Origin of the sequence: Rhodanobacter fulvus Jip2, from assembly GCF_000264315.1 — a bacterium.
GTDB classification, from domain to species: Bacteria; Pseudomonadota; Gammaproteobacteria; order Xanthomonadales; family Rhodanobacteraceae; genus Rhodanobacter; species Rhodanobacter fulvus.
Map to the genome: position 1 here is coordinate 1 of NZ_AJXU01000017.1, position 48,194 is coordinate 48,194.

General features: G+C 66.4%; 38 protein-coding genes and 1 pseudogene. 14 read left to right on the forward strand and 25 right to left on the reverse strand.

Going from position 1 to position 48,194, the window contains the following annotated elements; genetic code table 11:
- On the reverse strand, positions 1 to 2,001 hold a 2,001-nt coding region (hrpA, locus tag UU9_RS03640; RefSeq protein ID WP_040670177.1), incomplete at its 3' end, for an ATP-dependent RNA helicase HrpA.
- A gap of 136 nt (positions 2,002 to 2,137) precedes the next feature.
- Here hrpA and UU9_RS03645 point away from each other — a divergent pair.
- Entirely contained in the window at positions 2,138 to 2,605 is a 468-nt protein-coding gene (locus UU9_RS03645) for a Dps family protein (protein WP_007080365.1), read from the forward strand.
- A 53-nt stretch (positions 2,606 to 2,658) separates the two neighbouring features.
- On the opposite strand, the gene UU9_RS03650 is transcribed toward UU9_RS03645, so the two are convergent.
- A complete protein-coding gene (locus tag UU9_RS03650) occupies positions 2,659 to 4,650 on the reverse strand; it encodes an LTA synthase family protein (RefSeq protein WP_007080366.1) in 1,992 nt (663 codons plus the stop codon).
- Between the two features lie 114 nt (positions 4,651 to 4,764).
- On the opposite strand from UU9_RS03650, the gene UU9_RS03655 reads away from it, so the two are divergent.
- Positions 4,765 to 5,364, forward strand: a complete 600-nt coding sequence (locus tag UU9_RS03655) for a YrbL family protein (protein ID WP_162098764.1) — start codon at positions 4,765 to 4,767, stop codon at positions 5,362 to 5,364.
- A gap of 32 nt (positions 5,365 to 5,396) precedes the next feature.
- Here the strand turns inward: UU9_RS03655 and UU9_RS03660 are convergent, their stop codons facing one another.
- A complete protein-coding gene (locus UU9_RS03660) occupies positions 5,397 to 7,085 on the reverse strand; it encodes an ArnT family glycosyltransferase (protein ID WP_007080368.1) in 1,689 nt (562 codons plus the stop codon).
- 171 nt (positions 7,086 to 7,256) lie between these two features.
- Between UU9_RS03660 and UU9_RS03665 the strand changes: the two genes are divergently transcribed.
- Positions 7,257 to 7,790 (forward strand): DUF6630 family protein, encoded by a 534-nt coding sequence (locus tag UU9_RS03665; RefSeq protein WP_007080369.1) that lies wholly within the window; start codon positions 7,257 to 7,259, stop codon positions 7,788 to 7,790.
- Here UU9_RS03665 and UU9_RS03670 read toward each other — a convergent pair.
- The gene (locus tag UU9_RS03670; protein WP_040670171.1) at positions 7,783 to 9,552 is read right to left on the reverse strand and encodes a sensor domain-containing diguanylate cyclase; all 1,770 of its coding nucleotides are present in this window, start codon (positions 9,550 to 9,552) and stop codon (positions 7,783 to 7,785) included. The genes UU9_RS03665 and UU9_RS03670 overlap by 8 nt on opposite strands.
- 209 nt (positions 9,553 to 9,761) lie before the next feature.
- On the opposite strand from UU9_RS03670, the gene tsaA reads away from it, so the two are divergent.
- Positions 9,762 to 10,307 (forward strand): tRNA (N6-threonylcarbamoyladenosine(37)-N6)-methyltransferase TrmO, encoded by a 546-nt coding sequence (gene tsaA / locus UU9_RS03675; protein WP_007080371.1) that lies wholly within the window; start codon positions 9,762 to 9,764, stop codon positions 10,305 to 10,307.
- Positions 10,308 to 10,332: 25 nt separating this feature from the next.
- On the opposite strand, the gene UU9_RS03680 is transcribed toward tsaA, so the two are convergent.
- The 6 genes from UU9_RS03680 to UU9_RS03705 form a co-directional block, all read right to left on the reverse strand.
- Positions 10,333 to 12,615 (reverse strand): GH92 family glycosyl hydrolase, encoded by a 2,283-nt coding sequence (locus UU9_RS03680; protein WP_083838913.1) that lies wholly within the window; start codon positions 12,613 to 12,615, stop codon positions 10,333 to 10,335.
- Positions 12,616 to 12,917: 302 nt separating this feature from the next.
- Positions 12,918 to 16,100, reverse strand: coding sequence for a TonB-dependent receptor (locus tag UU9_RS03685; RefSeq protein WP_007080373.1), 3,183 nt, complete (start codon positions 16,098 to 16,100; stop codon positions 12,918 to 12,920).
- A 162-nt stretch (positions 16,101 to 16,262) separates the two neighbouring features.
- Positions 16,263 to 19,718, reverse strand: coding sequence for a glycosyl hydrolase 2 galactose-binding domain-containing protein (locus tag UU9_RS03690; RefSeq protein WP_237710203.1), 3,456 nt, complete (start codon positions 19,716 to 19,718; stop codon positions 16,263 to 16,265).
- A gap of 557 nt (positions 19,719 to 20,275) precedes the next feature.
- Positions 20,276 to 21,898, reverse strand: a complete 1,623-nt coding sequence (locus UU9_RS03695; RefSeq protein ID WP_007080375.1) for a carboxylesterase/lipase family protein — start codon at positions 21,896 to 21,898, stop codon at positions 20,276 to 20,278.
- A 171-nt stretch (positions 21,899 to 22,069) separates the two neighbouring features.
- Positions 22,070 to 23,362, reverse strand: a complete 1,293-nt coding sequence (locus UU9_RS03700; RefSeq protein ID WP_007080376.1) for a phospholipase D-like domain-containing protein — start codon at positions 23,360 to 23,362, stop codon at positions 22,070 to 22,072.
- Positions 23,363 to 23,449: 87 nt separating this feature from the next.
- Positions 23,450 to 23,659 carry a hypothetical protein gene (locus tag UU9_RS03705; RefSeq protein ID WP_007080377.1) on the reverse strand — a complete coding sequence of 70 codons (210 nt, stop codon included), beginning with the start codon at positions 23,657 to 23,659 and terminating at the stop codon, positions 23,450 to 23,452.
- A gap of 178 nt (positions 23,660 to 23,837) precedes the next feature.
- Here UU9_RS03705 and UU9_RS18230 point away from each other — a divergent pair.
- Positions 23,838 to 23,993, forward strand: a pseudogene (locus UU9_RS18230) (HupB); the annotation flags it as partial.
- Positions 23,994 to 24,046: 53 nt separating this feature from the next.
- Here UU9_RS18230 and UU9_RS03715 read toward each other — a convergent pair.
- Complete coding sequence (locus UU9_RS03715; protein WP_007080379.1) at positions 24,047 to 24,973, reverse strand: M14 family metallopeptidase; 927 nt, start codon at positions 24,971 to 24,973, stop codon at positions 24,047 to 24,049.
- 152 nt (positions 24,974 to 25,125) lie between these two features.
- Between UU9_RS03715 and UU9_RS03720 the strand changes: the two genes are divergently transcribed.
- Positions 25,126 to 25,752: a trimeric intracellular cation channel family protein gene (locus tag UU9_RS03720; protein WP_007080380.1), complete on the forward strand. Its 627-nt coding sequence runs from the start codon at positions 25,126 to 25,128 to the stop codon at positions 25,750 to 25,752.
- 7 nt (positions 25,753 to 25,759) lie between these two features.
- Here the strand turns inward: UU9_RS03720 and UU9_RS03725 are convergent, their stop codons facing one another.
- Both UU9_RS03725 and UU9_RS03730 read right to left on the reverse strand, forming a co-directional pair.
- Entirely contained in the window at positions 25,760 to 26,284 is a 525-nt protein-coding gene (locus UU9_RS03725; RefSeq protein ID WP_007080381.1) for a DUF3016 domain-containing protein, read from the reverse strand.
- Positions 26,285 to 26,496: 212 nt separating this feature from the next.
- Positions 26,497 to 27,708, reverse strand: a complete 1,212-nt coding sequence (locus UU9_RS03730) for a M48 family metalloprotease (protein ID WP_007080382.1) — start codon at positions 27,706 to 27,708, stop codon at positions 26,497 to 26,499.
- A 196-nt stretch (positions 27,709 to 27,904) separates the two neighbouring features.
- On the opposite strand from UU9_RS03730, the gene UU9_RS03735 reads away from it, so the two are divergent.
- On the forward strand, positions 27,905 to 28,345 hold the full coding sequence (locus tag UU9_RS03735; protein WP_007080383.1) for a CHRD domain-containing protein: 441 nt from the start codon (positions 27,905 to 27,907) through the stop codon (positions 28,343 to 28,345).
- A 77-nt stretch (positions 28,346 to 28,422) separates the two neighbouring features.
- Here UU9_RS03735 and UU9_RS03740 read toward each other — a convergent pair whose 3' ends face one another.
- From UU9_RS03740 to UU9_RS03770, 7 genes are all read right to left on the reverse strand, one after another.
- Entirely contained in the window at positions 28,423 to 28,737 is a 315-nt protein-coding gene (locus tag UU9_RS03740) for a hypothetical protein (RefSeq protein ID WP_007080384.1), read from the reverse strand.
- Between the two features lie 75 nt (positions 28,738 to 28,812).
- Positions 28,813 to 29,925, reverse strand: a complete 1,113-nt coding sequence (locus UU9_RS17230; RefSeq protein ID WP_007080385.1) for a GGDEF domain-containing protein — start codon at positions 29,923 to 29,925, stop codon at positions 28,813 to 28,815.
- Between the two features lie 270 nt (positions 29,926 to 30,195).
- Complete coding sequence (locus tag UU9_RS03750) at positions 30,196 to 31,407, reverse strand: MFS transporter (RefSeq protein ID WP_007080386.1); 1,212 nt, start codon at positions 31,405 to 31,407, stop codon at positions 30,196 to 30,198.
- 231 nt (positions 31,408 to 31,638) lie between these two features.
- Positions 31,639 to 32,598, reverse strand: a complete 960-nt coding sequence (locus tag UU9_RS03755; RefSeq protein ID WP_007080387.1) for a transglutaminase-like domain-containing protein — start codon at positions 32,596 to 32,598, stop codon at positions 31,639 to 31,641.
- 334 nt (positions 32,599 to 32,932) lie between these two features.
- On the reverse strand, positions 32,933 to 33,535 hold the full coding sequence (locus UU9_RS03760; RefSeq protein ID WP_007080388.1) for an OmpA family protein: 603 nt from the start codon (positions 33,533 to 33,535) through the stop codon (positions 32,933 to 32,935).
- A 255-nt stretch (positions 33,536 to 33,790) separates the two neighbouring features.
- Entirely contained in the window at positions 33,791 to 34,210 is a 420-nt protein-coding gene (locus UU9_RS03765; RefSeq protein ID WP_040670187.1) for a DUF4084 domain-containing protein, read from the reverse strand.
- Between the two features lie 159 nt (positions 34,211 to 34,369).
- Entirely contained in the window at positions 34,370 to 36,154 is a 1,785-nt protein-coding gene (locus tag UU9_RS03770) for a tetratricopeptide repeat-containing diguanylate cyclase (protein WP_007080390.1), read from the reverse strand.
- 379 nt (positions 36,155 to 36,533) lie between these two features.
- Here UU9_RS03770 and UU9_RS03775 point away from each other — a divergent pair, with 379 nt between their 5' ends.
- Both UU9_RS03775 and UU9_RS03780 read left to right on the forward strand, forming a co-directional pair.
- Positions 36,534 to 38,105: an alpha-N-arabinofuranosidase gene (locus UU9_RS03775; RefSeq protein ID WP_040670173.1), complete on the forward strand. Its 1,572-nt coding sequence runs from the start codon at positions 36,534 to 36,536 to the stop codon at positions 38,103 to 38,105.
- 109 nt (positions 38,106 to 38,214) lie between these two features.
- Entirely contained in the window at positions 38,215 to 39,693 is a 1,479-nt protein-coding gene (locus UU9_RS03780; protein WP_007080392.1) for a GH1 family beta-glucosidase, read from the forward strand.
- Between the two features lie 185 nt (positions 39,694 to 39,878).
- Here UU9_RS03780 and UU9_RS03785 read toward each other — a convergent pair whose 3' ends face one another.
- Genes UU9_RS03785 through UU9_RS03795 form a run of 3 tightly spaced genes read right to left on the reverse strand, consistent with a single transcriptional unit; the run spans position 39,879 to position 42,088 of the window.
- The gene (locus UU9_RS03785) at positions 39,879 to 40,154 is read right to left on the reverse strand and encodes a hypothetical protein (RefSeq protein ID WP_007080393.1); all 276 of its coding nucleotides are present in this window, start codon (positions 40,152 to 40,154) and stop codon (positions 39,879 to 39,881) included.
- A 55-nt stretch (positions 40,155 to 40,209) separates the two neighbouring features.
- Positions 40,210 to 41,148, reverse strand: coding sequence for a VOC family protein (locus UU9_RS03790; RefSeq protein WP_007080394.1), 939 nt, complete (start codon positions 41,146 to 41,148; stop codon positions 40,210 to 40,212).
- Between the two features lie 25 nt (positions 41,149 to 41,173).
- Complete coding sequence (locus UU9_RS03795; RefSeq protein WP_007080395.1) at positions 41,174 to 42,088, reverse strand: sugar phosphate isomerase/epimerase family protein; 915 nt, start codon at positions 42,086 to 42,088, stop codon at positions 41,174 to 41,176.
- A 340-nt stretch (positions 42,089 to 42,428) separates the two neighbouring features.
- Between UU9_RS03795 and UU9_RS18495 the strand changes: the two genes are divergently transcribed.
- The 4 genes from UU9_RS18495 to UU9_RS17235 all read left to right on the forward strand — a co-directional run bounded on the left by UU9_RS18495 (position 42,429) and on the right by UU9_RS17235 (position 45,578).
- Positions 42,429 to 42,551 (forward strand): hypothetical protein, encoded by a 123-nt coding sequence (locus tag UU9_RS18495; RefSeq protein WP_272941971.1) that lies wholly within the window; start codon positions 42,429 to 42,431, stop codon positions 42,549 to 42,551.
- Positions 42,548 to 43,507, forward strand: a complete 960-nt coding sequence (locus UU9_RS03800) for an alpha/beta hydrolase (protein ID WP_007080396.1) — start codon at positions 42,548 to 42,550, stop codon at positions 43,505 to 43,507. Before UU9_RS18495 ends, UU9_RS03800 begins: the two co-directional genes overlap by 4 nt.
- Before the next feature lie 149 nt (positions 43,508 to 43,656).
- Positions 43,657 to 44,790 carry a DUF1615 domain-containing protein gene (locus UU9_RS03805; RefSeq protein ID WP_007080397.1) on the forward strand — a complete coding sequence of 378 codons (1,134 nt, stop codon included), beginning with the start codon at positions 43,657 to 43,659 and terminating at the stop codon, positions 44,788 to 44,790.
- Positions 44,791 to 44,963: 173 nt separating this feature from the next.
- The gene (locus UU9_RS17235) at positions 44,964 to 45,578 is read left to right on the forward strand and encodes a CPBP family intramembrane glutamic endopeptidase (RefSeq protein ID WP_007080398.1); all 615 of its coding nucleotides are present in this window, start codon (positions 44,964 to 44,966) and stop codon (positions 45,576 to 45,578) included.
- A 105-nt stretch (positions 45,579 to 45,683) separates the two neighbouring features.
- Here UU9_RS17235 and UU9_RS18340 read toward each other — a convergent pair whose 3' ends face one another.
- The gene (locus tag UU9_RS18340) at positions 45,684 to 45,839 is read right to left on the reverse strand and encodes a hypothetical protein (protein ID WP_237710204.1); all 156 of its coding nucleotides are present in this window, start codon (positions 45,837 to 45,839) and stop codon (positions 45,684 to 45,686) included.
- Between UU9_RS18340 and UU9_RS03815 the strand changes: the two genes are divergently transcribed.
- A complete protein-coding gene (locus UU9_RS03815; RefSeq protein WP_237710205.1) occupies positions 45,838 to 47,049 on the forward strand; it encodes a glycoside hydrolase family 2 in 1,212 nt (403 codons plus the stop codon). The two genes, UU9_RS18340 and UU9_RS03815, sit on opposite strands and share 2 nt — an antisense overlap.
- A gap of 84 nt (positions 47,050 to 47,133) precedes the next feature.
- Here UU9_RS03815 and UU9_RS03820 read toward each other — a convergent pair whose 3' ends face one another.
- Entirely contained in the window at positions 47,134 to 48,150 is a 1,017-nt protein-coding gene (locus tag UU9_RS03820) for a hypothetical protein (RefSeq protein WP_156804171.1), read from the reverse strand.
- Positions 48,151 to 48,194: the final 44 nt, after the last annotated feature.

Consider the following 48,194-nt stretch of genomic DNA (forward strand, 5'->3'; position numbering starts at 1 on the left):
GGGGGGCTTCTGCTGGGGCGAAGAGCGCCCCCTCACCCCAACCCTCTCCCCCATCGCGGGCGATGGGGGAGAGGGAGCATGGACGTCCAGCTTCCACCCCAGCTCCCCCACCACCAGCAACAACTGCCGATGCAGCTCGCGCCATTCGCGCATGCGCATGAAGCTGAGGAAATGCCGTGAGCACCAGTCGCGCAGTTTCGACTGGGTCAGTTCCTCGTGGGCGTCGTGATACGCCTTCCACAAATTCAGCACGCCCACGAAATCGGACTTGGGATCGGCGAACACGGCATGCGCGGTATCGGCCTGCTGGCGTGCGTCGGAAGGTCGCTCGCGCGGGTCCTGGATGCTGAGGAAGGAGACGATGGTCAGCAGTTCGCGCAGGCTGTGCAGCTTCTCGCCTTCCACCAGCATGCGCGCCAGTTGCACGTCGATCGGCAGCCGCGCCAGGGTGTGGCCGATCGCGGTGAGCTTGCGCGCGTCGTCGATCGCCGCGATCTCGGCCAGGCGGCGATAGCCGTCCGCCACCACGCGCGGATCGGGCGCGTCCAGGAACGGGAACTGCTCCACGTCGCCCAGCTTCAACGCCAGCATGCGCAGGATCACGTTGGCCAGCGACGAGCGCAGCAGTTCCGGGTCGGTGAATGCGGCGCGGCCGGCGAAATCCACCTCGTCGTAGAGGCGATAGCAGATGCCCGGCCCCACGCGGCCGCAGCGGCCCTTGCGCTGGTCGGCGGCGGCCTGCGACACCGGCTCCACATGCAGCCGTTCGAGCTGGCTGCGCTGGCTGTAGCGCTTCACCCGCGCCGTGCCGGTGTCGATCACGTAGCGGATGCGCGGCACGGTGAGCGAGGTCTCGGCCACGTTGGTGGCCAGCACCACGCGGCGCTTGATGCCGGGCTTGAACACCCGATCCTGGTCGCCCGCGGATAGCCGCGCGTACAGCGGCATGATCTCGGTCTCGCGGTATTGCCGGCGCGACAGCAGCTGGTGCGCGTCGCGGATCTCGCGCTCGCCGGGCAGGAAAATCAGCACGTCGCCGCGCGGGTCGTCGTGGCTGATTTCGTCGAGCACCGCGGCGATGTGCTCGGCGCTGCCTTGCTGCATGGAGGCTTTCTGTGGGAGCGGCTTCAGCCGCGATCCGGATTCCCTCGCGCCGTCCATCGCGACTGAAGTCGCTCCCACAGGTGGGCGGGCGCCATCCACCGGGCGCCAGCGCAGTTCCACCGGATACGCACGCCCTTCCACCGCCACCACCGGCGCGCCGCCAAAGTGTTCGGCAAAGCGCGCGGTATCGATGGTGGCCGAGGTGACGATGATCTTCAGCTGTGGCCGCTTCGCCGCCAACTGCTTCAGGTAGCCCAGCAGGAAATCGATGTTGAGGCTGCGCTCATGGGCTTCGTCGATGATCAGCGTGTCGTACGCGCTCAGCCACGGGTCGCCCTGGGTTTCGGCCAGCAGGATGCCGTCGGTCATGAACTTGATCAGGCTGCGCTCGGACACCTGGTCGTTGAAGCGCACCTGGAAACCCACGATGTCGCCCACCGGCGTGCCCAGTTCCTCGGCCACGCGGCGCGCCACCGAACGGGCGGCCAGCCGGCGTGGCTGGGTGCAGCCAATCATGCCCGCCTCGCCGCGGCCGGCGGCCAGGCACAGCTTGGGCAGCTGGGTGGTCTTGCCCGAACCGGTTTCGCCGGCGATCACCACCACCTGGTGCTCACGGATCAGCTTGACGATGTCGTCGGCGCGGGCGCTGATCGGCAGCGAGTCGTCCAGCCGGATCGCCGGCTTGGCGGCGACGCGCGTGCGGCGTTTTGCCGCCGACCGCTCGATATCCGCGCGCAATGCCGCCAGTTTGTTCTCATCGGGCCGGCGCGACAGCGTGCGCCAGCGACCCAGCAGGCGACCGAAGTCGCGGCTGGCCACCGTGTCCAACTGCCCGCGCAGCTTGCGCAGGCCGGGATCGGCGGCGGATTCGGGAGTGGGCGGGTCGGAGGCATTCATCGAACCGCGCATGATAACTGCTGGCGACGGCCTGATAGTCGAAAGCTATCGGCGGCATACAAAGGTTTCATTTCACCAACGGCGATCGCCCCGCTACTGTGGGTCCATCGCATCGATCACCAAGAAGGAGCGACACATGGCCATTTCCATCGGCATTGCCAAAAAGGATCGCGAAGCGGTCGCCAAGAACCTGTCCAAGCTGTTGGCCGACACGTATTCGCTCTACCTGAAGACCCACAGCTTCCACTGGAACGTCACCGGCCCGCAGTTCAACAGCCTGCACGCGATGTTCGAGACGCAGTACAACGAATTGTGGCTGGCCGCCGACGAGGTGGCCGAGCGCATCCGCACGCTGGACGTGTTCGCGCCGGGCTCCTACAGCCAGTTCGGCAAGCTCACCTCGATCAAGGAAGAGGCCGGCGTGCCGGAATGGAAGGACATGGTCGGCCAGTTGGTCGAGGGTCACGAGGTCGCCGCTGCCACCGCCCGCGAGACCATCAAGGTCGCCGACAAGGCGGGCGACGAGGGCACCGCCGACATGGTCACCGGCCGCCTGAAGGAGCACGAGAAAACCGCCTGGATGCTGCGCTCGCTGCTGCGTTGAGCGTTACGCGCTTCCACAACAAAAACCCGGCGTCATGCCGGGTTTTTGTTTTTCTAAAGCTGCCGCGTCACGCAGCAATCGGGCGTGTTCACCTTGATCGGCACCACCGCCGGCTTGGCCGCGCTGCCGGCGGTGGCCGGCGCCGCATGCTGCTCGCTGGCAGGCGGCAACACATAGCGCTGGTTGAAGTAGGCCCAGCTTGGCCACAACGCGTGCGCCAGCGCCAGTTTGTCCAGCGTCGGGTCGAGCGGCACCGGGGTGAGCGTTTCGGTGCCCACGTCGTAGTGGAATTGCTTCGCGCTCTGGTGCGGCTGCAGCACCACCAACTGGTCGTATTTCAGGTAACCGTAGTTGTCGCCGTACTGCATGATCGCCCGGTCCGGATAACGCCGGGTGAGGTCGGCGCCCAGCATCGGGTGCACGCTGCTGATGCCGATCAGCGACAGCAGCGTGGGCGCCAGGTCGATCTGGCTGACGATGTGCTCGTCGCGCTGCACCGGCACGCCCGCCCCCAGGATCAGCGCGGGGATATGGAAATGCCGTACCGGCACCAGGCTGGCGCCGAACACGCGGGCGTCGTGGTCGGCCACGATCAGAAACACGGTGTGGTTCCAGTACGGCGATTTCTTCGCCCGCTCGAAGAACTGCCCGATCGCCCAGTCCGCATAACGCACGGTGTTCTGCACGCTGGCCGCGGGTTCCGTGGCCTTGATGCGGCCGGCCGGATATTCCCACGGCGTGTGGTTGGACACGCTGAACGCCAGCGTGAAGTTGGGCTTGTCGCCGTCCTGCATCAACCGGTGATGCAGCTCGTTGAACATGTCCTCGTCGGACGCGCCCCACGACCCCGTGAAACCGGGCTTTACCTGGAACTTCGGCTGGTCGATCACCTCGTCGAAACCGTTGCCCAGGAAGAACGATTTCATGTTGTCGAAGTGCGCCTCGCCGCCGTAGATGAAGCGCGAGTGGTAGCCGAATTCACCCAGCAAGCCGGCGATGGTGAAGAAGCCATGCTGACTGCGCGGCAGCTTCAGCACCGCCTCGGCCGGCGTCGGCAGGAAGCCGGTATTGACCGCCTCCAGCCCGCGCACCGAGCGGGTGCCGGTGGCGTAGGTGCGCGCCAGCAGCCAGCCCTGTTTCGACAGCGCATCGAACTGCGGCGACAGCTGCTGCCCGCCCAGCGTGCCGATGAACTGCGCGCCCAGGCTCTCCTCCATGATGATCACCAGGTTCAGCGGCTTGGCCGGCTTCGCGCTGGCCTGCTGGCGGTGCATGCTGGGGTATTTCGGATCGAGCATCGGGCCGGTGAAACCCGCCGCCTCGCGCACGATGTGCTGCATCTCGGGCTCGGGCATCTTGCCGTAGACGGTCGCGGCGGAGCGCTCGTTGCTCATGCCGCGGATGGCGTTGGCCACGTTGTAGAGCGAATTCAGCGGCAGCGTGTTGACCATGCTGTCGTCGCTGAAGGCCACCATCGACGCGTTGAGCGGGCGATGCTCCAGCGTGCCGCGTCCCACCAGCAACAGCACGGCGAACGCCACCGCCGTCACCACCGGCCGCCATGCCAGTTTCATGCGCGCATCGACCAACGACGTGCGCAGCCAGCGGAAGCCCCACCAGCCCAGCAGGCCCAGCGCGATCACGCCGAAAAACAGCACGCCCTTGTAGCCGTGCCACAACATCGCCGACACCTCGCGCGGACTGGTGAGGTACTCGATGTAGAGCCGGTTCGGACGGGTGTCGTATTCCAGGATGAACTGCGGCGTGGACACTTCCAGCAGCACGAACAGCAGCCACCACACGCGGTACCACCACGCGGTGATGCGCGTGGGCCAGGCCAGATGACCCAGCCATGGCGACAGCAGGATGGGAAACGCGCAGATCATCGCCAGGAAACTCAGGTCGATGCGCCAGCCACCGAACAGGATCGGCCACAGCCCACCCGCCGGCTGCACCCGCGACCAAAGCCACACCGACAGACCCAGCCGACTGAGCGTCAGCAGAACCATGGTGGCCGCAAAAAAGCGCCAGGAAAGCCGTCGCATACGAAGTCTCCGGTGAAGCCGTGCAGTTTAGCGCAGCGCCATGAGTGCGCCGCGGGATGCGATCGTTGCGGCGCTGCCGCACAATGACCGTCCAGTCGAACAGGGATGCCGCGCATGCTTCAACTCAGCCAGGCCACGCCGATCGCCACCGGCAAGCACCGGCAGGTGTACCAGCACCCGGAACAGCCGGGGCAGCTGGTGAAGGTGATCCGCACCGACCTGATCGAAAACGCCGCGGCGACAGCACGATGGCCGCGCACCGGCCCGTATCGCGGCTACGTGCGCGAGTTCAAGGAATACCTGGCCTCGCGCCACGCCGACCCGGGCCCGACCCCGCTGGCGGCGGTCATCGGCCTGGCCGACACCGACCTGGGCGTGGGCCTGGTGGTGGAAAAGATCCTCGGTGCCGATGGCGCGCTGGCGCCCACGCTGGCGACCTGGCTGGGCCGCGACGGCTTCACCGCCGCAATGCGCCAGGCGCTGGACGACCTGCTCGCCGCGCTGCTGCGGCACAACGTGATCGCCACCGACCTGCACGCCTTCAACATGGTTTACGGCAGCAACGACGGCACCGCGCCGCGGCTGATGATGATCGACGGCTTCGGCGAGAAAAACATCATCCCGCACCGCTCCATGAGCCGTCGCCACAACGCCACCGTCAATCGCCGGAAATTCGAGCGGCTGGTGCGCCGTTGCCAGGCCGGCGTGACCTGAGCGCCACCGGCGTCGCGTGAGGCGCCACCGGCTCATTGCGACGCCATCGAACAACCCGGCTTCACCGCCGCCGCGTCGAACAGCCACCAGGCATTGCGGTTGGCCACGCCCAGTCGCACCACCCGCGCCGGGTCCACGCAGGGGCCCAAGGCGTCGCTGTTGACCAGGATCCAGCGCCGCTGCGGCGCTTGCGCCTGCCACGCCAGCGCATCGTGCATCTGCTGCGCCGCGGGCCGCGAGAAGCCGAACTCCACCGGTGGCCGCCGTGCCTGCAGCAGCAGCTCCTCGCGCCACTGCACCAGCGCCAGTTCACCGTCGGGGCCGATCCGCTCATCCGCACTGCGCATCAGCGCACGCACCGACTGGTTGTCATTGAGCAGCGGGTACGTGCTGACCGGCCAGCCCACCCACGCCGCACCCAGCCCCACCAGCAACGCCAGCACGCCACGGCGGGGACGGAACCACGCCGCCGCCAGTACAAACAGCACGCCCACGCCGATCGCGCACCACCACAACGCGGCGCCACCATCGGGCAGTTCGTACCCGGCGGCGATACGCTGCGCGGCGCGCGGATGAGCTGACAGCGCCCAGGTACCGGCGGCCAGGAAAACCACGCCCATCAACACGCCCAGCGCGAACGCCGCCCGCGAAAACCAGCGCCTGGCCAGCAGCCCGTCCACGAACGGAGCCATCGCCAGCACCACCATCGGCAACGCCGGCAACAGGTAGATCTCGCGTTTGCCGGAGGGAATGCTGAAAAACAGCAAGGCCAGCAACCACCACGCCAGCGGCAGCAATACGCGTGCCTCACGGCCGCGCAGCGCATCGCGCCATGCCGGCAACAGCAGCGGGATCAGCAGGCAAACCGGAAACCAGTCGCGCGCCATCACCAGCAGGAAGAACCAGGCCGGCTCCGCATGGGCCCATGAATTGGCGTAGCGCTGGGCGGTCTGGCGAAACAGCAGATCCTGCACGTAGGCGATGTATTCGGGCGTGTTGAAACCGTAGGCCGCCACCAGCATCGGCACCAGCCACAGCGCGATCGGCAGCAGGAACGCCAGCGCACCTGCGGCCCAGCGCCAGCCATCACCGCGGGTTTGCGTCACCCCCGGCCACTGCCGCAACCGCGCAAACAGATACGGCAGCAGCATCAGCAGTACCAGCACGCCGACGCCCTTGGTGATCACGCCCAGCCCGGCCGCGAAGCAGCCCAGCCAGTACGCCCGCCAATCCGGGCCGCGCAGGCAATGCACCAGCAGGCCGGCATTGCCGATGGTCACCCAGAACAGCAGCAGCGGGTCGATCTGCGCGTGCTTGATCACATCGACAAACTGGATCGCCGCCAGCAGCAGCACCGCCGCCAGCAAACCGATGCGCGCGTTCCACAGGCGCCGCCCGGTGCGGTAGACCACCAGCAGGCTGCCCAGCCCGGCCAGCAGCGAGGGCAGCAGGAAGGCGCCGCGCCAGCCGCCGGTAAGCCAGAAGGTGATCGCCTCGCACCACATCAACAGCGGCGGCTTGTCCGAATACAGCTCGATCCCGCGATGCGGGAACAGCCACTGCCCGGAACTGAGCATCTGGTGCGCGACCAGCGCGAAGCGTGGCTCATCCGGCGGCCACGGGTCGCGCAGGCCGATGCCCGCGGCCAGCACCACCAGCGCTGCCAGCATGAACCACCAGAACATGCGTCGGGCGCGCGTATCGTCGTCGATCGTTGTCATTCTTCAGTCCGTTGTCTGCGCCGGGACTCTAGCAAAAAGCCGGCGCGTACCTGAGGCGGGAAAGGAGCAGTGTGCAGCGTCGACGTTAGGATCGGCTTAGGCCGGCGCGGCAGGCTTTCCAATCCCGCCCGCACGCGCAACCATAGGCATCCTCCCCCCGAGACATGCCCCATGAGTGTTTCCGACGACGACTACGATGCGGACGACGCGTTCGACGACATCGAGGATGCCTCCGTGGAAGCACTGGTGTGGCAGCTGCTGCAGCTGATCAACCCGGGCGACGAGGACACCGCGCTGCAGCAGTTCGACGATTACCGCGAGACGGTGGCGCCGATGGCCGAGGACAGCTACGAACCGGTCCACATGATGGCCCACGTGATCGACTGGCGCTCCGGCTTTCACATCGACGCCGGCGATTCGCGGGCACTGGTGCAGGTGATCGACGAGTTGTGCGCCCGCTGGAACCTGTCCATCGACTGGAACGGCGACCCCGCCGATGACGATTTCTTCGAGGACATGGATGGCGCCTCGCTGCTGGGCACCGCCTACGACTGCCTGGCCGAATACGGCTACACGCTGTGGACGTGGGAAGCGGACAACGACAGCCACGCCGGCTGGATCACGCTGACCCGCGACGCGGAGCCGATGCGCGAACTGGCCACCGCGCTGGGCATCAACCTGCGCCTGGGCAGCGAAGTCAGCTGACCCGATCGGCGGCGCCGGAGGAAGGTGCACGATCGATCGCCCGTCGCTGGTAAAGACGCCGGTCCGCCTCGCCCAGCCCGTCGAACAGCGACACGCCGTGCCCGAAACTGGCGGCGCCCAAGGTGAATCCGATCGGTGCGGAGGCACGGTCCGCTTCGATCTCGCGCGCCACCCGCGCGGTCGCCTCGTCATCCGCGCCACGCAGCAGCAGCAGGAACTCGTCGCCACCGAGCCTCACCACCGGGTCGTCGCGCCGGGCGTGGCTGAACAGGAATCTGGCCATGGCCACCAGCACCTCATCGCCGCGCTGATGGCCATACTGGTCGTTGATCTGCTTGAAGTGATCCAGGTCGATGGCGATGCAACCCCACGCCTCGGACGCGAGCGCGCCGGACAGGTTGTCCAGGTAACGGCGGTTGAAGCATTTGGTGAGTGGATCGCGGATGGCCTCGTCCCACAGCCGCAACTCCTGCTGGTAGCGCTCGGTGATATCCAGCGCGTGCCCCAGCACATAGGGTTCCTCGCTCTGGTCGTCCAGCACGCTCTGGTATTGCCACACGCGCCGGCCGCCGTCCTTGGCAATCAGTTCCAGCATGCCGGCGTGGCGATCCTTGGTCATCAACTGCAACAGGTAGGTGTGGAACGCGGCATGGCGTTCGGGTGGGATGAAATCGGTCAGCGATCGCCCCAGCAGCTCGCCCACCGAATAGCCCAGCGATGCCGCCGCGGCGGGGTTCACCGACAGCACCACGCCTTCGTGGTCGTGCGTGCAGATCAGGCCAAGGCTGAACTCGAACAGCTTGCGAAACCGGCGATCGCTGGCCTCCAGCGCCGCCACGACACGCCGGCGGATGGAAATATCCTGGACCACGCCCACCAGCCGGGCGGGTGCCGACTGCATTTGCGCGAAACCGATGGTGCGCACCCATATCTGTCGTCCCTTGGCAGTAAGCATGGGCAACTCCATGTCCCAGCTTGCATGTGGATCGATCATGGCCGCCTTTACGGCCAATTCGATCTTCGGCCTGGCTTCGGGTGTGTAATAGTTGAACGCCTCCGTCAGGGGCGGACGATGACCGGGCGGCACGTCATGCACGGCACAGGTTTCATCGGACCAGTTGACCTGCTTCGTGTCCAGATCGAGCGACCAGCGCCCCGCGCCCATCAACCGGTCGGTGCGGGCGAGCAGCGCCGCCATCGCTTTCGCCGCCTCCAGGCCCGAAACGGCGTCATCGCGCTGGCGTTGTTGCACGGCCTGGCGCTGCAGCGACAGCATGCGCAATTCCAGCGCCTCGACCGCGGCCGCGGCCAGGGCCGCCAGGACCCGGCGCTGTTCGTCATTCAACTTGCGCGGCGTGCGATCGAGAATGCACAGCGCACCGACGCGGACACCGTCCTTCAGCGTCAATGGCATCCCCGCATAAAAGCGGATACCCGGATACCCGGTTACCAGCGGATTCTCGGCCCAGCGCGGATCGCTGCCGGCATCGGTGACTTCCATGAGCTCGGGGCCGAGGATGGTCTGCGCACAAAACGCCACGTCACGCGGCGTCTCGCGCAGGCCGGCGAAACCGATGTTGGCCTTGAACCACTGGCGCTCGTTGTCGATCAGGGTGATCAGCGCGATCGGCGCGCCCGTCGCAATGGCAGCGCTGCGGGCCAGCGCGTCGAACAGCGGATCGGCCTCGGTATCCAGTGCCGACAAGGCCGCAAGCCGCTCCGCGCGAGCGTCTTCAGCCGCAGGTTGGGGAGCGTCGGTCATGCACGGATCCTTGGAAACTGCCCACTTCACCATGCCACATCGTGGCCTCACGGAGCGTGACTGGTGCGTCAACCCGCGCCGGCACCTTTCGGCACGATGACGTGGCCGCCCGGACAGACGGATCCACCCGGCCCGCAACGGAGACAGCCGAAAACGGACCGAAACCTCGGCCAATGGAATAATGGCGCTCCCCCGCAGCCGCTTCGACCATGCACGACACGCCTTTCTCCCTGCCCTGCCATGCGATCGCCTACGCGCGATCACCGTACACGCAGCGCATCGACGCGCCCCACCAATCCACCGTGGTGGCAGGCACGGCCACGGCGGCGGCGGCCGAGGCGTTGATCGAATTCGTGGAGGGTTTCCCGGCCGCCGCGTTCCGCGACCTGGCCGGGTTCGAGCGCATCTGGCTGGTGTTCGCCTTCCATCGCAGCGAGGGCTGGAAGGCCGAGGTGAAGCCGCCCCGCGGCGGCGGCAAGCGCAGCGTGCTGGCCACGCGTTCGCCGCATCGCCCCAACGCGATCGGGCTGTCCGCGGTGGAACTGGTGGCGGTGGAGGAAACGCGGCTGCGCGTGCGCGGCATGGACCTGCTCGACGGCACGCCGATTCTCGACATCAAGCCCTACGTGCCCTACGCCGATGCCTTCCCCACGGCGCGCGCCGGCTGGATCGATGCCATCGACGCAGCGCAGGGTCGACAATCCGCCCCCGGGCCGCGGCGTCCCCGCAAGACGCCGCCGACCAACGCTTCGTAGCAAGCGTCGTCCGCGTTGCCGCGGGTTACGGCCGGTACGCGCTCATCGACGCGGGCCGCGCCGAGACGGCGGTGCCCCAGCGCTTGTCCGGCTGCGCCTGCATGGTGAAGTGCAGCTCACCACCCGCGACAATCTCCGCGTGACGCAGGAACGTGCGCGCCAGCGGTTTGCCGTTGAGCGTCACCGCACCCACGTAGGGATGGGCATCGTCCAGCGGCGTGGCGCTGACCGTGAACGTGCGGCCGTTGCCGACATGCAGGCTGGCGCGCGCCACGAAGGGACGGCCGATCGCGTACTCGTCGCTACCCGGCGTCACCGGATAGAAGCCCAGCGCGGTGAACACGTACCAGGCCGACATCTGGCCCAGGTCGTCATTCCCGCTGAGCCCATCGGGCCGCGCCGCGTACTGGCTGTCCATGATCTGCTTCAGCCGTGCCTGCGTTTTCCAGGGTGCGCCGGCGTAGTCGTAGAGGTAGGCGATGTGATGGCTGGGCTCGTTGCCGTGGGCGTACCAGCCGATCAGGCCGGTGATGTCTTCCACGTGCTTGAAGTGCGCGGGGTCGACCTTGGCGTCGAACAGGGCATCGAGCTTGGCCACGAATTTCTCGTCGCCACCCATCGCACCGATCAACCCCGCCACGTCCTGCGGCACGTACCACGAATACTGCCAGGCGTTGCCCTCGGTGAAATCGCTGCCGTAGCCTGCGGCCGTGGGATCGAACGGCTCGCGGAATGTGCCGTCGGCGAGGCGGGCGCGCATGAAGCCGGTCTGCGGGTCCCACGCGTTCTTCCAGTTGCCCGCGCGCTTTTCGAACGTGGCCGCGACATCGGCCTTGCCCATGGCCTTCGCCATCTGCGCCAGCGACCAGTCGTCGTAGGCGTATTCCAGCGTCTTTGAGGCACCTTCGGGCTCCCTGTCGATCGGCACGTAGCCCAGCTTCATGTAATCGGCCAGGTCGCCGTAGGGGCCGTAGCTAGCGCTGGCCACCATCGCCTGCAGCGCTTTTTCCGCATCGAAACCGCGCACGCCCTTGATGTACGCATCGGCGATCACCGGCACCGCGTGGTAGCCGATCATGCACCACGTCTCCAGCCCCTGGTACGCCCACACCGGCAGGATGCCGAACGGGCTGGCCTCGCGCGCGGCGATCAGCGAGCGGATGAAATCGGTGCTGCGCGCGGGATGCAGCAACACCATCAGCGGCTGCTGCGCGCGATACACGTCCCACAGCGACCAGGTGGAATAGAACTCGAAATCCTTCGCCCGATGCACCGCATGATCCGGCCCGCGGTAATCGCCGTTGACGTCCATGCTCAGCGTCGGCGACAGCATCGCGTGGTACAGCGCGGTGTAGAACTGCGTTCTTGCCGTCTTCGGCGCATCGATGTCGACCACCGCCAGCTCCCTGGCCCAGGCGGCCTTCGCCTCCGCACGGCGGGCGTCGAAATCCCAGCCGGCGCCATCCTGGTCCAGATTGGCGACCGCGTTGGCCTCGCTCACCGGCGAGATCGCCACCTTCACCTCCAGCGGCTGCTTCAACGCGCCGAAATCGAACACGCCGACCAGCGCGCGGCCGTTCTGCGCATCGTTGTCCACCGGCTGGTTGCCTGGCCCCTTGAACCCCTTGTAGACGACATCGGTTTCGCGATCGAGCAATCGGCGCGAAACCATCGGCTGCGAGAAGCGCATCGCGAAGCACAGCTCCCGTCCCGGTGCCCAGCCGCGCGTGGTGCGGCAACCGGTGACCGTGCCGTCGTCGTGCACGCGCGCTCTGGCCCACAACACCTTGCCCGTGTAGTCGTAGATGCTGGGACGCAGGTCCAGCAGCACGTGCGCCGGCGTGCCCGCCGGGAAGGTGTAGCGATGCCAGCCGACCCGGCGCCCCGCGGTGAGCTCGGCGCGCACGCCGTAGTCGCTCAGCGTCACCGCGTAATAACCGGCCTGCGCCACTTCGCTGTCATGCGAGAAGCGCGAGCGGTAGCCGCTGCCCGGCCTGGCCGGATCGCCCGGCTCCAGCCGCACGTCACCGGCAATCGGCATCAGCAACACGTCGCCCAGATCCGAATGGCCGGAGCCGGAAAAATGCGTATGCGAAAAACCCATGATGCTGCTGTCGCCGTACTGGTAACCGGCTGCCCATTTGTACGCATGCTTGAAGTCCGGCATCGCCGTGTCCGGGCTCAGCTGGATCATGCCGAACGGTACGGTGGCGCCGGGAAAGGTATGGCCATCGCCACCCGTGCCGATGCGCGGATCGACCGCCGACCAGGCGTCCGTACCCACGCTCGCGGCATGCGCGGTGTACATACCGGACAGGCCGGGCAGGGTCAGCAGGGCGATGGCGATCCGGCGCCCATGGCGGCGGATGAAAATTCTGGTTGACGACATGGCACTCTCACCGTGGGTTAGCGATCGTCGGCTTTCGACGCCCGGTTGCCGCCGGCTTTGTCGCTCGCCGTTCGGGAGCGTCGAACCTGCGGCCAGTGTCGGCCGAGTGTAATACGCCACGTCGAACGGTTCGGGACGACGGAAAAGCGTGCCTGAACCACAGCGTGGCGCGCCGGGAAGTCGCTCGCGGCAACTCCCCGGCGCACCCGCCTTCACTTCACTCAGAAGTGCGCACGCACACCCAGCATCACGCGGCGCTCGAACTGCGTGGTGTTGGCCACCTGGTCGGGCCACACCAGGTAGTAGCGCTCATGCTCGTTGGTGAGGTTGGAGCCTTGCGCGTACACCTCGACGTTCGGCGTCACCTTGTAGCTGACCGAGGCGTCGACGTAAAACGTGGGCTCCTGGTACATCTCCATGCCCTGGATGCCGCCGAAGTTCTGCGACACGGCGCGCTTGGAGCGGTAGTTGCCCGCCACGCGCGCCTCGAACCTGTCGTCCTGATACCAGACGACCAGGTTGGCCTGCTTCTTGGAGTTGTCCTGGAACGGGATCTCGTTGCCGGCCAGGTCGGTGCCCGTGTTGCTGGGCGAGAAGGTGAAGTTGGCACCGACACCGAAGTTCGACCAGATGCCGGGCAGGAACTTGAAGTCCTGCTTCAGACCGAACTCGAAGCCGTGCAACCAGTTGCCGCCGCCCTGCACCGGCCCGTTGATCGACACGCAGTGGTTGCGCACCGTGCCATCCTGGTCGGGCAAGGCGCAGTTCTGCACGCTGCCGTTGTTGATGAAGCTGTCCACGTCGATGTAGAACGCGGCCACGCTGACCATGGTCGACGGGCTCATGTAGTACTCGAGCGAGGCGTCGTAGTTCGACGAGCGCCACGGGTCGAGGTTCGGGTTGCCGGAGGAGTTGCCGCCCAGCACGCGGAACAGCGTGGAACCGGGCGTGGAGGTGTCGATGCCGTAGTTCAGGGTCAGGCCACCGCCCCACTGGTCGAGGTTCAACGGCATCATGTTTTTCGAGTACGCCAGGCGCAGCTTGAGTTCCGGCGTGAAGTCGAACGCCAGGTTCAATGCCGGCAGGTAGTCGGTATACGTGCGCGAGCTGCGGATGGTGCCGTTGTCCGCGGCCAGCAGGCCGTACGGCGCGGCGTCGCCCACCGCATGCTGGGTGACGTCCAGCGTGGTGCGCACCATCCGCAGGCCCAGGTTGCCGCTGATCGGCACTTCGCCGTCGCTGTCGAAATCGGCTTGCAGGTAGGCGGTCCGCTCCTTCAGGCGCACGGCCCAGGTACCGCCCGGATCGACGTTGCGCTGCTCACCCGGATACAGGGCTTCCTGGAACGCGAGCGGGTTATCCATCGCCTTCGGGTCGAGGTTGTAGATGCTCACGCCGCTGACGCCGGCCAGGCCGTTGTCGTGGCGCATGTTGTTGCCGATGATCCCGGGCAGCTGGCTGGGGTTCTGCGCGGAAATGACGCCGGCACGGTAGAAGCCCTGCGCGTTGCCCGCGGTGCAGGCGCCGTCGATGCCGCCGCCATTCAACACCACGTCGGCGGCCTTCCAGCGCACCAGGCAACCATTCGGGTCGCTGGCGCCGTTGCCGGCATAGACCGGTGCCACCATGTTGAAGTTGATGTTCGATGCCGAACGGATGCTGCTGCGTATGCCGAAGTCGAGCTTGAAGCCGGAATCGTCGAAGCGGTAATGACCGTCGGCGCGCAGGATGTTCATGTCGCTTTCGCGCTCATGGTTGCCTTCGCTGGACACCGTTTTCAACGCGTAGTTGTTCGGATCGGACAGGTAGGTCTGCAATGCCTGCGGCAGCGTGATGGCCAGGTGGTCGCCACGCATGTCGACGGTGACCGGCACCACGTTGGGCGCGAAGCCGTTCGGGTTGAATACCCGGTTGCTGCCCGGATAGATGAACGTGCCCGGCGGCGCCGCATCGACCGGATCGTTGGGCCACGCCGTGCCGTCGGCATCAGCGAACTGCACGTAGCTCTGCATCAGCGTTTCATGCGCGCTGGCGGTGATACCGCGAACGCTGCCGGTGAAATTGCCGCCGTTGTCGTAGTCCAGCTGCAGGTTGAAGTTGCGCGAGATGGTGTTGGTGACGTCGTTCTCGGCGTAGGTCTCCAAATCGCCCAGCCACTTCTGGTACACCTGTGTGGTGTACAACTCCTGGTTCCAGCCCTCGTCGCCGTTGTAGGCGCCCTGGATCGTCTTGCCGGTATCGCGCGCTACCACGGGCACGAACGTGCCGCCCATCCAGCTGGCGGAGTTCAGCTGGTAGCCGGTCTGTCGGTTGAACTGCTTCTGGCGAGTGAAGAACGCATCGCTGGTAAGGGTGAAACCCGCGCCCAGATCGGCTTGCGCCGACGCGTTGATGCCGAGGCGCTTGCGCTCGAGCTGGCGGTCGATGGCGGTGAAGTTCTGGCTGCCGTAGAACGCATCGCCGGCATTGCCGTTGCCGTTCACGTCGACATTGCCGCCACCGAGCTGGTTGATGGCCGAGGGAATCGGCGCGGTGTTGAAGCCACCGAGGAAACCGCTGCCGTCGGTGGCGCTGGCCGCGTTCTCGCCATAGAACTTGCCGCCGTACTGGTCCATGCCGTCGGTGGAGTTCTCCAGCGTGTTATCGGAGTAGGCGGCCGACACCAGCACGCCCCACTTGCCCTCGTCGTTGAAGCCGATCAGGCCGTTGGCCTCCGGGTTCCACTTGTCCACCTTGGAGCCATGCGAACCGTCGGCGGCACCGGCGACCGTCCAGCCCGATTCCAGATCCCACGGGCGGCGCGTGCGCAGATTGATCGTGCCGGTGATGCCACTGCTCAACAGGCTGGCGGTGGGCGACTTGATCACGTCCGCACCGGAAAACAGCTGCGAGGGAATGTCGGTGAAGTTGGGCTGCACCGACACGATCGAGCCGGCGGTGAGGAACGACTCGCCGTTCAAGGTGGTGCCCACCTGCGGCAAGCCGCGCACGTTGACCGAGCTGCCCTCGCCGCCGGAGCGGTTGATCTGCACGCCGGTGATGCGCTGCAGCGAATCGGCGATCGTCACGTCGGGCAGCTTGCCGATGTCCACGGCGGAGATGCTGTCCTGGATCGACGGCGCGAGGCGCTTCAGCTCGACCGACCGGGCTTCCGATGCGCGGATGCCGGTGACGGTGACCGCCTGCAGGCGTGTCGCGTCATCCTGCTTCGCATCGCCCTTCCCGTTCGTGGCGTCCTGGCCGCCCTGCTTCTGCCCGGTGGCGGGCGTGGACTGTTCCGCCGCCGCCGATGCGGACGACGCGGGCGCTGCCCATGCAGCGGCGGAGCATCCAATCGCCAGGCTGGTTGCCACCGCCACTACCAGGGGCTTCATCTGAAAATTACCGTAATTGAAACGACTCATTTCTCTCTCCTCCGTGGTTTGATCCGCACCTTCGTTGTTTGACCTTGTTCTTCTGGTAACGCTACCTATCCGAGCCGTCAGTCTCCCCCTACCGATGCTGCGTTGGAGATCGATTGCCCTTGCATCACGTTGCCGCCCGACCGGCGGCAACGATCTATCGTTTCAGCGATCGCTGGTTGGCGGTACGGGTGGCACCGGATCCGGCGTACCGAACGGCACTGACCGATGGCGCACATTCCATCCGCGCACCTCGACGTTCGCCGCGCCATCCAGCGCGCTGGCGGTATCGCCCGCGATGGTGATTTCGCGCGTTTCGCCGGGCGCGAGATTGAGGTAGTTGCCGCTGTAGTAAGCCGGCAGGACGCGCCGCCCCTGCGCATCGACCACGGTCAGCTTGGTGCTGAGCGCGGCATGCGTGGAGGGGTTGCGCAGGGAAACGCGGATGCCGCCGTTGGCGCCGCGCCGTGCACGCACGTCCAGGCTCACCTCGGGCAGATCACCAAGTTTTCGCAGGTCGGTCGGCTCGTGCGCCACCCAGTAGAAATTGCGCGACACCAGGTTGCCGGCCGCGTCGCGCAGTTGCAGCTGCACGAACACCAGGCCGTGCTCGCTCGACAAGCGACCTATGTCGGCCTTCCCCATTGTCACCGGCGTCACTGCGACGGCCGGCACATCCAGCGTGGCAGTGTCCGTGGCCAAATCGCGCCGGGCGTTGCCATCGGGCGCGAAGACGTGCGCGGACACGGTCAAACCATGCAGCGGCGCGGCGGTGTTGTTGACCACCACGATGCGGTGGTCGGGCAGGTTCATCTGCACGTGCACCGGCTCGGACGCTTCCTTGACGCCGTAGTAGGACGCCTGGGTGTCGTAGTCGCTGCTGTAGATCTGCCAGGTGGTGCTGGGCCAGGCCGGGTGGCTCATCCACAACAACCGGCCGCTGTTCTGCGTCCACAGGCCTGCGTTCAGGCCCTCGAAGATCGCCCGGTAGCTGACGTAGTTCATCATCTGCGCCTTGCGCTCGAAGTCCGCCAGGCTGGTGGCCTCGCCAAACTCGGTGCGCATGGCGGCCATGAAGCTGCCCACGTCGCCGTTACCGGATTGATGCCAGTCGTGATACGCCCAGCTGTCGCTGATCGGCCAGCGATCGGCCGCGGGCATCATCGCCTCGAACGACTCCAGCGTGGGGAACGACGGCGTGCCCACCTCGACCGCAAAGCCCTTGGCCAGCGTGGTGAAGTACGCCGCCGGCGGCTGGTAGCTGTACGGGCCGCTGTTCCACAGATTGATGCGATTGGAGCTGGGCATGTACAGCCGGGTGCCGTCGAGGTCCGCGATCAACTTGTCCAGCCGCTGATTCAGCAACGGCTGCGGCACACCCTCGTTGCGGCCAAACCACAGCGCGACGCTGGGGTGGTTGCGGTAGCGCTTGATGGTGTCGGCGGCGTTGCGCAGGAACAGCGCATCGTCCTGCGGCTCCAGGTTGTAATCCTGGGTGGATTGCCAGAAATCGTTGAACACCAGCAGGCCGTACTTGTCGGCCAGCTCGTAGAACACCGGCTCGGTGCTCTGCCCCACCCAGTTGCGCACCACGTTGATGTGGGCGTCGCGTTGCAGCTTGAAGTACGGCTCCAACCGTTCGCGCGAGATGCGCTTGAGGAAATCGTCGGTGCCCCAGCTGCCGCCTTTCACCGCGATGCGCACGCCGTTGACGCGGAGAATCAGGTACGGCGCCAGCCGCTTGTCGGTCAGCTCGGTCACCGCCGGCGAATGTTCCGCCGCCGGCAACAGGGAATAGGCCCACGCGTCCGGTGTCTCGCGGATGCCCTTGTGGGTGACGTCGACCAGGCGTTCGCCCGGAGCGCTCGTCATGTCCGGCGTCACCAGCACCCGACGCAAACTGCCTTGCCGGTCGAACAGCGAAAGCTCGTAGCTGATCTGGCGGATGCCGAACTGGAACTGCGATTGATCGGACGTCTTTCCGTCCGTCGCGAAACTGACCTTCATGTCGTACAGGTACGGCTCACCGTAGCCGTTCGGCCACCACAGATGCGGGTGCTGCACCCGCAGCGCCGGGAACTCGGCGGGGCGCAGTTTTACCGTCGTGCCGCCGGGCGCCACGGTCACCGCCTTGTCCACGCTGACGTCGCCGAAGGCGATCCGCAGTTGCCCCTGGATGGGCGTGACGCCGGCATTTTCCAGCGGCACGTCGACGTCGATTTCCGCCTGGTGATGGTCCGCATCCGGCAGGCGGGTTACGACGTGGGTATCGCCTATCCGCACCGGGCCGGCTGCGCTCAGCACCACTTTCTGCCACAGGCCGGTATCGCGATCGCGGATCGCCGGGATCCAGTCCCAACCTTCGTTGGCGATGAAGGTGGGGCCATCCAGCGCCTCCATGCCGCCGTTGGGGCCGGCGCCGGCGCTGATTGATTGTTCGTGCGCCACGCCGGGATTCGGCGGCGGCGACACACGCACCGCGATCGCATTGTCCTGACCGGGCTTCAGCAAGCCCGTGACATCGAACTGCCCGCGGATGAAGGCGCCCACGACCTGCCCCGCGCGCTGCCCGTTGACCCACACTTCGGCGGCGTAATTGATGCCGTCGAACGTCAGTCGCAACGGCTGGCCGGCAAGCCCGGCCGGCAAGGCGAACGTGGTGCGATACCACCAGTCGTGCTGATGCAGCGACTCGGGGATGGCCATGTTGTTGAGGCCGTACGCCGGGTCGGGATAGACGCCGCGGTCGATCAGGGTAGTCAGTACGGTGCCCGGCACCGTCGCCTTCATCCACGGCTTGCCGCCCGCGTAACCCGGCAGCGAAATGGCGGTGCCTTTTGCGCCGTCGAGTTCCGTGGCGGAAGCGAGCTGCCAGCGTCCCAGCTCCCACTGCCGCGCGCCGTCGGGCTTCAGGGCCATGCGATCGCCCGGCGCTTTTTCGGAAGGCGCGGAAAACGGCGCGCGACTTACCGGCAAGGTCGCCGGCGGCTGCGGCTCGACCTGCCCGGCCATCTGTTTGACCTGCACCGGCCAGTGCGGCGAGGCGTCGGCGAACCGGGTCAGCTGCGGATCGGGCGGCCGCTTGGCCATGGCCGCCAGCTGGCGGCTGTCGAGAGCGCCATCCTGCACGGTGAAACCGGCCACCTTGCCACCGAAGTGGTCCGCATCGGGCCATGGCGCGACGGGCGCGATGACCATCTTCGCGGCAACCGCGACCTGCGGTGCCGTCGCGGACGCCACCCGTTTGCCATCCAGGTACAACGAGAAACCGTCGGCGTTGGAGACGGCCGCGATGAAATGCCAGTGCCCCGCACTCAAGGCAGCCGGCGATGACACGGTCGACGCGTTTCCCCACCAGAATCCCAGCCGACCGTGATCGATCAGGAAGTAGCGCGCCGCCCCGGCGGGATCGCCGAAACCGGCCAGCAATACTTTTTCTTGCGACACCTGCGCCGGATACACCCAGGAATGGGCGCTCCAGTCGGCCTTCGCGTCGAGCACCGTGGCGTGATCGGGCATCGGCGCATCGAGCCCGACGCCACCTTGCAGGACCTGCGCATTCCAGGGGCCGTGGACGGCAGCGGAAACCACCGGCACGACCATCCACAAGACGGCGGCCATGACGATGGCGCGTGCAACGCGAAATGCGTTCCCGGTCTCTCTGTTCAGCATTCCAGATCCTCCCCGGATCCTCGGCGTGTTGACGAGCTGCGTGACGCATTCGGCTGACGCTTCCCCATCGACCTCACGCGTTCCGCGGAAGGGAACGCGATGGAAGCGGCTCCTACATTCGAGTCACGAATCGCGGGAGCTTGGTAACGTTACCCGCCCGATATAGTGAAGTCAACTCGCTGAAGCGCAGTGGTCGGGAAGTCGGAAATCAGGCGGTTCCGCCACGGCTGACGGCGAGGAAAATCAGCGGGGCACGCCGCCTTGACGATTCAGACGGCCAAATCCTTAACGGGCACTCCTGGAGAGCAGGACGCCAGTCCGTTTTGTCGGGATTCGGGCAAGAACGCCCTCTTCCGCCCCGCGGGCACCTTGCCCCCAAACGGGGAGGAAGCTGGCACGCGCGGAACCGTTGGGAATCCTGGCGAGCCGTCATCCCGCGGGCCGCTTCCAGCAACGAAGCGGGTCAGGCGGGAATCACGACCAGAGCCACATCGCGCGGCCTTGCCTCAGAGCGCGCCGGGCTGGCTGGCATAGAACTGCTGCAGGAATGCCTGTCGCGCCGCACCGTTGTCCGCGGCGCTGTGCGGGTGCGCATCGATGGTCTGGCGCAGCAGCCCGCCGGCGGAATCGGCGACGGCCGGCCACGTCGGCCGACCTTCGCCGTTCGGGTTGCCGTGCTTGATGAACTGCGCGAAGTAGCCTTGCAGCATGCGCGACGTCTCGCGGTCATCCGTCGTCCACGCATAGACGGGATTGCCGTCGAGGTTGCCCAGCGCGTACTCGATCTCGGCGCTGTGCACCGCACCGGCATCGGCGGTTTCGCCCGCCGCGGGATGCCGCTTGGCCGGTCGCGGCTGGTCGTAGTAATAGAAATACACCGGTGCATTGCCGGTGTGGCGGGCCAGTTCCATCCAGCGCCAGGTGCTGTGCGCGATGAACATGTCGCCCGCCAGCGCGGTGCCCGAGCGCTTCACTGCCTCCTCGTCATTGCCCGGATACAGCGCCAGCGCACGCGGTGCCTGCGCGCCGAACAGGCGCTCGAGCGCGGCGCGGTAGTTGGCGGGCGCGGGGGCCTTTCCATCGAGCAGGCCGACATACGAACCTTCCTGCGAATTGCTGCCCAGCAGCAGCGGCACGGCGGCCTGTGCGCCGCGCGCGAAGGTGGCCGCTGGCGACTCGGTGAGGAAATAGCCGTCCACATCGGGTGCGAACCGGGGCGTGGACTTGTCCGCCGTGGCCTGCAGCAAGGCATCGGCGGGCATGGCGCGCAACGCCGCCAGCGAATCGGCGCCCACCTGCGCCATGAACTTCTCGCCGCGCTGTTGCGCCACGGCCAGCGACAGCGGCGCCAGCGGTGCGACCAGCGCGCCACTCTCGCCGATGGCACCGGCGATCACCTCCCTGGACAAGGGCGAGGCCATCAACGCGCTCACCGACATGGAGCCGGCCGACTCGCCACCGATGGTGATCTTCGCGGGATCGCCGCCGAAGCGGGCGATGTTCTGCCGCACCCAGTGCAGCGCCGCGTTCTGATCCAGCAAGCCGTAGTTGCCGGCCGCGTGCTGCGGCGATTCGGCGGCGAGCGCAGGCAAGGCCAGGAAGCCGAACACGCCCAACCGGTAGTTCACCGTCACCGTGACGATGCCCTGCGCGGCCATGCTGGCACCGTCGTAGCGCGGCTCCGACGCATCGCCCGCCACGTAGCCGCCGCCGTAGAAATACACCAGCACCGGCAGCTTGTTCCCGGTCGCTTGCGCCGGCGCCCACACGTTGAGGTAAAGGCAATCCTCGCTGACGCCGTCGCTGCGAAACACCATGTCGCTGAAGATGGGACGCTGCATGCAGCGCGGCCCGAAGCGCTGCGCCTTGCGCACGCCCGACCACGGCGCCACCGGCTGCGGCGGCTTCCAGCGCAACGCGCCCACCGGCGGCGCGGCGTAGGGAATGCCGTGGAACTCGTGCAGGGCGACGTCGCCCTCGGTGCTGCTGTTGCCGGCAATAGTGCCCGCCGTCAACGACACGGTGGGTGCCGTCGCGCCGGCGGGGAGCGCCGTGCAGGCCAGCATCATCATCGCCACGGCAGCGGCGCCACGGTGCAGCGGGTGGCGCCATACGGGAGAGAGTTTCATCGGCGGGGATCCTGATGGAGAGTCCCGGCAGCGTAAAACATTCTGGTGTGGACGGTAGCGTTTTCCATGGAAATGCGCGGCGAACGCCACTACGGGAGGGACGTCAGCGCCGGTGTTTACGATCTTCATCGCGGCGTGAAAGGCATCGCGACTGAAGTCGCTCCCACAGGCCTACAGTTGCTCGGCGGCTTGCGACGACAGCCAGTCGAACACGCGCTGGCGCCAGGGCCGTTCACGCCATTGCGCCAGCGTCAGCTCGTGCGAACGCGCGATGTCCTGGTCGATCACCTCGGTCATGTGCGCGGCGAAGGCGTGGTCGTAGATGTTGATGTTGGATTCGTCGTTGAGCTGGAACGAGCGGTTGTCGAAATTGGCCGAGCCGCCGATGGTGAGGTAGCCGTCCACGATCATCAGCTTGTTGTGGAACAAGGCGGGCTGGTAACGGTAGATGCGCGCGCCGGCCTGCAGCATCGCGCCCCATTGCGCCTGCGAGGCGTTGCGCACGATCGTGCTGTCCACATGCGGGCCGGGCACCACCAGCCGCACGCGCACGCCACGCTTCAGCGCATCGCGCAGTGCGGTGAGGGTAAGTTCGTCGGGCACGAAATAGGCCGCCTCCAGATCGATGCGGCGGCGGGCACCGTTGATCGCCATCAGGTACATCAGCTGCATGTTCTCGCTGCCGCCCTCGGGCGAACTGGCGAACGCCTGCACCGCCAGGTCGCCCCGCGCCGGTGTCTCGGGGTAGTAGTCCGGACCCAGCAAGGCTTCACCGGTGGTGGCCAGCCAGTTGTCCCCGAAGATGGCCTGCATCTGCGCCGCGGCCGGCCCATCCACTCGGAACTGCATGTCGCGCCAGCGATCCGGTTGCAGGCCGTTGCCCTCCCACGCATCGGCGATGCCCACGCCGCCGTTGAACGCCACTTCGCCATCCACGATCAGCAGCTTGCGGTGGGTGCGGTTGTTGATGCGGTCGAGCGAGTACCAATGCAGCGGATGGAAATACTCGAAGCGCACGCCACCGTCGCGCAGTGCATCGATGGCGTCCTGTTTCATGCGGGTGGAGCCGAGCCAGTCGGCCAGCACATGCACTTTCACGCCGGCCCGCGCGCGTTCGGTCAAGGCCGCGATGAACTGTTTCGAGACCTCGCCCGACCAGTAGATATAGGTTTCCATGTTGATGCTGTGGCGGGCACTACGGATCGCCGCCAGCATCGCGGGAAAGATTTCCTCGCCGTTCTGGAAATCCGCCACCGCGTTGCCCTCGCTGACGCTTGGCCCCAGCAGCGTGCCGAGCTCGCGCCGGAACTGCGCGCTTTCCACCGCACTTACATGGCCCAGCCGCTGCTCCAGCTGGTTTTCCTGCGGCCAGACGTTGAGCAGGATGATGCCGGTCAGCGCCGCCCCCAGCGCGCCGATCAGTATCCAGAGAAGATGTCGTCGCCACCGAACCGCCACGGTCATCGTGCTCTTCCCCGGTGTCTTCATCGCTGTGGACGGCTCGCCATTTCCTGCCCCTCCGCGACGACTGCCGCCGCTGAAGGTGTGGATCTAGCAGGAACCAACCAACTCGTGCGCAAAGGATTGCGCCGCCTCCATGGCTTCGTCCTCGCTGGCAAAGTGCTCCGCCGGTACCGTGCGCAGCGAGCCGTCGGGGAGCCTCACTGTGGCGCTGAACAACCCGTCGTCCTGCCTGTTCAGAATCGCCGCGAAGGATTTGCCGCTGTCCTCGAAGGCACGTTCCTGATGGACCTGGCTCATGGGGTGGCCTCGCAATTCGATGGTGAAGGCACATCAATGCCACAGGCCCGTGGCAGGCAACGTGAAGAAGAGGCCTGCAAATACCGCGGTTTTTGTTCACGCCGTTGCAGCCGATCCACGACTACCCGTTAACTCGACGCCCGATACGGTAAACGCCCACCCCACAACGGAGCGTGCCATGTCGAAAGGTGACAAATCCTCCTACACCGACAAGCAGAAGCGGCAGGCTTCGCACATCGAGAAGAGCGAGAAGAAGGAAGGCAAGTCGGAGAAGACCGCCGAGCGCATCGCCTGGGCAACGGTGAACAAGCAGGACGGCGGCGGCAAGAAATCCTGATCCGCAAATCCTGATCCGCCGCGCCGCCCTCGCCCCGATGGATCGCCGGCTCAGCGCGCGTGCTGCAACGCGTAGTCGATCGCCGCGCATACCGCCGCCACCTGCGCGGCGTTGCATTGTTCGGGCGTCGCGCGCGGGCTGTCGGGGTAGACCTCGGTGGTGGTCTTGTAAGGCGCATCGGTGATGCCGGCGCACAGGCCCAGCGCCTTCAACGCATAGGCGATCACGCCCGGCCCCACCACGGGCGAGCCGATGATTTCGCCGCGGGCATCGGCCGGTGCGATGTGGGTCACCTTGGCCACGGCGTCGATGATGGCCTGCTGGAACGCCGGCTGCGGATGCTCGCTGTCGTCCACCAGATAGAAGCCATCGGGGATTTCGCCGGGCACGTACGCCACGCCATCGCGGGCGGCCAGCGCGGGGCGGAATTCCGATTCGTCCGTGTCCGTGGTTTCGTGCAGGTCGACGTGCACCAGCACGCGATCGCGGAACGGCGCCACCAGCCGCATCAGCGCCGCCGATTCCTGCGCCGGGCTGTTGTCGCGAAACGAGCGGTTGGGATCGAGCGCCCGCATGTTCCATCGATGAATCCGCTCGTAGCCCCAGGGGCTGACGCAGGGCACCACCATCAGGTTGGCCTTGCCCGCGTAATCCGCCGCGTGCCGGTCGGCGAACTGCAGCGCGCCGTGCACACCACTGGTCTCGTAGCCGTGCACGCCGCCGGTCACCAGCACGCAGGGCAGCGCCTCGCGCCAGTCGCGGCTGCGGATGGCCAGCAGCGGGTAGCTGTCCGGCGGGTAATCCAGCTGGCCGTAGGGGATCACGTCGAAACGCGAACGCAGCGCGTCGACGGCATCGAGCACATCGGCCCGGTAGCTGCGCTGGACGCGCTGGCGCGATTGCCAGGCCGCCACTTCCGCCTCGCCCCACGGACGGCCGGGCGTGCCGATGGGATAGGTTGACTGGCTTGTCGTCATGCGCATGCTCCCGGCGTGGAAAGCCACGCACTGTAGCACCGGGTGCGGAACCGCCGGGTCAACGTGGCGGCGCGGCACCATGCTCTTCGCGTCGCCGGATGGGCTAGATTGTTCGACGGGAATCGCCGCGCGGCGCGGGTGATGGAACCGGCATGAACGAACAACTGCTTTTCAACGTGGTGGATCTGGCCGGCACGTTCGCCTTCGCGATCAGCGGCGCCACCGCGGCGCGACGCTGCCAGCTCGACCTGTTCGGCATCCTCGCCATCGCCTACATCACCGCCTGCGGTGGCGGTATTGCGCGCGACGTGATGATCGGCGCGATCCCGCCGGCCGGCCTGTCCGACTGGCGCTACCTGCTCACCGCGGTGATCGCCGCGCTGTTCACCATCGCCGCGTATCCCTGGGTGGAACGGCTGACCTACCCCGTGCGCCTGTTCGACGCGATGGGCCTGGGCCTGTTCGCGGTGTACGGCGCGCACAAGGCGCTGTTGTTCGGCCACAACGCGGAGGTGGCGGTACTGCTGGGCATGGTCACCGCGATCGGTGGGGGCATGGCGCGCGACGTGCTGCTGACCCGCGTGTCGATCGTGTTGCAGAAGGAGATCTACGCACTGGCGGCGCTGGCCGGCGCCGCCATGACGGTCATCGGCGAGCGCCTGGGCTGGCCGCCGGTGTGGGCGACGTGGCTGCCGATCCTGTTCTGTTTTTCGCTGCGTTTCCTGTCCCTGCACCGCCACTGGAACCTGCCGCGGTTCGGGCGCGATCCGGACGCCTGACGATACCTCAGAGCTTGTCGGGGCCCTGGCGCAGCCATCGGTCGATCATCGGCCTTTCGTAGCGCAGCGAGTCGTTGTCGCTGATGCCGGCGTGGTCCATGAAGGACATGTCGCGCAGAATGCGGTTGCCCTGGCGCAGCACCTTGCCGTCGGCGCCATACAGCGTGAAATCCAGATCGATCCGCGGCGGATAGCGGCTCTTGATGATGCGGATGGTGCTCAGGTGCGGCCCGTGCCAGGGCTCGTATTCGCCGGCCAGGTCCACGTCCGTCACCGTGATGTCCAGCCGCTGGCCCGGCGCCAGGATGCGCGACGCGCGCTGGGCGATGTAATCCTTGAGCGGGTTCAGATAACCATTGGCATCGATCGGATGCGCGAACGCGCTGCGCTTCGTCTCGGTGAACAGCTTCGGGTCGGTGTAGTGGACGGTGACGTTGGTCGGTGGCGGCGGTGGCGGCGCCGCGCGCACGCTGGCGCAGGCAAGCGTCAGCACGGCAAGGGCACTGAGCAGTGGCGCGGGGAAAAATTTCATGGCGGTCTCCCGAATCGGGTCAACACAGCGTCCGGCGGGGAAAGCGCTGAGGCGCGGCCGGGCCCGGTCAGTATACGTCCGTTCCCCGCATGCCCGATGAATCCGCACCGTCGCCAAATGCCTTGGACGCAGGCGCATCCTCCGCGGCCTGCCTGCTCGCCAGGGGACCGGCCCACCCACCAAGGGCAGGACCGGCCACTTGCCGCGGATGGCTACCGCTGCGTCTGGTCGCGGCATTCCAGCGGCAGCAGTTTGGCGGGGACGTCACCCGCGCAGGACCAATGCAAGGCGCCCTCGGTCACGTAGGGCGTGAGTTGCAATACGTGACCCTGCAGCGGTGGTTTGGCGAACCCGACCGCCAATACGCCGTTCTCACCCAGAGTAATCGTCGCGGTGCTCTGGTTCCCCACGAACGGGGGCATGTTCATCTCTTCCATCGACGCGGGCCACTGCTGGTGGCTCGCGCCGTACCGTGCCACGGCATCGCGGTACGGCGCACTGTCCGTCATCGCCGTGCGTGATGCCACACGGCCCGTATAGTCCCGGTAGGCGGGTAGCGCGATGGCGGCCAGGATGCCGATGTAGGCGACCACGAACACGCCGCCACCGATACCCAGCCCCGGCACACGCGGCATGAACAGGCAGATCAGCCAGGCGAATGGATTGCGCCGGCCCAGCACGGGTTGGCGTCGGTCGGGCAGCGCGTGCAACCACGCATGGCGCTTGTTCAACCACGGATAGTCGCCAGCCAGTTCATGCAACGACATCCAGAAACCCGGTGAAGGCGCCGCGCTTGCGCTGTATTCGGCCAGATTCACCGAACGCCAGCGCCGCTTGCCCGCCGCCAGCGCAACCAGACCATATTGCGCATCCTCCGGATGGTCACAGACGGCGAGGCCATGGCGATCGCAGGTGTACTCGCGCGCCCGCGAGTAGGCCGCGCCGATCAGTGGCAGGAACAGCGCGGGGGCCAGCACCGTCGACCAGGTCTGGTGGTTCTGGCGCAAGTGGCCCAGCTCGTGCCCGATGTAGAAATTCAGCGCGTCGGGCCGATCCTCCATGCTGTCGACCACGTCCGACAGCAACACCACGAAACTGCGGCCGAGGAATTTCGTCGCGAACGCATTCAACACGCCGTTGCCGTTGACCAGATAGGCCTCGGGCACCGACATCCCCAGTTTCGCCGCGCACTGCTGCAGGCGCGCATGCAGGTCCGGGAACTGGCGCGCGTTGATGGGAATGGCATTGCCCCGCAGATGCGCTATCAGGGCGGAATGGGCGACCAGCGCAAACAGCGCGAACGCCAGCAGGTACAGCAGCGCGATACCAAAGGTGCCGAGTATCAGCACCAGCCAGATGACAACGGACAACACGAGCGCAATGACGCGCAACGTCGCCTCGTTCCTGTAGACGAGTTCGTTCACCGGATTTTCCCCTGTTTTGGCGCATCCCCGACGCGCCATCGCAGTCTACCTAACCCGCAGCAATAACGGGGCATTGCCCGAAACCTTGCCACGGCCTGCACGCGAGGCGGACCACACTCGCCGTTGGTCCGGCTGCCCGGCGTTTCGATCCAGCTGCCGCCCGGACATCCGCGCCACCCACCCGGAGGATTCCACCATGCAAAAGTCCCTGTTCAAACTCGCACCGCTGGCCATCGCCGCCATGCTCGTCTTCTCCACCGCCGCCACGGCCAAGGACGTTTCCCTCAGCGGCGATTTCGCCGGTGAGCACGGCGCCGCCGGCCAGCCCTCGGGGCATGTGGCGGCCACCCTCGACACCACCACGCACCAGCTCAAATACACCATCGACTACAACGGCCTCAGCGGCCCCGTCACCATCGCGCACTTCCATGGGCCGGCCAAACCCGGCGTGGAAGCCGGCGTGATGAAACTCATCCCCGGCCCGTACAAGACCGGCATGAGCCATACGGTGACCATCGACGCCGCAACCCAGTCGGCCATGCTCGACGGCGCGACGTATGTGAACCTGCACACCAAGGCGCACCCGAAGGGCGAGGCGCGCGCGCAGATGAAGGTCGACGAATCAGCGGGGATGTAGCGCGCCACGGCGGATCGACACGCCGCGAGCATCCCGTATGTGGCAACGGGGCGAGTCGCCTGCCGATTCGCCCCGCTTCACCGATCGCCGCGCAACTGATGGACCAGGATGCGGAAGTAAATCAGGTACAGCGCCGTCGCGCCCAGCGGCAACGCATACCAGGCGTACGACTTCGCCGCCGCGCCGTGCCAGTGCAGAAACAGCACGATCACCGCGCTCAACGCACACGTGCCGGGCAGCACAAACAACGACAGGTCCAGCACCCTTGTCTGCGCCCGTCGAAAGTTGCCGCCATTGACCAGGCCGCCAGCGGAAAAGGCGACCAGCATGAACAGGTAGAAGGCCAGCATCAGCTGCCCGAACGTACCCAGCAAAGTCCATCCGATCGACATCGCCACTCCCCTGACCCGATACCCACGTCCGACTGGCGAGCCGGACCGTTCTTCATGCTTGCGCCGCTCGCCCAATCAGGCCGGCGCGGCACTTTCCGCCCGGTTGCGGCCGTGCTGCTTGGCGGTATACAGCGCCGCATCGGCACGATGGAACAGGCTTTCGGCCGTATCGGCCGGCGTGACGCTGGCCACGCCGCAACTGATGGTGATGGGCAGGTCATCGATCAACGGCGCGCGTGCCACGTGCGCGCACAGCGCGTGGGCCTTGCGCAGAGCGTCGTCGAGCCCCGCCTCGGGCAGCACGATCACGAACTCCTCGCCACCCCAGCGACCCAGCGTGTCGCCATCACGCAAGGCCTGCCGTGCGCGCAACGCCAGCGCCTTCAGTGCCCGATCGCCCACCGGATGGCCGAAGCGGTCATTCACGTCCTTGAAGTGGTCGATGTCGATCATGATCAGCGCGAAGCCGCTGCCGTAGCGCTCGAAGCGGGCGAGTTCGTAGCCAACCACCTGCGAGATCCGTCGCCGGTTGGGCAATCGGGTCAGTTCGTCGGTGTGCGACAGCGTCGCCAGTTCGTCCATCGTCAACTGCGCCACCTGCAGGCGTTGCTGATAGCTGGAGAAGAAATACAGCGCCGCCACCAGCACCGCCGAAACCATGTGCAACTGGATGGTGAAGTTGGCGAACCGCGGCGACGGCGACTGCAGCAGGTAAGGCAGGCTGATCACCAGGAACAGCGCCATGATCCCCAGCGAAATGCGCAGGCTGGACTTGTGCCCGGCCACGATGAAGGCGAACACATAGATCACCGGAATCCACAGATACAGCGGCTCCAGGTCAATGCGGCCGCCGTAGGAGGGGAAGTACAGCCGCAGCACCATGCAGGCCGCGCAGATGCCGGTGGCAAACAGCAGGCACATCATCTCGACCACCCGCTCGGGCAGCATCCGCCCGCTGACCGCCGCAAACATCAACGGGTGAAAGACGAGGTTCGCCACAAACACGTCGCGCAGCGCCGGTGAGGAGATGCCGCCCAACGCCATCAGCGTCCAGGCCAGCACCGTGCTGATCCAGGCCAGGCTGAAAATCGCCAGCATCACGACGCGCTTGTGCTCCCGGCCGGCGTAAGGCTCGGGCCGGCGCTCGCCGTTCGGGGGCGGCGCGGCAGCGTCGATATTCAGTGGCATCGGGATACGTTCGCACGGCACGCGGAAGGGCCATGCGTCGTCGATTGCCGACAGTCGCGGGGGACTGACAAGTGCGGCGCGACTTCGGTCATCCTGGTGTCCCCCGTTGCCAAGTCGATGGCGACGCCGCCCGATGGCGACGACAGCCACGGGCGAAGCATGCCTTCCGGCTGCGAAAAAAAACAGCTTGCGCGCCGCGCCTCCCTGTCTTGCGCGCGGCGGAACGGTGCAGCGTGGGCCTGCGCCACATCGACCGTGCGAGGCGGAAAATCAGGGCGCGCGCGGGTCCAGCGCGGTCGGCGTGGTGTTCACCAGCGGCACGAAATTGTCGTCCGGGGTCACCTCGCGCTTGCGGCGGGTGAAGCGGTACAGCGCGTAGGCGGCCAGTGCGCCGTCGAGTACCGCGAACCACACGAACAGCAGCTCCGGCCGCAGCAGATACATCAGCGCGCCGGCCAGCAGCGGCCCCACCGCCGAGCCGACGCCGTTGACCAGCAGCACGGTGCTGGAGGCCGACAGCAATTCGTCGCGGTGCAGGTAATCGACCAGGTGCGCCACGGCGATCGGATACAGGGTGAAACTCATGCCGCCAAAGACGAAGATCACCACCATCGCCACCGCCCCGCCGGCCGCCGGCAGCAACAGGTTGACCACCGCCGCCAGCGCCGCGACGACGCTGATCAGCGACAGCGCCAGGCGGCGGTCGATGCGGTCGGAAAAGCGCCCCAGCGGCCATTGCAGCACCACGCCGCCGGCAATCGCCGCGCTCATGTAAGTGCCGATGTCACCCGCCCCCAGCCCGCGTGCAGCGGCATACAACGGCAGCAACCCCCAGAACGCGCCGAGCACCAGTCCGGAAATGAATGCACTGACCAGCGCCGTGGGCGCCAGCCGGAACAGGCGCCTGACCTGCACCTTGGGCATCGAACGCAGCTGGGGTTGCGGCTGGGTGGTCAGCACCACCGGCAGGCTGGCGGCACAGAACAGGATGGCGACGACACAGAACAGCACGAAGCCCTCGCCCGGGATGCGCAAAAGCTGCTGCGCGGTGGCGCTGGCCGCCAGGTTCACCATCATGTAAACCGCGAACACCGAGCCGCGATGTGCCGGCTCGGCCACCGCGTTGAGCCAGCTTTCGATGATCGCGTACAAGCCGACCAGCAGCAGGCCCTGCAGCACGCGCAGCACCAGCCACACGCCGTAGACCGGATCGAGCGCCTGCACCAGCACCACCACCGCCACCAGCGATGTGCAGAACGCAAACGTGCGGATGTGGCCGATGCGATGCGTCAGCCGCGGGATGGTGTAGGTGCCAAGCAGGAACCCGGCGTAATAGGCCGACGTCAGCACGCCGATCATGGCCACGGAAAACCCCAGCGCGCGCCCCTCCAGCGCAATATGCGTGTGCAGCAGGCCGACTCCCATCAGCAGGAAGACGGTACTCAGCAGCAGCGGTGTCGCGGTGCGGATGGTGGACAGCATGAGGTAGGCAGGCGATGGGCAGTGCGCGCCGTACCGCCCATGGCAGGCTTTCGACGGCGACGCGGAAAAGGGGAGCAGAGGCAGCCGGATGATCCGGCCCGCCCCTACCTTACAGGACAGGCCGCAACGGCCTGGGCGGCGTCGGGCATACGGGTTTCGTCCGCACAGCTTAGGCCGCCGCGCGGCAACCGGGACTGAACTTTTGGCGGACGCCCCGGGCGCCGCCGGCGCCTAGTTGCCCGCCGTGCTGCGGCCGAGCGTGGCGGCGCGATTCAAGGCCGATTCGGCCGCGCGCTCCTTGCCCAGCTGCTGATAGGCATGGGCCAACCCGGTGAAGAAGCGGGGCTCCTTGTCGTACAGGCGGATGGCCTGGCGATAGTGCTGCGCGGCCGCCTCGTAATCCCCCTCCCTTGCCGCGCCCTCGGCCTGCACGAACGCGAAGTAGGGGTCCTTCGCCTGGATCTTCTCCAGCCGCCGTGCGTAGGTGGCGCGTTTTGCCTCCTCGCCGCCATCCCGGTAAAGCGTCATCAGGTTGACCAGTGCGCTCGAGTTTTCCGGATCCAGTGCCAGCGCCTTCAGGTAGTCGCGTTCGGCGGTTGCGCGGTCGCCCTTGCGCAGGCTCAACACGCCCGCGTTGGCCCAGGCGCTGGGATAATGCGGGGCCAGCTGCAACGCCATCGCCATGTACGGATCGGCCACGGCGGGCGAGGCGCCCACCAGCAGCTCGGCGGCACGGTTGTTGTAGTACAGCGCCAGCAGGTGCTCGTCGGTAATCCGCTGGGGCGGGCTGCGCGCCACAAGCAGGTCCCGCGCCACATCGATCGTGTAGTGCGACTGACCGATCAGGATTCCCGCGTTTACGTGGTTGAAGCCGTAGACGATGTCCCGCTCCGCGCGCCACGACACGACATCGACAAGCTCCTGCCCATAGGCATCGAGGCCCGCTTCGCGCGCCAGCGCCACAGTCAGCAGGGTGAAGGTGAGGCAGTTGGCCTTGCGCGCGCGATACGCCTGTTCGACGGTATACGTGGCGTCGACCGCGTACTCCATGCCCAGGCCGGTCTTCTTGAACAGGAAACCCGCCAGCCGCTCCAGTCGCGATCGCCGCGAGCCGCCCCCGTCAATCACCTGCGCCTGCAACTGCGTGCGCAACTCGGGCGGCAGCGCCATGACCTGTTCGGGGCGCGGCATGGGGGGCAACACCGGCGTCACCGGTGCAGACGGGGCAACAGTCGAGGCAACAGCAAGCAACGCTGCGTACGCCAGAATGACCATGTCGAAACCTCCACGCCTGGGGAGGGGCGGGAATGGTTACTGGGGTCAGTCTAACCTTTTCGAGGGCCTTGGCTAGTGCTGCCACGAACGGGCCGGCAGCCGCCGAAAACCGGGCCATCCAGCCCGCCGGACCAGCAGATCGACACGCCAGCGCAACATGACCTGGGCGGCAAAAAAACAGGGGCGGCGCGCGACTTCCGGAAAAGCGCGCCCCGCCCCTGTCGGGATGTCACAGATGACCTGCCTGCAATCAGCCAGCGCTGGCCTGCGCGTTATTGGCGCTGCCGGCAAAATCCACCACCAGGGTGACACGGCGATTGGACGCGCCCGCATCGCGCGACTGGCCGCGATCCACCTGGCGGTTGCTGTCCTCGCCATAGCTCACCGCGCGCAACTGATCGGCTGACAGGCCGGTGCCTACCAGATAATCACGCACCGCCTTCGCGCGTTGCTCACCCAGGCGATGGTTGTAGCTTTTGGAGCCAGCGGGGTCGGCAAAGCCTTCGACGGTGACGGTCGCGCCGGGATAGTGGCTGCTGATGACCTTGGCGAAATCATCCAGCAAGGGTTTGTCCTGATCGCGCACGGTGGCGTCGTTGAACGCAAAGTGCGCCGCGGTATCGACCCGTACCCGGCCGCCCATCTGGGCGATCTGGGCGTCGTATTTCGCAAACCGCTGCTGCATTTCCTGGGTCAGCGAATCGAGCTGTTGCTGCTGCTTCTGATCGTTGGCTCGCAACTCGGCGATTGCCGAATCGAAGTCCGCCTGTTTCACGTAGTGGGTGCAGCCACCCAGCGCCACGGCCGCAATAAACAGCGGAACGGACACCTTTCGCATCGTCGAGTTGATCATGGCTTCTCCTCGGGTAAGGAGCCGGTGGCTTCAGACACAGACGCAGCCATCGGCTCGGGCGTCGTCCAACCTAGCATCGCCACGCCGCGGAAATATTTACATTGCCTGACTCGGGGAGCCGCGCCCGGCAAATCCTGAACCGGGCCCGAAAATGTGCATCGGCCGTGCCGGACCGGCAAAAACACCGCTCCACCCCCGCCTTGTCCGAGGTGCAGGCCGGGCTGATGGCCCATCCAGCGCAACCGCTGGAGACGTCTAAGCGGCCGGGGGAAGAAGCCCCGGCACCGTCACCTCGGCGGCGGCCGCGTATTTGATCACCATCAAGATCATCAACAGCATCGCCAGCAGAACCCCGATGGCACCGATACCGAGGAACGGCTCAAGCGCCGCCTCGGGCGCCGCATTGCCATAGAGCAGCAGCAGACCGGCAAGCAGGACCACCGTGGCGGCCTGGTGCAGCACGAACTGCACCTGGGCAATGGCCCTGCGCGGCTGGTGCAGCCAAAGCCGGTGGATCAGCCCGTACACCAGCGACACCACGAAACCCACCAACAGGATGTGCGCGTGCGCCACGTACTCCGCATGATTCTTCGACGCGGCCATGTAGATGCCCACGCCCATGCCGACCACGGCATAACCCAGTGCCCACACCAGATACTTTCTGTCGAAACCCATGACGCTCCCCCAACCCGGATGCACGCCGGCCAACACGGGCCGACCGCGGTCGTCCATCAGACTCGTCGCTTGCAAACGGCAGCGGGCAGGACGCCCGGCAAGTGTACGCACTTCAAAATGCGGCAGCGTTCATGGCGTTGGCGGCTTTCCACTGCCGCTTCATGCCGGGACGAAGCCGGCATGCTCGGTGTGCATCTCGATGCGGTTTCGGCCGCGGTGCTTGGCCTGGTACAGGGCCGCATCGGCCTTGGCCATCAGGGCCGGCAACACGTAGCCGTTGCCGTCGCTGGAGGCCAGCCCGAAGCTGGCTGATATCGCGCCTTCGACAATCTGTTCGTCGAACAGGGTGGTGGCGATGGCCGCGCGAATCCGCTCGACGATCGCCATCGCATCGCCCAGCGAGCACTCCGGCAGCACCAGCCCAAACTCCTCGCCGCCCAGCCGTCCAAACACGTCGATGGAGCGCAGATGGGTCTGGCACAGGGCCACGATCCGGATCAGCACGGCATCGCCCGCCGCGTGCCCGTAGGTGTCGTTGATGCGCTTGAAGTGATCCAGGTCGATGACCACCACGCAGACGTGGCGCGAGGATTTTTCCGCGTAACGCAATGCCTGTTCGGCCTCCCACACGAAATGCTGGTGGTTGAGGATGCCGGTGAGGCTGTCGCGGCGCGCCAGCTTCTTGAAGCGCAGCTGCGAGCGCTTGAGCCGGATCAGCCATAAGCCGATCGAGGCGAGCACGACCAGCAGCAAGGCCAGGTAGAGCCGGCTGGCCTCCATCGCCTTGCGGTCCAGCGCCTGCTGCAACTCCAGCAGGCTGTTCTGCTTGCCCAGTTCGGCCACCTGCAACTTGTGGATCGCCAGTTGCTGGTGAACGGCATGGTAGGCCAGCGCGATGGCCTGGGTGTTGTTGACCGAGCGGAACTCCACGTCCTTGTAGTGCCGGTAATAGTCCAGCGCGGCGCGGTAATCGCCGGCCTTGTTCTCCACTTCGTAGAGCACCCGATAGACGTTTTCCGACAGCCCGTCGAAATCGCCCTTGGCATCCATCGCCAGCGCCGCCAACGCCCACCGTTTCGCCGACACCACATCGCCGCTGACCCAGTACGCGTAACCGAGCGTGCTGCGAAGCACATAGACATGCGCGCGGTAATTCTGCGCAATGACACCCGGCGTTATGCGCTTGAGCAAAGCCAGCGCCGCGCCGGCATCGCCCACGTCCGCCTGCCGCCGGGCAAGATCCAGCTGCACCGTATTGGCGTAGATCGGCTCGCCGGCCGCGACACAGGTGTCGATCGTCTTGCGGTAGACCGGGTCGGTGGGCGGCAGGTCGCCCTTGGCGTTCAAGGCGCCGAACAGGTAGACATAGGGCCGGCAGAGCGATTCGCCCGGCGGCGTGAATTGCTCCATCTGCCGGGCATACTCGGCCGCCGGCTCCGGCTGTTCGGCCGAGGCCATCAGCTGGGACAGTTGCGACAGCACCACGTAAGTCGCGTGGCGGTCGTGCAACCGCGGCAACACGGCCGACAACTGCTCGGCCAGCGCAAAAGCCTCGTCATAGCGGTGCTGGATCGCCAGCATGTTGAGCAACATGCCGTTGGCCAGACTTTGCTGATCCAGGCCACCGTGGGCAACGACCTCGCGAAGCAGCGGCTCGGCCTTCGCATACTGCCCCTCGAACAGCGCCTCCCACGCATCCAGCAGGCGCAGTTGCCCTTGCTGGTCGGACGACAGCATCGATTGGCGGCGGTGGAGCTGGTCCAGCATCTGCAGAAAGCGCGGGTGATCCTTCGCGCGTATCGCCTTGGCCTGCGCCAGCAAGGTTGCCGGATCCACCGCCGGCGCATCGGCCAGGCTCGCGGTGCCGCAAAGAAGCAGGGCGACGGCCAGGCCGAACACGCCCAGGCGTCGCCGCCACGCGATGGCTGGTGGATTACGCGCCATGGGGCGTCTGCTGTGTGGCGGAATCCCCGCGCCCTGCCCGCGGACCGCCCACCGGCAACGTCGCACCGGCCACGACCATCCGACGTCTCCTTGCGCTGGTCCGATTCGATGACCTCATGCGGCCCCTGCCCCGATGCATCCCCGCACCCCGGGTTGTGTCGCCCATCTTACCCAGCCGTCGCCATAAAGCGCAGCACGCCGCATCGCCGCGGGGCCGGCGGCGGCGGGAACTGGCCCTGACACCGTGTTTTGTTTCATGCTCAGCCGTTCGGGCGGCCGCCGGTGCGGAGCGGGAAATCGTCGCTACACCCTGACCCGCGATCAGCGCCCCCGGTCCTTGCTCACCCGACCATCCACCGACTACCCAAGGGGACATCCCATGCGTCATCTCATGACCGTCGGCCTGTGCGCGCTGGCCACCGCCTTCGCCGCCGCGGCGCCAGCGAACGCCGCCGACCGGGCGATCCGGCTCACCGTCGATGCCGGCAAGCCCGGCGCCACCATCGATCGCCACCTTTTCGGCCAGTTCGCCGAACAGCTCGGCCATGGCATCTACGGCGGCATCTGGGTGGGCAAGGACTCCGCCATCCCCAACACGCGCGGCATCCGCAATGACGTCGTGGCCGCGCTGAAGGCGATCAAGGTGCCGAACGTGCGCTGGCCCGGCGGCTGCTATGCGGACAGCTACCACTGGCGTGACGGCATCGGCCCCGAGCGCACCACGCGCGTCAATACGGCCTGGGGCAACGTGGTCGACTCCAACGCGTTCGGCACAGACGAGTTCATGGACTTCGCCCAGCAGGTCGGCGCCGAGGCTTATATCTCGCTCAACGTCGGCTCCGGCAGCGTGGCCGAGGCGCAGGACTGGATGGAGTACATGACCGCCGACCAGCCCACCACGCTGGCCAAGCTGCGCGCTGCCAACGGCCACCCCGCGCCCTACCGCGTCGCCATGATGGGCATCGGCAATGAGAGCTGGGACTGCGGCGGCCTGATGACGCCGGACGAGTACACCGCCGAGCTGCGCCGCTACGCCCGCTTCGTGGGCAGCTACAACGCGAAGGAGCCGTCGCTGAAAATCGCCGTCGGCCCCGGCACCGACGACACTGCCTGGACCGAGGCGGTGATGAAAACCTGGAAGGAACGCCACGGCTGGTCGTTCGACATCCAGGGCCTGTCGCTGCACTCCTACACGATCTACGACGGCTGGCCACCGCACATGCCGTCCACGAACTTCGACGAATCGGCCTATGCGCACGTGATCAAGGAAACCCTGAAAATGGGCCCGCTGATCGACAAGCAATCCGCCGTGATGGACAAGTACGATCCGCAGAAAAAGATCGCGCTGGTGGTCGACGAATGGGGCGCCTGGCTGGCACCGACGCCGGGCACCAACCCCGCCTTCCTGATGCAGCAGAACAGCCAGCGCGATGCCATCCTGGCGGCGCTCAACATCAACATCTTCGCCCGCCACGCCGACCGCGTGCGCATGGCCAATATCGCCCAGATGATCAACGTGCTGCAGGCGATGATCCTCACCGACGGGCCGAAGATGGTGCTGACGCCCACCTACGACGTGTTCAAGATGTACGTGCCATTCCAGGACGCCACCTTCATCCCCGTCAGCTACGACGCCGGCTCCTACGTGCACGGCGACACCACGTTGCCGCGCCTCGACGCCATCGCCGCCAGGGGCAAGGACGGCAGGATCTGGCTGTCGCTGACCAACCTCGATCCGAACCGGCCGCTGGACGTCGACACTGCCGCGCTTGGCTTCAAGGCGACATCGGCGGACGGCCAGACCCTCAGCGCGCCGAAGGTCGACAGCGTCAACACCTTCGACCATCCGCGTACCGTGTCGCCCAAACCGATCAGCGGCACGCTGAAGAACGGCGCCATCGTGCTGACCCTGCCACCCGCGTCGGTGACCGTGGTGTCGCTGCAGCCGTAACCGCCCGGGGCTGCTCCATCGCGGGGCGGCCCCGTTCGGATGCATCATGCGATCTTTACGGCCGGTGTCGGCAATTACCTATCGTGCAAACTCACAGGAAGGGACAGCAATGAAAAGACGGGATTTCTTGCGGACGGGCCTGGTACTCGGCACCGGCGCCGCCACCTCCACGCTGGCATTCGGAAAGGGCCTGGCCGCCGCATCAGCCGCCGAGGCCATGGCGGCCTCATCGGCACGGCCACGAATCGAGCCGGTCCATTACAGCTTCCCCAAGGACTTTCGCTGGGGCTGTGCCACGGCGGCCTACCAGATCGAGGGCGCCGTCAACGAGGACGGGCGCGGCAAGACCAACTGGGACATCTTTTCCCACACGCCCGGTCAGGTGGCCAACAACGACAACGGCGACGTCGCCTGCGACAGCTACCACCGCTACCCCGAAGACATCGCGCTGCTGAAAAACCTGGGCGTGCGCAGCTACCGCCTGTCGATCGCCTGGTCGCGCATCTTCCCCGACGGGCGCGGCAAGCCCAACCAGAAGGGCGTGGATTACTACAACAAGGTGATCGACGCCCTGCTGGCGGCGGGCATCGAGCCCCACGTCACGATGTTCCACTGGGATCTTCCCGCCGCGCTGCCCGGCGGCTGGCAGAACCGCGACACCGCCTATGCGCTGGCCGACTATTCGGGCTACGTCGCCAGCCAGTTGTCCGACCGCGTCCATCACTTCATGACGGTGAACGAGCTGCGCTGCTTCACCGACCAGGGCTACGGCTCGGGCATCAAGGCGCCGGGGTTGAAACTGCCCCAGGCCGAGGTCAACCAGGTGCGCCATCACGGCATCCTGGGCCACGGTCTGGCCGTCCAGGCGATCCGCGCGCACAGCAAGCCCGGCACGCAGGTGGGGCTGGCGGACAACACCGTCTTCTTCCTGCCCGCATTCGACACGCCCGAGCACGTCGCCGCCGCGAAAAAGGCCACGCGCGAGAACAACGCGATGTTCATGACGGCAATCATGGAAGGCCGCTACATCGACGAATACCTGAAACAGGAAGGCGACGCCGCACCGAAGGTAGAACCCGGCGACATGGCCATCATCAGCAGTCCCCTCGATTTCGTGGGGCTCAATATCTACGCGCCCGAATGGGTGCGCGCCGATGACGGCCCCACCGGCTACAAATACATTCCGCACCTTCCCTCGTCGCCGCGCATGGCCTCGCCGTGGCTCGTCGTGGGTCCCGAAGTCGCCTACTGGGGCGTGCGGCTGACCAGCGAACTGTGGAACCCCAAGGCGATCTACATCACCGAGAACGGTGCCTCCGCCGACGACCCGGTCACCGACGGCCACATCGACGACGCCGACCGCATCATGTACCTGCGCAACTACGTCGGCCAGTTCCAGCACGCCGTCGCCGAAGGCTATCCACTGAAGGGCTATTTCCTGTGGAGCCTGCTGGACAACTTCGAATGGGCGGACGGCTACGGCAAGCGCTTCGGCCTGCACTACGTCGATTTCGCCACGCAAAAGCGCACCCCGAAACTCAGCGCCGCCTGGTACAAGGAAGTGATCCGGCAGAACCGGGTGGTGTGACAAAGTCCGGGCGATAACGCATCGCCTCGAAGGCAACGGCGCTTGCTGTTGCCTGTTCCTGACACGCGGAGTCGACATGGACGTCGATTTCGTCAACGTGGGCGACGGCACGGCATGGGTGCGCAGTCGTCTTTGTAAAACACGTGATGCCAGGGGCGCCAACGTGCCGGTGATGGGCCTCGAGGCTAGACCCCGTGGCCCTCGTCCGGCCATTTCCCAACCGCCTCGGTCCCCGCCTGCCGCGCAAGTTCCTTGATTCTGAGCGCGCGCAACTGTTCAGACTTTTTGAGTCCTTCGCGTGCTTCCTTGATCACTTCGTGGGCCAGGTTCTGGCTGGTGTGATGCCGTTTCGCGTCGATGGCGGCGTCCAGCCGTTGCTGGGCTGACCGGATCCCTTTATCGACCCGGTAAAGAGGAGCATGCGGGTTGGTGGCCAGCGGTGGGTCGTAGCTTTTCGTCATGGTTTTTCGATATGTGAGACGCGAGCCCGACACATCGACGCGAAGCAAAACGCCCTCATCGTTTGGGGCTCTCGGCGGTGAACGGAGAACAGCACGGCTTGGTGACGGGCTGGAATTCCATCAGTTCCACGCGGGTGCCGTCCGGGTCGTAGAGGTTCGCCTGCCACTTGCCGTCCTTGCCCATTTGCGGGCCGTCGTGGCGCGGGCTCAGGCGGTTTTGATCGATCAGCGTCGTCACCGCCGCCTCCATGTTTGGCACGCCCAGCGAGAGGTGGTTGAGCACGCCCAGTTGATGGGCATCGACATGGTCAAGCGGGGTCGTCGATCCCGGCCCCACCATCATGTACTCGAGCCAGTCCGTGCCGTCGGGCACCTGCTGGGAGATCCAGTCGACGGCGCCGTCCTTCATCGCGCCGTGCCAGTAGGGACGAAAGCCCAGCATATCGCGGTAGAAGGCATCTTCCTTTGCGCGGTCGTGGACCAGGTAACCGACATGGATGATGCGCCCGCTGATCGCACCGGCCACGGCCGTGGTGTCGCTGGTGGCGGGCTGCACGAACTGCACTTCGTTGCCTTCCGGGTCGTGCACCGAGAACCACGCGCCCTCTTCGCCACGGTGCAGCGCACTCGCCCCGGTCACGCCATGCGCCAGCAGATAGGCGCGCAGGCCTGACGCGTCGACGGTGTTGTACGCCACGTGCGCCAGCATGCTCTTGCCGTGATGCGCCGGTGCGGGCAGTACCTCGACGAATTGCCGCGGGCTGAAGTAATAGCGCACGCCCGCGGCTGTCTCCGGGTCCGCGCCCTTTTTGGCGCCCAGGATCACGGTGTAGAAATGCTCGCTGGCCGCGCGGTCGGTCGAATAGACGGCCAGATGCGACACGCCCGTAATCGCCGGACGCACGTCCTTCGCCAGGGCTGGGCTTGCCGCTGCGCCCAGCAGCATTACCCCGGCCATCACCACCGCGCCGAACGCGAATTTTCTGCCCGTCATGTTGCTTCCCCGATGATGGTCTTGATCACAGCGATTGCAGATAGTCGCGGCATGCCGCCAGCGATTTCATGATCGGCTGGATGTGCGGCGGCTCCTGCTCGACGAACGCATGCACCACGCCGGCCTGGCGTGCGGCGGTGAAGATCGGCGGCCAGTCGATCACGTCGCCGGCGCCGATCACCCCGCTGGCGAAATCGCTGCCATAGGTGCCGGGCGCGGGTCGCGCCTTGAGGCCCTTGATGTGCAGCAGGCGGATCCGGTCCGCATGCTTTTTCAACAGCGCGATCGGATCGACGCCACCGGCGACCGCCCAGGCGACATCCAGCTCCAGCTTCACCAGCGCCGGATCGGTGTGCTTCAGGATCACGTCGTAGCCGCGCTGGCCGTCGTAGTCGGCGAATTCGATCGGATGGTTGTGATAGCCGAGCTTCAGCCCCGCCGCCTTCGCCAGCGTGCCGACCCGGTTGAGCTCGGCCGCGTTCTTCTTCCAGGCGTCGAGCGTCATGGCATCGCGGATCGCCGGAATCCAGTCGCCCTGCCCAAGTGGTTTGTCCGGCCGTGGTGAGGACGCCACGATCCACTGGACGCCCATCGCCTGCGCCTCGGCGATGCGGCCGGCGGCATCGGCGAACAAGTCGCCCATCGAGAAATGCGCGCTTACCGGCTTCAGCCCGGCCTGCACGATCGCCTGGCGAAACGCCTGCGGCGTGCGTCCGTGCAGGCCGGCCGTTTCGATTTCGCGATAGCCCAGCTTCGCAAGCTGCGCCAAGGTGCCCTCGAAATCCTGATCCAGCTCGGCCTTTACCGACCACAGCTGCAGGCCCAGCGGCCACGGATAGCCGCGCCCGGCCGCCCACGCAAAGCGCGGCAACACACTTGCCACCGCACCGGCGCCCACTACACCCAATACGCCCAGCATCTCGCGCCTCGTCATCGTCATGCCGTTCTCTCCCTTGCTGCCGGCCGTCGTTGCGACGGCCGTGCGCGAAAACCATCGCCTCCGGCAGCGCAAGCCCTGCCGACGGCGTCAGATGTGGCGCCAACATGCGCCGTGTCGCTCGTGCCCCTCCGCGTAGGTATAACGCATCGCGGCCGGCCTTCCCATCCCGACTCCATGCCTCCGGCGACAAGCGCGGAAAATGCCTCGCCTGGTTGTATCCCACCGTGTGGAGAAGCCCCGATCAAGAAGTACCGGCGGCGGGCCGAATGCGCGACAGATGGCCGCGATCTCCGGAAGGCAGCGCCTGTGATAACAAAACCGGCGAAATATGGATGGCTAAATGAATATGGCAGTTCGGAAAGAATGCACAAAACCGCTGTCGATTGATGGATCGCAACCGCACACGCGCGATTTTTTACGTAAGATCAAAGCGACCATCGACCATGAAGGAGAGACCGCGTGAAGCAAGTGGAAAGCATGACGAAAGTGCGCCGTTCCAGCCGTAACGCCTGCCTGACCCTGGGCCTGGCGCTTGCCTTCGCCCTCGCCGCCCCGGTGCAGGCGCAGAACGACAAGATGACCCCGATCCCCACCCCTGCGCAGGCCAACGCCATCGAGCTGGGAACGGGTGCGCTGCCGAACGCCACGGCGAGCGAGTCGTGGCACAGCCAGTACGGCAGCACCTTCGCGCGCAACGTCACCGTCGCCACGCTCACGCCTTACCTGCCCGATGCGGGCAAGGCCACTGGTGCAGCGGTCATCGTCGCGCCGGGTGGCGGCTTCAGGACGCTGTCGATGGAAAACGAGGGCTCGGACGTGGCCAAGGCGCTTGCCGCCCAGGGCGTCGCCGCCTTCGTGCTGAAGTACCGGCTCAAGCAGACGCCCAAGGACATGGCCGGGTTCGAGGAGTCGATGAAGAAGATGTTCTCGTCGACCGCGAAGCGACCGGAGCCGAAGGCAAGCGATGTCATCTCCGATCTCGCCCCGCAACTCGCCGACTCGCGCGCCGCCTTCGAGCTGGTTCGCAAGAACGCCGCCAAATGGCACGTCAATCCCAACCAGGTCGGCATGGTCGGCTTCTCCGCCGGCGCCATGCTGACGCTGGCCACCGAACTGAACGTCGAGAGCGCCAAGCCCGCCTTCATCGGCCTCATCTACGGCCCGCTCGCCGCGGTGAAAGTACCGGCCGATGCGCCGCCCATGTTCGTGGCACTGGCCGCCGACGATCCGTTCTTCGGCAACGCCGGTTTCGGCCTCATCCAGAGCTGGCGCGATGCGAAGCGCCCGGTGGAATTCCACCTGTATGAGCAAGGCGGCCACGGCTTCGGCATGTACCAGAAAACAACCACCAGCACCGGCTGGTTCGGCGACTTCTCACGCTGGCTGACGATGCACGGCTGGATCAAGCCGGCGCACTGAATTTCGTACCGGCGTGCAATCGCGCAATAACGCGCCACACCACGGCGGCGGGCACCACCCGCCGCCGAACTTTTGTCCGGTGAAGCGTGCGAGTCACGTCGACTTGCTGCTCCACCAAGGCTCTTGGCCTGGCAGATGACCGGCCTGACATGAACATGCCAGCTGCAGATCCCGGCCATCCGTTCCGGTGCACCTTGCGCGGCCGCGTGGCTGCATGGCTGGCGGTGGCATTGCTGGCTGGCTGCGCCTCCCAGCAAACGCAACCGCCGCGCAGCCCGGCACAGGTGCGCGCGCAGATCGTGCGGCTGATGCCGGCAGGCGTGACCGATCGCGAGGGCTGGGCCACCGACATCCAGGTGGCCTTCGCCGCACAAGGCATCGAACCGGAGACGGCCAACCTGTGTGCGGTGCTGGCGGTGACCGAACAGGAATCGGGTTTCAAGGTCGACCCCGTCGTACCGGAGCTGGCGAAGATCGCCCGGCAGGAGATCGATCGCCGTGCCGCGGCGAAACACGTGCCCGGTTTCCTGGTGGACGCGGCGCTGTGGTTGAAGTCGCCCGATGGCCGGCGCTACAGCGAACGGCTGGCGGCGGCGCGCACCGAGAAGCAATTGAGCGGGATCTTTCAGGATTTCATCGGCATGGTTCCGCTGGGCAAGCGCCTGTTCGGCGACTTCAATCCGGTGCACACGGGCGGGCCAATGCAGGTGAGCATCGCGTTCGCCGAGGCGCATGCGCACGATTATCCGTATCCGCTGCAGCGCTCGATCCGTGACGAGGTGTTCAGCCGGCGCGGTGGCATGTACTTCGGCATCGCGCACTTGCTCGGCTATCCGGTGGATTACCCGCGGCCGCTCTATCGCTTCGCCGATTTCAACGCCGGCTGGTACGCCAGCCGCAACGCCGCGTTCCAGCATGCGGTCAGCATCGCCTCCGGCATACCGCTGGCGCTGGACGGCGACCTGCTGCCGCCGGACGCCGGCTTTGGCGATCACCCCGGCGCCACCGAGCTGGCCGTGCGCAGCGTGTCCGCGCAATTGGACATGAGCGACTGGGCCATCCATCGTACCCTGGAGCAGGGTGAACGACAGGACTTTGCTGACAGCAAACTCTACGCCCGCATATATGCGCTGGCCGAGGGCATCGACCACAAGCCGTTACCGCGCGCGCAGCTACCCGGCATCACACTGAAGAGCCCGAAGATCACCCGCAAGCTCACCACCGCCTGGTTTGCCGGGCGCGTGGACCAGCGTTGGCAGCGGTGCATGGCGCGGGCGAAATAGCGGGCGCGGCGCGTCACGCGTCCGCACCGTGGACTGCCGGCTTGTATGACGCATGGCAGTTGTGGCGCCCGTGATGACCGTAACAGCATCGGCGCAACTGCCGGATGGTGGAGCGCAGCTCGAAAATCGGCCACCTCCGGATCCCCGTTTCTTTCGCAAAACAGGGAAAAACCATGTGGCTTGTATCACCTGTCGTGAATGCGCTGATGGCGGTCCTGTTGCTGGCGGGCGTGCCCTTCCTGGGTTATCTCGTCTGGCAGAAATGGCGACATCGGCGGCCCCTCGCCGACATCGCAGGCCGCGCAGGCCTGCAGGGATCGAGCGTCCACTATCTGCTGATCAGTGCGGCAATAGCGCTGGTGGTGACATGCGTGCTGCTGCTGTGGTCACCGCCGGTGGCGCCGTTCCTGCGGGAAGGATCGCCGCAACGGGTCTTTGCCGGGCTGGGGCTGGGCGTGCAGGCGATCGTGATGGCGCTGCTTTACGGTGTGGTGCAGACCGGTTTCGTCGAGGAGCTGGTATTCCGCGGCCTGATCGCCGGGAGCCTGGCGCGACGGATGCCGCTCGCGTGGGCGAATCTGTTGCAGGCGCTGATCTTCCTGTTGCCCCATCTGCTGATCCTGCAGACGATGCCGCAGATGTGGATACTGCTGCCGCTGGTCTTTCTGCTGGCGTTGGCGATGGGCTGGGTACGCATCAAGTCGGGTTCCATCCTGGGGCCATGGCTGGTGCATGCCACCTTGAACGTCACGATGTGCCTGATGGTGGCTGCGCGCACGGCGGCCTGAGCTTCGGCAACAGCGTGTTTGCTGGTGCCGTTGATCTCCCCTCCCTTGCGAGGCGGCGCGTCGTCGATTTCCGCCCGGATCCGGGAGCCACCATCTCACCCATTTTCAGGCGACAGCCTGCTTGACGACATCGACATCACGGCAAAGAGACCAGCGCATGAAGCCTCCATCGCTCCCTTCGACGGCAAGGTCAGCCGACGCGACACAACGCAGGTGGATCGCGGCCATCGTCATCGTGACGCTGCTGACCGTGGCCGCCATGATCGCCGTCCTGGCCATCGGTGGCCGTCCCGATCCGGCGCCGCTGCGCGCCGCCTCCACCCTGCTCGACGGCACGTGGCGATTCCACACCGGCGACGATCCGCGCTGGGCGGCCGCCGGCATCGACGACAGCGGTTGGCAGACGATGGACCTGACCGCCCCGCCCGGCCAGCACGATGGCGACGTGGGTTTGCCCGACTACGTGGGCGGATGGAGTGCGCACGGCCATCCGGGCTATCACGGCTATGCCTGGTATCGACGCACGGTAAAGGTGCCGGGCACCAGCGCGTCATGGGACATCCTGGGGCCGACCCTGGTCGACGACGGCTATGCGCTGTACTGGAACGGCCGGCTGCTGGGCGGCTCCGGCCGGCTCGGGCCCGACCCGCGCCTGGTCAGCACGCGGCCCCTGCGGTTCGCGCTGCCCGCCGACGCGGCAGGCACCACCGGCGTGCTCGCCAACCGCACCTATATGCTGGCCCGCTCCGGTCCCAGCGCGGACAGCGGCGGCATGCACACCGCACCCATCCTGGCACCACGGCCCACCAGCGACGCGCTGCACCGCGCGCAGTGGCGGCGGACCATCGCCGGCTACATCGTCGATGCGGTCGAACCGGCCGCCATGCTGGCGGTCATCGCCCTGGCGCTGGCGTTCGGCTCACGCAGCAACCGCAAGGGTTTCCTGGTGTTTGCCTGCATCGCGCTTGCGCTGACGGCAGCCCGGCGGCTCAACAACGCGATCGTGTCATGGACCGACCTGCAGGATCTGCGCACCTACACATGGCTGGCCTCGGTGATGTGGGTACCGACGATGACCGCCTGGCTGCTGGCCTGGAACCGCTGGCGCCTGCCCGCATGGCGAAGCATCGACGCGCTCGCCGTCGTACTGGGCATCGCCGGCATCATCGGCGCGCTGGCCGACATGCCGATCTGGGCGAGCATCAGCCGACTGGGCTTACTCGCGCTGTTCGTCGTGATCATCGCGCGCATCGTTCGCGGCAGCCCGCCGCGCATCCTGGCACTTGTCACCCTGGCCACGGTGCTGGCCGCCCTGTTCGGCGGCGAGCTGCTCGACCCGATCGGCGTGCCGGGCATCTGGTTCCCCTTCAACATCGGCGTGTCGCGCACGCAGTACATTTACGCGATCAGCATTCCGCTGCTGGCTGTGCTGATGGTGCGGACGTTACCGCCGAGGGACGGGCAACGATGACGGAGGATTGGTGCAGCGATGGCTCGGCAGGGGCTGAAACCGGGTCGACTCCTGCTGGTCCCGGTGCTGCCGGTGCCGATCGGCTCAGGAACGCAGCAACTTTCCAACCCAAGGCCACGCAAAGACCAGCAGCATCAGAACAACAAGCACGCCACCCACCCACTTGGCTTGCACCAACCCGCGCCTGCGTTCGCGGGCGATCAGTGCCATGTCCTGGTCCAGTTGTGCCATGTCCCGCGATAGTCGCTCCGGATCCGCCAGCGAGGCCTCGACGGCGTCGGGCTCCTGCATCCGAGCCGTGAAGGCGTCCATCCGCTGCAAGGCCTCGTTGTACTGGTCGGACATCAACGGATTCCAGTCGTGGTCGTGGCCGGTCGCCTGCTTCCACAGCAGCCGAGCCAGCGCATAAACCACTTTCGGCGGCTCTTTCGACTTCGGCAGACCCACGTCCACCACACCACGGGCAAGCGCACCGAGGCGAAACGTCGCAAACAGCCGATCGGTCCAGTGGATGGCGGTGGCCACGCGCGCGAACTGCTTGACGCGAAACATCAGCCGAAAGCTCTCGACACCGTTGCGGTGGGTGACCGCATGGAGGAAGACGCCGGAAACATCGCGCCAGGCAATCCGGCCATTCAGCGGCGTGGCAAAACCTGCCGAAGTCAGTTCGAGCGCGGGGCGCCCGATACCGGGCAAGGTACGCGCCAGGATCAGGCCTCCGCTCACGAGAAAGACCGCGCCGACGAGGACGGGAATCCAGTCCTGCCGTACCGTCGTGACCCCCATATGCCAGACCCCTGCCCCGGCAGCAGCCAGCAACAGGCCAACTGGCACCACCCAGACCGAACGGGGAACCCGCAGCGAATCGCCGGGCCCCCAGGTCCGTCCGGTGAGCTCGTCGAGACGACGCCGACCATCGGCGCGCTCGCGCTCCTCCCGCCGCCGCTCGCGGCGACGGTCGCTGAAGTACGCCAGCGCTATCACGCCGATACCGACGATCAACACAACCAAGGATGCTGGATTGCTGCGCAACCCGGCCAGCCCCGCCCCAACGGCGATCACGCCGAAAATCACCAGAAAAAGATTGACGAGCTGAGGCATGTCCGACCCACCTTCCATTGGCAACGACGTCCCCCCGCATTGAG

Excerpts from the sequence above, each read along its gene's own strand:
- UU9_RS03645 (WP_007080365.1), top strand. The coding sequence starts at position 2,138 with ATGGCCATTTCCATCGGCATTGCCAAAAAGGATCGCGAAGCGGTCGCC.
- UU9_RS03650 (WP_007080366.1), bottom strand. The coding sequence starts at position 4,650 with ATGCGACGGCTTTCCTGGCGCTTTTTTGCGGCCACCATGGTTCTGCTG.
- UU9_RS03655 (WP_162098764.1), top strand. The coding sequence starts at position 4,765 with ATGCTTCAACTCAGCCAGGCCACGCCGATCGCCACCGGCAAGCACCGG.
- UU9_RS03660 (WP_007080368.1), bottom strand. The coding sequence starts at position 7,085 with ATGACAACGATCGACGACGATACGCGCGCCCGACGCATGTTCTGGTGG.
- UU9_RS03665 (WP_007080369.1), top strand. The coding sequence starts at position 7,257 with ATGAGTGTTTCCGACGACGACTACGATGCGGACGACGCGTTCGACGAC.
- UU9_RS03670 (WP_040670171.1), bottom strand. The coding sequence starts at position 9,552 with ATGACCGACGCTCCCCAACCTGCGGCTGAAGACGCTCGCGCGGAGCGG.
- tsaA (WP_007080371.1), top strand. The coding sequence starts at position 9,762 with ATGCACGACACGCCTTTCTCCCTGCCCTGCCATGCGATCGCCTACGCG.
- UU9_RS03680 (WP_083838913.1), bottom strand. The coding sequence starts at position 12,615 with ATGTACACCGCGCATGCCGCGAGCGTGGGTACGGACGCCTGGTCGGCG.
- UU9_RS03685 (WP_007080373.1), bottom strand. The coding sequence starts at position 16,100 with ATGAGTCGTTTCAATTACGGTAATTTTCAGATGAAGCCCCTGGTAGTG.
- UU9_RS03690 (WP_237710203.1), bottom strand. The coding sequence starts at position 19,718 with ATGGCCGCCGTCTTGTGGATGGTCGTGCCGGTGGTTTCCGCTGCCGTC.
- UU9_RS03695 (WP_007080375.1), bottom strand. The coding sequence starts at position 21,898 with ATGAAACTCTCTCCCGTATGGCGCCACCCGCTGCACCGTGGCGCCGCT.
- UU9_RS03700 (WP_007080376.1), bottom strand. The coding sequence starts at position 23,362 with ATGACCGTGGCGGTTCGGTGGCGACGACATCTTCTCTGGATACTGATC.
- UU9_RS03705 (WP_007080377.1), bottom strand. The coding sequence starts at position 23,659 with ATGAGCCAGGTCCATCAGGAACGTGCCTTCGAGGACAGCGGCAAATCC.
- UU9_RS03715 (WP_007080379.1), bottom strand. The coding sequence starts at position 24,973 with ATGACGACAAGCCAGTCAACCTATCCCATCGGCACGCCCGGCCGTCCG.
- UU9_RS03720 (WP_007080380.1), top strand. The coding sequence starts at position 25,126 with ATGAACGAACAACTGCTTTTCAACGTGGTGGATCTGGCCGGCACGTTC.
- UU9_RS03725 (WP_007080381.1), bottom strand. The coding sequence starts at position 26,284 with ATGAAATTTTTCCCCGCGCCACTGCTCAGTGCCCTTGCCGTGCTGACG.
- UU9_RS03735 (WP_007080383.1), top strand. The coding sequence starts at position 27,905 with ATGCAAAAGTCCCTGTTCAAACTCGCACCGCTGGCCATCGCCGCCATG.
- UU9_RS03740 (WP_007080384.1), bottom strand. The coding sequence starts at position 28,737 with ATGTCGATCGGATGGACTTTGCTGGGTACGTTCGGGCAGCTGATGCTG.
- UU9_RS17230 (WP_007080385.1), bottom strand. The coding sequence starts at position 29,925 with ATGCCACTGAATATCGACGCTGCCGCGCCGCCCCCGAACGGCGAGCGC.
- UU9_RS03750 (WP_007080386.1), bottom strand. The coding sequence starts at position 31,407 with ATGCTGTCCACCATCCGCACCGCGACACCGCTGCTGCTGAGTACCGTC.
- UU9_RS03755 (WP_007080387.1), bottom strand. The coding sequence starts at position 32,598 with ATGCCGCGCCCCGAACAGGTCATGGCGCTGCCGCCCGAGTTGCGCACG.
- UU9_RS03760 (WP_007080388.1), bottom strand. The coding sequence starts at position 33,535 with ATGATCAACTCGACGATGCGAAAGGTGTCCGTTCCGCTGTTTATTGCG.
- UU9_RS03765 (WP_040670187.1), bottom strand. The coding sequence starts at position 34,210 with ATGGGTTTCGACAGAAAGTATCTGGTGTGGGCACTGGGTTATGCCGTG.
- UU9_RS03770 (WP_007080390.1), bottom strand. The coding sequence starts at position 36,154 with ATGGCGCGTAATCCACCAGCCATCGCGTGGCGGCGACGCCTGGGCGTG.
- UU9_RS03775 (WP_040670173.1), top strand. The coding sequence starts at position 36,534 with ATGCGTCATCTCATGACCGTCGGCCTGTGCGCGCTGGCCACCGCCTTC.
- UU9_RS03780 (WP_007080392.1), top strand. The coding sequence starts at position 38,215 with ATGAAAAGACGGGATTTCTTGCGGACGGGCCTGGTACTCGGCACCGGC.
- UU9_RS03785 (WP_007080393.1), bottom strand. The coding sequence starts at position 40,154 with ATGACGAAAAGCTACGACCCACCGCTGGCCACCAACCCGCATGCTCCT.
- UU9_RS03790 (WP_007080394.1), bottom strand. The coding sequence starts at position 41,148 with ATGACGGGCAGAAAATTCGCGTTCGGCGCGGTGGTGATGGCCGGGGTA.
- UU9_RS03795 (WP_007080395.1), bottom strand. The coding sequence starts at position 42,088 with ATGACGATGACGAGGCGCGAGATGCTGGGCGTATTGGGTGTAGTGGGC.
- UU9_RS18495 (WP_272941971.1), top strand. The coding sequence starts at position 42,429 with ATGAATATGGCAGTTCGGAAAGAATGCACAAAACCGCTGTCGATTGAT.
- UU9_RS03805 (WP_007080397.1), top strand. The coding sequence starts at position 43,657 with ATGAACATGCCAGCTGCAGATCCCGGCCATCCGTTCCGGTGCACCTTG.
- UU9_RS17235 (WP_007080398.1), top strand. The coding sequence starts at position 44,964 with ATGTGGCTTGTATCACCTGTCGTGAATGCGCTGATGGCGGTCCTGTTG.
- UU9_RS03815 (WP_237710205.1), top strand. The coding sequence starts at position 45,838 with ATGATCGCCGTCCTGGCCATCGGTGGCCGTCCCGATCCGGCGCCGCTG.
- UU9_RS18340 (WP_237710204.1), bottom strand. The coding sequence starts at position 45,839 with ATGGCGGCCACGGTCAGCAGCGTCACGATGACGATGGCCGCGATCCAC.
- UU9_RS03820 (WP_156804171.1), bottom strand. The coding sequence starts at position 48,150 with ATGCCTCAGCTCGTCAATCTTTTTCTGGTGATTTTCGGCGTGATCGCC.